This is a genomic window from Rubricella aquisinus (assembly GCF_014199445.1).
In the GTDB taxonomy this organism is placed as follows: domain Bacteria; phylum Pseudomonadota; class Alphaproteobacteria; order Rhodobacterales; family Rhodobacteraceae; genus Rubricella; species Rubricella aquisinus.
On sequence record NZ_JACIJS010000003.1, the window covers coordinates 226,330 to 280,998 of the forward strand.

Sequence of the window (54,669 nt, forward strand, 5' to 3'; positions counted from 1 at the left end):
TTAACATCCTGTTTGGTCTGACCGGGTATCTGTCCTTCGGGCACGCGGCCTTCCTTGGGGTTGGGTCGTATTCCGCAGTCTGGATGTTCAAGCTGCTAAGCATGAACATCATCCCTGCGATCATCCTGGCGGTGATTATCTCCGGCCTGTTCGCGCTTATCATCGGCTATGTCAGCCTGCGCCGCTCTGGCATCTATTTCTCTATCCTGACGCTGGCCTTTGCACAGATGTCGTTCAACCTTGCCTATTCGGTGCTGACGCCGATCACGGCGGGGGAGACCGGGCTTCAGCTTGCGCTCGACGATCCGCGCATCCTGGACGCGCCTTACGAGGCCGGTCAATTGCCGACGCCGGGTCTGTTCGGGCTTTACATGAATGACACCTGGACGGTGAATTTCATCGGCATGGAGCTGCAATTCAACGTGGGCTATTACGTCTGTGGTCTGCTGCTGATCGCGCTGTTTTATGTCGCGCTGCGGATTTTCCGCTCCCCGTTCGGGATGATGCTGCGCGCGATCAAGACGAACCAGACGCGCCTGAACTACACTGGTGTAAACACGCGGCCCTACACGCTTGCAGCTTTCGTGATCTCTGGCATGTATGCTGGGCTTGCGGGTGGTCTGATGGCGTCGATGGACCCGCTGGCCGGTGCGGAGCGGATGCAGTGGACGGCTTCGGGTGAGGTGGTTCTGATGGTGATCCTTGGCGGGGCAGGGACGCTGCTTGGTCCGGTGCTGGGCGCGGGTGTGATCAAGTATTTTGAAAACATCTTCTCCCGGATGAACGATCAGGTCGTGGAGAGCTGGTTCCTGTGGATGCCCGAAGGGCTGACGGAATTCATGGTTGCGATCGTGCATCCGTTCGTGGGCAAGGGCTGGCACCTGTCGCTCGGCCTGATCTTCATGGCGGTGGTGATCTTCCTCCCCGGCGGGCTGATCGAGGGCGCGAACCGCATCATAGGTTGGATCGGGCGGCGCTTTGGCTCCAAGAAAACGGACAAGTCGGGCGAAGCCCCGGCACCGGCAGAATAAGGAACGGGATCCATGGGAATTCTTGAAGTCCAAAACGTCAACAAACGCTTCGGTGGCCTTCAGGCGTTGGACGACGTGAACCTCAACGTGCAGGAAAACACCGTTCATGCCATTATCGGGCCGAACGGGGCGGGCAAGTCCACCTTGCTCAACTGTTTCATCGGGAAACTGATCCCCGATACCGGCACGGTGATGTTCGACGGGAAAAGCCTCTTGGGGCTCAAACCGCACCAGATCAATCAGGCGGGTGTCAGCCGCGTGTTCCAGACGCCGGAGATTTTCACCGATCTCTCCGTGATCGAGAACACGATGATCCCCGCCTTTGCCCGCCGGGACGGGGCATTCAAACTCCATCCGTTCGAGCGGATTTCCGATGAAAAGGACATCCGGGCCCGCGCGGAGGAAATGCTGGTCAATGTCGGGCTTGGCGAAAAGCTTGATACGGTCGCGTCTGCCATGTCGCGGGGCGACAAGCGGCGGCTGGAAATGGCGATGTGCCTTGTCCAGCAGCCCAAGCTGCTGCTGCTGGATGAGCCGACGGCGGGCATGGCGCGCGCCGACACCAACAACATGATCGACCTTCTCAAGCGGCTGGCGAGCGAGATGGACATCACCTTCGTCGTGATTGAGCATGACATGCATGTCGTGTTCTCCCTCGCGGATCGGATCAGCGTTCTGGCGCAGGGTCATGTGATCGTGGAGGACGAGCCGGGCAACATCAAAGGCCATCCAAAAGTGCAGGAAGCCTATCTCGGCACGACGGCGCATTAAGCGAGGACAAAGACCATGAACCAAGCAGTCAACATGAACGCGAACCACGCCTCGCACGCGCCCGCCTATTTCTCGGCATGGGATATCCATTCCTATTACGGGGAAAGCTATATCGTGCAGGGCGTCAGCATGAATGTGCATGAGGGGGAAATCCTTGCCCTTCTGGGGCGGAACGGGGCAGGCAAAACGTCAACCCTGCGCTCCATCGCCCGGATCGGGGAGCCGATGGTGACCCATGGGGAAATGTGGCTTGATCATCAGCCGCTCCATGAGATGAACAGCCATCAGGCCGCGCGCGCCGGTGTGGCGCTGGTGCCCGAGGATCGGCGGATCATTCAGGGCCTGACGGTGGAGGAGAACCTCAAGCTGGCGCAGATCGCGCCGCCCCGTGGCTGGTCCATCGAGCGCATTTACGAGCTTTTCCCCCGCCTCGGGGAGCGCGCAAAACAGGAAGGCACCACCCTGTCGGGCGGGGAGCAGCAAATGCTCGCCATCGGGCGGGCGCTGGCCCGTGACATCAAGCTGTTGTTGCTCGATGAGCCCTATGAGGGGCTTGCCCCCGTGATCGTGCACGAGATTGAAAAGACCCTGATGGAGATCAGAAGCCTCGGCATCACCACCATCATCGTGGAGCAGAACGCGGTTGCCGCACTCAAGCTCGCGGATCGTGCCGTGATCCTCGATATGGGTCAGGTCGTCTATGACGGACTGGCCAAAGACGTGCTGGACAATGAAGAGTTGCGTAAGGAATATCTGGCCATCTGACCGGGGAGTGCGCACTCAGCAACAGGGGCGGTTCGGTTTCATGACCGGGCGCCCCATGCCAATACGCGGAGAGTCTTATGACCGATAAAACCTATCCACCGTCGCCCGAAATGGCGGCGAACGCCCATATCAACGCGGCCAAATATGAGGAGATGTATGCATCCTCTGTCGCTGATCCCATCGCCTTTTGGGCTGAACAGGGCAAGCGGATCGACTGGATCAAACCCTATACCAATGTGCGCGATGTGTCCTTCGCCAAGGAGGATTTGCATATCCGCTGGTTTGATGACGGCGAGTTGAATGTCTGTGCGAATTGCGTTGATCGGCATTTGCCCGCCCGCGCTGATCAGACCGCGATCATCTGGGAGCCGGACAGCCCCGACACACCCGCGCAACACATCACCTATGCGCAACTGCATGATAAGGTGCAGCGTTTTGCCAATGTGCTCAAGGAGTTGGGCGTCGGGAAAGGGGACCGGGTGGTGATCTACCTGCCGATGATCCCCGAGGCGTCCTATGCGATGCTGGCCTGCGCGCGGATCGGTGCGATCCATTCCATCGTGTTTGCGGGCTTCTCCCCCGATGCGCTGGCGGACCGGATCAATGATAGTGAGGCGAAGGTGGTGATCACCGCCGATCATGCCCCGCGCGGCGGGCGCGTGACGCCGCTCAAATCCAATGCCGATGCGGCACTCCTGCGCTGTGAGGATCATGTCAAATGCCTTGTCGCAAAGCATACGGGGGGTCAGACCACTTGGGTTGAGGGGCGCGACTATGACCTTGGCGCGATGATGGAGGCAGCGGCGACAGACTGCCCGCCAGAGCCGATGAACGCCGAAGATCCGCTGTTCATCCTCTATACCTCCGGCTCAACAGGTAAGCCGAAGGGCGTCGTGCACAGTTCTGGCGGCTATATCGTCTATGCCTCCATGACCCATGAGATCACGTTCGACTATCATGACGGGGACGTGTTCTGGTGCACCGCCGATGTGGGCTGGGTCACCGGCCACAGCTATATCGTCTACGGCCCGCTTGCGAATGGGGCGACCACGCTGATGTTTGAGGGCGTGCCGACCTATCCCGATGCGGGCCGGTTCTGGGAAGTCTGCGCCAAGCACAAGGTGAACCAGTTCTACACTGCGCCCACCGCGATCCGCGCGTTAATGGGCAAGGGAACGGAATTTGTCGAAAAACATGACCTGTCGTCGATCCGCATCCTCGGCACCGTTGGGGAGCCGATCAATCCGGAAGCGTGGAATTGGTATAATGACGTGGTGGGCAAGGGCAAATGCCCCATCGTGGACACATGGTGGCAGACGGAAACCGGCGGTCACCTGCTGACCCCGCTGCCCGGCGCGACCGCGACCAAACCCGGCTCTGCCACGACACCGTTTTTCGGCGTGGAGCCGATCGTGCTTGATCCGCAAACGGCGGAGGAGATCACCACGACCGAAGCCGAGGGCGTGCTGTGCATGAAGCAAAGCTGGCCCGGGCAGATGCGCACCGTCTGGGGTGACCCGGAGCGGTTCTATGACGCGTATTTCAGCCAATATCCGGGCTATTATTTCACCGGCGATGGCTGCCGGCGGGATGCCGATGGCTACTATTGGATCACGGGCCGGGTGGATGACGTGATCAACGTGTCCGGTCACCGGATGGGCACGGCAGAGGTCGAAAGCGCCCTCGTCGCCCATGCGAAAGTGGCGGAGGCGGCCGTGGTCGGCTACCCGCATGAGATCAAGGGGCAGGGCATTTACTGCTATGTCACGCTCATGGACGGGGTGGAGCCAACGGATGCCTTGCGCACGGAATTGAGCAATTGGGTTCGCACCGAAATCGGCCCGATTGCGAAGCCCGATGTGATCCAATGGGCACCGGGCCTGCCAAAAACCCGCTCGGGCAAGATCATGCGCCGTATCCTGCGCAAGATCGCAGAAAATGACGTGAGCAGCCTTGGCGACACGTCAACCTTGGCAGAACCCGCCGTGGTGGATGACCTGATCGCCAATCGCGGCGGCTAAATCACGCTGCTGGATGCGGGCGTCAGATCGTGTCCAGCAGAATGCTTGTTTCACTGTTCAGGACACCGGGAATGCTGCGGATATCCCGCAGCACCCGGTCGAACGCGGGCAGGTTGTCCGTGCGCAGTTCCGCAATCAGATCCCACGCCCCATTCGTGGTGTGAAGGGCCGTCACCTCCGGCATACCGCGCAGGGTGCGGGTGGCGGCGCGGGCCGCACTCCCCTGTATCTCAATCGACATGATGGCGCGGATCGCGTTCACATCCTCCGATCCACGCGTGTCGATGGTGAAGCGGCGGATCGTGCCATCTGAAACCAACCGATCCAGCCGCGCCTGAACCGTCCCCCGCGCCACACCGAGCCGCCCCGCAAGGGTGGAGATCGCCGCCCGCCCGTCGCGCCGCAATTCGGAGATCAGTTTCAGGTCAGTCTCATCACGAATTGGCATTTTGCTGATACTCATTATACATTTTGCCCAAAGTTAGCTGCGAAATGGGCAACTTACCACTCAAATATGACTGCCGCCTTCATCATCATGGACCGCAGAAGATGATGAGGGATACTCGCGATGTCACAAAAAACCTGCATTCTGGTAGGGGCGCCGGTGCAATCTGGCGCGGGCCAGCCGGGTTGTGTGATGGGCCCTGCGGCCTACCGCACGGCGGGGCTTGGGGGGGCGCTGACCTCGCTCGGCCATCGGGTTGAGGATCGGGGGGATGTGGCGATTGCCGTCCCGGCGCCGATGCCGCACGCCAATGATGCCGTCGAGAACCTCGCGGAATTCGTAAGCTGGACGCACGCGCTGACGGTTGCTGCGGCAGATGCGTCGAAAGATGGCTTGCCGATTTTCCTCGGTGGGGATCACAGCCTCGCGGCGGGGACGGTTGCGGGGGTAGCACAGCACGCCGCCGCCCTTGGTCAGCCGCAATTTGTGCTTTGGCTGGACGCGCACCCTGATTTTCATGCGCTCGACAGCACGGAAAGCGGGCACCTGCACGGCACGCCCGTCGCCTATTTCACCGGGCAGGACGGGTTTGCCCCGGCACTCGACACACCCACGGCCCCCGTCCCGGCAGAGAATGTCTGCATGATGGGCATCCGGTCGGTGGATCGGGCCGAAAACCTGCGGCTCGCGGCCGCGGGGGTGACTGTCCACGACATGCGCGCGATTGACGAGCAGGGCATCGCGGCCCCCTTGCGCGCGTTTCTCAGCCATGTCGCGGCGGTGAATGGTCGGCTACATCTGAGCCTTGATGTGGATTTTCTGGACCCCGACATCGCGCCCGCTGTCGGCACCACCGTGCCGGGAGGGGCGACCTTTCGGGAGGCGCATCTGATCATGGAAATGCTGCATGACAGCGGGCTTGTGACCTCCCTCGATCTGGTGGAGTTAAATCCGTTTCTCGATCTGCGGGGCCGTACGGCCAAACTGATGGTGGACCTTACTGCGAGCCTGATGGGCCGCACGGTCCTTGACCGAAAGACAAGGAGCTACTGATGCAAGATCTCTCCCCCTCCCGCCTCGCCATGGTGCCCTTTGTCAGTGTGGCGGACATGATGCGCACTGTGCATGCCATTGGCGTTGAACGATTTTTGATCGAACTCGCGGGTTATATCGAAGATGACTTCCGCCGCTGGCCGCTGTTTGACAAAACACCGCGCATTCCATCCCATTCCAAGGAAGGGGTGATCGAATTGATGCCGACCTCCGACGGGGAGGTGTATGGCTTCAAATATGTGAACGGGCACCCGAAAAATACCGCCGCTGGCTATCAGACTGTGACCGCGTTTGGTGTGTTGGCGCAGGTCAGCAATGGCTATCCGGTGCTGTTCACCGAAATGACCATCCTGACCGCGCTGCGCACGGCGGCGACATCGGCCATGGCGGCAAAGCATCTGGCCCCACGGGATGCGCGCGTGATGGCGATCATCGGCAATGGGGCTCAATGCGAATTCCAAGCATTGGCGTTCAAGGCGCTGTGCGGGATCGAGGAAGTCCGGCTCTTTGATATCGACAGGCGCGCCACGCAAAAGGCCGCGCGCAACCTCGCGGGATCGGGGCTCAAGGTGACGTCCTGCACGTCTGGTCAAGAGGCGGTCGCTGGCGCACAGATCATCACGACCTGCACCGCCGATAAGCAATATGCCACGATCCTGACCGACAACATGGTCGGGGCAGGCGTGCATATCAACGCAATCGGCGGCGATTGTCCGGGCAAGACGGAACTGCACGCGGATATCCTGCACCGCTCCGATATCTTCGTCGAATATCCTGAGCAAACCCGGATTGAGGGGGAAATTCAGGCACTTGCACCCGATCATCCTGTCACAGAACTCTGGGAGGTGATCACAGGGCAGGCCACCGGGCGGCGGTCTGAGGCCGCGATCACCCTGTTTGACAGCGTTGGTTTCGCGATCGAGGATTTTTCGGCATTGCGCTATCTGCGCGATCAGTTGGCGCGGACAGGTGCGTTCGTCGAGCTTGACATGCTGGCCGATCCGGACGATCCGCGGGATCTGTTCGGCATGGTGCAGCGCGCGCGTTAATGCGGAAACACCTTGCGCGCCAACAGGATGCGGGAGGTCGCGGTGATAAAGCACAACGTGCCAAAAAACCAAGCGAGTGGCGCGAACCAGTGCGGCAGCAGGCAGAGGAGGACGAAAAATACAATCGTTTCCGTCCCCTCCAGCAACCCGCCGGTGAAATACAGTGATTTGGTGCCGCGCGCGTCCGTCACCATTTCGTGCTTTTCCGCCATGATGGCAAAGCCGAGGAATGTCGCGCCGTTGAAATAGAAACTGGTCAGCAAAAACGCCCCTGCCGCGCCGTTCAGCCCCGGATCGTAAAGTACGAATGCCGCCGGAAACGCGCCGTAGAACAGAAAATCGCAGACAATATCGAGATATCCGCCGAAATCGGTTTTCTGGGTGGCGCGTGCAACCGCTCCGTCCAGCCCATCGGCCAACCGGCCCAACAATAACAACACCAGCGCCCAGCCAAATGCGCCGATTGCCACCGCACCCGCTGACGCCAAGCCAAGCGCCAAACCGATCAGCGTGATGCCATTTGCCGAAAATCCCAGCCGCGCCAGCCCCGCCCCGATCCGGTTCACGATAGGGTCGATGACTTTGCGCATGGATTTGTCGAGCATGGGTGCGTCCTGAAATGTGATGGCTCTACCTGACGTGAACTGGCTGGCTCTTGCAATGGGTGGTGCGCTGCGTTCACATTCTTGCTATCTAACGACACGGTGAATTGCGTTTCGTTTCCAAAGCCGCAACACCCAAGGGCAACAAGACGCCACAGGAAGGACACTCCATGAATCGCATGATCTCCACCGCAGCCGCGATTGCGCTGACTGCCAGCGCGGGCTTCGCCCAGACCGTCGATCCCAGCGACTGGGACGCCGTGCTGGCGGAAGCCAAAGGCCAGACCGTTTATTGGAACGCATGGGGTGGGGATCAGCGGATCAATGATTTCATCGCCAGCGTCGGTGCGCAGATGGAGGCGGAATACGGCGTCTCCCTTGAGCATGTGAAGCTGTCTGATACCGCGAATGCCGTCACCCGCGTTTTGTCGGAAAAAGCCGCGGGGCAGGATCAGGGCGGCGCGATTGATCTTATCTGGATCAACGGCGCGAATTTTGCCGCGATGAAGGAAAATGAGCTTCTGTTTGGTCCCTTCGCAGAGCAATTGCCGAATTGGCAATATGTCGATGTGGAGGGCAAACCCGCCGTGATCAACGATTTCACCAATCCGACCGAAGGGCTGGAAAGCCCGTGGGCCATGGCGCAACTGGTGTTTGAATATGACACCGCGCGCCTGTCTGAGCCGCCGCGCAGCGTTGCGGCACTCGCCGAATGGGCGGCGAACAATCCCGGTCGCTTCACCTATCCCCAGCCGCCCGATTACCTTGGCACCACGTTCCTCAAACAGGTGCTGTATGGTGTGATCGAGGATCCGTCCGTGTTGCAAATGCCGGTTGAGGCGGTCGATTATGATGTGACCGTCGCGCCGCTTTGGGATTATCTGGATGGTCTGACGCCCAACCTGTGGCGCAGCGGTGCGGCTTATCCGCAGAATGAGCCGCGCTTGGGTCAGCTTGTGGCGGATGGGGAGATCGACATCTCCTTCGCGTTCAATCCGGGTCGTGCATCTGCCGCGATCGCGAATTTCGAACTGCCAGACACCGTGCGCACTTTCGTGTTCGATCAGGGCACAATTGGCAACGCAAGTTTTGTCGCGATCCCCTATAACGCGGCCAATCAGGCGGGGGCGCTGGTGCTCGCGAACCTGCTGATTGATCCTGAAGTGCAGGCGCGCGCGCAGGATCCGGCTGTGCTCGGGTTCCAGACGGTGCTGAACATGGACGCGCTGCCCACTGAGGACCGCGCGCGGTTCGACGCGCTGGAACTGGGCGTGGCGACGCTGTCGCCCGCCGATCTTGGCTCGGCGCTGTTGGAGCCGCATGCAAGCTGGATGACCCGTATCCAGCAGGACTGGATCACCCGCTACGGCGTTGGCCAGTAAATGAACCGGGGGCGGCCGCTGCGCTTTGCGCCGCTCCTGACGATCCTTTTGTTGATCGGTCCGGTCGGGGCGGGGGTGCTTGGCACCCTTGCGCCGGCCTTTGGCTATCTGCCAGCCTTGGGCGGGGTATCCGTCACGCTTGATCCGTGGCGTGACCTGATGGCGTGGCAGGGGCTGTGGCCCGCAGCGTGGCTGTCGATCAGCACGGGCATCGGCGCCACGGTGATTTCGCTGATTATTTCCACCCTCATTGTGGCGGCGTGGCAGGGCACGCGGGTTTTTGCCTTTGTGATGCGGGCGCTGTCACCGCTTTTGTCAGTGCCCCATGCGGCGGCGGCCTTTGGCCTTGCCTTTCTGATCGCGCCCTCGGGTTGGATTTCGCGGGCGCTATCGCCCCATATCACCGGGTGGGAGCGCCCGCCCGATATCCTGATCACTCAAGATCCGATGGGCCTGTCGATGATGGCCGCACTGGTTGTAAAGGAGGTGCCGTTCCTCTTGCTGATGACCATGGCGGCCCTTGGTCAGACGGACAGTCTGCGCATGCGCATGTCCGCGCAGGTGCTGGGCTATGGCCGCGTTTGGGGCTGGCTTCTGGCCGTGTTTCCGCGGGTATATCCGCAGATACGGCTGCCGATTTATGCCGTTTTGGCCTATTCGATGTCGGTGGTGGATGTGGCGCTGATCCTTGGGCCGACACGGCCGCCGACCCTTTCGGTGCAAGTGCTGACATGGATGAGTGACCCGGACCTGTCGTTGCGGTTTCAGGCGGCGGCGGGTGCGGTGCTGCAATTGGGGCTGGTTCTGGCGGCGCTTTTTGCGTGGCGTTCGGCGGAACGAGTGGTTGCGAGGCTTGGCTGCGGGATTGCCATGCGGGGGCATCGTGGCGCGGGTGGTGATGCAGCGTCGCGCGGTGTGGCGCTGAGCTTGGCCATGATCTGCGCGGGTGCGGTGCTGTTCGGGCTTGGCGCGCTGACAGTGTGGTCCTTTGCAGGGTTGTGGCAATTTCCTGACCTGTTGCCCCAACAGCTCTCACTCCGGGTATGGATGGCGCAATCGGGCAATCTGGCGGCGGCGACGAAAGATACGGTGATCATTGGCGTCGCGGCGACGGGCATCGCGCTGTTGCTGGTGATCGCCTGCCTTGAGGCGGAATATCGCCATGGATTGCGCACCAGCGGGCGGGCCTTGCTGCTTTTGTATATTCCGCTGATCGTCCCGCAGGTTGCGTTTTTGCCGGGCCTGTCGATTTTTGCGATCCTGACGGGCGTCGATGGCGGGATCGCGGCGGTCATCATGGCTCATGCGGTGTTTGTGCTGCCTTATGTGTTTCTGTCCCTCGCGGATCCGTGGCGCGCGTGGGACCAGAGGCTGGGACTGGCGGCGCAAACGCTGGGTGCGGGGGCTGAACGTGTGCTTTGGGGCGTGCGCCTGCCGATGTTGTTGCGCCCGGTTCTGACGGCGGCGGCGGTCGGCTTTGCCGTGTCGGTCGGGCAATATCTGCCGACGCTGCTGATCGGTGCTGGCCGGATCGAGACCCTCACGACAGAGGCTGTGGCCCTGGCCTCCGGTGGGAATCGGCGGCTGATCGGCATGTATGCATTGTTGCAGATGGTGACGCCGCTTGCGGCATTTACAGTTGCCATTCTGGTGCCAAGCCTGATTTACCGCAATCGTCGCGGGCTGTCGGTGAGCGTATGAAGGACGGATTGCATATCCTTGAATTGGAGATCGCACAGCGGGGCCGGGTTTTGGTGTCGCTCGACCTCAAAATCGCGCCGGGGGAGATCGTGACGATCATGGGGCCGTCCGGCTCCGGCAAATCGACGCTCTTGTCGGCCCTCATCGGGGCGCTTGCGCCTGAGTTTGAGATGCGTGGGCATGTCCTGCTGAACGGAATCGACATCACCGATCTGTCGACCCGTCAGCGCCGGATCGGGCTTTTATTTCAGGACGATACGCTGTTTCCGCATCTGAGCGTGGGGGCCAATCTGGCCTTCGCGCTGCCGCCCACGGTGAGGGGAAAGGGCGCGCGCATGGCGCGGGTCGAACGGGCGCTCTTGGATGCTGGGCTTGACGGATTTTCAGGGCGCGATCCGGCCACCCTATCGGGGGGGCAGCGCGCACGTGTCTCGCTCATGCGCACCCTGATCGCGGAGCCAAACGCGCTGCTGCTCGATGAGCCATTCTCCAAGCTCGACGCGGATCGGCGCACGCATATCCGCGCCTTCGTGGTGGACCGTGTGAGGCAGCGCGCCCTGCCAGCACTTCTTGTGACCCATGACGCAGAAGACGCGCGCGCGGTCGGCGGGCGCATCCTCGATCCTCTGGGCCGAGAGATCAGCCTTTAGCCGTTACCCCTCATTGCGGATGGCCGTCACATCCTCCAGGGCTATAACCGCATCGGCGGAGGTATGGAGCATGACCTCACCTGCCAAAAACCGCACCTCCTCCACCGTTTGGTAGTGTTTTGCCTGGTCGATGCGGGTTGTGCCATCCTCCAAGACGGTTTCCCGTTCAAAGACATAGCGCCCATCCGGCGCCGTCGGGCCAAGGGGCGTGGACCCGTCCCAATCGAAGCTTTTGGTACCGTCCGTCAACGCCGATTCAAAGACGACCGCCCCGGATGTGTCGCGCACGATAAACTTGGCCCCGCGAGAGGACGCCGTGTCAAAATGGGCGGTGATCGGCGTGTCCGAGAAATGCGCCGCTCCCTCTGCCAGAACGGACCGGCCGAGCCATTGTGCCGCCATCGTCTGGTCAGACCCGGACAAGGCCGCCGCCAATGTATCAAGTTTCTGATTGGTGGCGATTTGCTGTTCGACGCTGCTAAAGGAGGCAAGCTGCGCGACAAATTCGGTGGAATTGAGCGGCTCCAACGGATCCTGATGGCGCATTTGGGCGGTGAGCAACTTGATAAACGTCTCGAAATCGGCCTGCGCGGTTTGCGTGGCACTTTCCGATGAGGGTGTGGCTGCGTTCCGCTGGGCTTGGGTGGCAGTGACGTCCATGCTCATTCTCCTTCAAAGCCGCAGATCGAGGCGGCCAACAGTGCGAACCTTGAGCGCCACAGGCTCCTCACTGTCCATCAGGGGTAGGTGCAGCTCAGAAGGGGCCGGATGCGGGGATTGGTCCTGTTGGCGCTGATGGGCGAAAGATAACGTAGCGCCGGAAAAGCCTTCTTTCAGAAATTCCCGCGTCAAAACGTCAACCGTTTTGCGCATCAGATCAGCGGTTTCCGCTTTTTCTGCGGTGATGGTGATATGAAATTGCCCATCTGTTTCCTGAATATCCATGGTCACATGGCCAAGTTCCGCTGGATCAAGCCTGATTTGCGTGGTCTGCGGCGAATGGGCTGTGACGGCTGCGGTGATTTGCCGGGAAATGGCCGCGGCTGTCTGCATCTCCGGCCCCATTGTCGCGACCGCGCGCGTGACCGATTCCGTTACCATCCGCTCCGATCGGGGGATGGTCTGTTCAAATTCCGCGAGCGTATCCGCCTTGCTCACCAGAGCGTCGGGCTGAGTGGAATCGCTTGTGGCCTGCACCGGTGCTACGGCAGAAGGCGCGACAAGGTTCTGGGTCGGGCCTGTTGGTCGGTGTTCTGACGCCGTGGAAACGGGTGTATCGAGCGGGCCGGCGTCGTCGCCACGCGGCGGAGCATCCGGCGCTTGCTGCTTGGCAATGATCTGAACCTGTTTTGCGATCTGTGGAGGCGCGGCGGTCGCGGGTTGCGGTGGCGCAGCAGGCTGATCCAGTGGCAGCACCTTATCATCCCCTACTGACCGGGTGATTTCCGTGTCATGAGTGGTCGGCGGCTTCGTCGCAAGTGCTTCACCATCCGCGACAAGCGGCGCTAACGGCCGCACAGATCGCACTTCGGAATTCTGTTTCTCAAGCGGCGATGACGTGACCGCGAGTGGCGCTTCCGCGTTCGCCAAACGGGGTGACGCTGCCGCCGGCTCGGCAGGCGCGGGAGCATCTGCGCGGGAGATCGGCGTGTTTGGCAGGATGACCCTAGGTTCAGCGTCGGGTTGCGGCTGACTGGGCAAAACCGGTGCCATGGAGGGCGCGTCTGGCGCTATGGCAATTCTCGTTTCAGCTTCCGGCGCAATTTCGGCCAGTTCCGCGCGGCCTGCCTGCGGTGCAATTGCCCCGTCTTTAGGAGCGTCCGTCACTGGCTCCGACAGAAGGGCCGCGAAATCCATTGGCGTCCCCTCCACCGTCAAAGGCGGCTCGGCACGCGGCGTGGCGGAAGTGCGAATCGTCAATAGCTCAATCATGCGATCAGATAATTCCGCATTCCTTACCGTTTCTTTACCGACTCGCTGATATTTCACCCCAAACCACTCAAAAGGAGACCCGCATGGACCAGTTGGCTCCAATCACGCCCAAAACGGGCCAAACCGCGCCTGACAGTTTGCGCAAAACAGCGGAGGCGCTAGAGGCGTCCTTCCTAGCGGTCATGTTGAAGGAGGCGGGTTTGGGTGCCCCTCGTGGCCTGACGGGTGGCGGGGCAGGGGAGGAGGTCTACGCCTCGTTACTTGCGACGGAGCAGGCGCGGGCCTTTGCCGCGCAGGGGGGGATCGGCTTGGCTGAGTCGATCGTTCGCGCGTTGGAGGCGCGGGAAAATGGGGCGTGATCCGCGATTGACGACCGTCCTGAACCTAATCGCCCGCGAACATGCGCTGCTTGATGCTGGGGCGTATGATGCGCTTTTCGATGTCGTGTCAGAGCGGGTCGCGTTGATTGAGCAACTCGCGGATGCGCCGCCGGGCAAAGATGACCTCTCGGCGCTTCAGGCGGCTGTTGCCGGGATCAGCGATCGTTTGGAGGCGGCGCGCGCGGGTGTTGCGCGAGCCCGTCGGCGTGTCGCTGCCCTCGATGGAGCGCAATTCTCGACCTATACGCGGGACAGTGTGGTTGAGCATCGGCAGTCGACGCCACGCACACACCGCATGGTTTAAGACTGTTAACCAAAACGATCTAATATTGTTCGGTATCCACGTTTGTTTACTTTCAATTAACGATTGATCGCCAAAACAAGCGTGTTGCACCAGAATCTGTGCAAGCGGGGCCTGTTCGGACCCCACCCGTCAGAAGGCGAGAAAAACCGGCAAAGCCGGTGCAAAACGCAATTGCGATCCAAAGTGATCGCGCAAGAGGGGTAATATCCATGTCAAGCATTCTGACGAACAACAGCGCAATGGTTGCGCTCAAGACTCTGACCAGCATCAACAGCAACCTGCAGACCGTGCAGAACCAGATTGCCACCGGTAAGGAGGTTGGTTCTTCCAAAGACAACTCTGCCATCTGGGCCATCAGCACCGTGATGCGCAGCGATGTGGAGGGCTTTAAGGGCATCTCTGATTCGCTGTCTCTCGCGGGCTCCACCGTCTCCGTCGGCCGTCAGGCCGCTGAAACCGTGACGGATCTCCTGACGGAGATTAAGGACAAGATCGTCGACGCGCAGGACGTGAGCGATGATGACCGGGCAAAAATTCAGACCGACATCACATCGCTGCGGGATCAGATCACCTCCGTGGTGAATACGGCGCAGTTCAACGGTCAGAACCTGCTGAAGGGGACGGAAGCGATCAATGTTCTGTCCTCTCTCGACCGGGCGCAGGACGGGACGGTGACCACGCAAAACATCACCGTGAACCGCAACAACCTTGAAACCAACGCCGACATCTTCGGAACCGGTACGGCAATCACCACGACCGCAAGCGCCGCAAACATTGGCAACACGGACGGGACGGCGACGATCTCGGTGACCGGATCGGATACCGGCAACGCGCTTGCAGTGGATATTAACGGGTTCACAGTGTCGGTGACGCCAGCGGGTACGGACAATGCGGTGACCGCAGAGGCGCTCGAAACAGCGATCAACGCGGCCATCACCAATGGCGATATTTCCAATGTCACCGTGGAACGGACGGGCGCCGATCTGACCCTGACCAACACCAATGACTTCGGGGATATGACGCTGACCGCAGACGCGGATGGCGCATCGACGGCAACTGTCTCCGCAACCACTGTTGCTGGCAAGGGTGAGACTGTCACCGCAGACAACACGCGGACCGTTGCCGAAGGCGATAGCTTCCGCGTGGCAGTGGGTGGCACGGACTATGAGTATGTTGCTGCTCAGGGTGAAACCATGGCAGATGTCTTTGCCGGGCTGAAGACCGAGATTGATGCAGCGGCAATTGATGGATTGACCACGTCGATCACCACCGACGGTGACAACATCGTTCTCAACCTCGTCAATGACGGTGCCGCAGGCGTGACCCTGACCGCCGCAGGGGCCGAAGGTGGTCAACGTGCGGGCGGGCTGTCTGCCTTGTCCACACTCGATGTGTCCACTGCTGAAGGGGCGACAGCTGCGCTGACCTCCATCGAATCGCTGATCCAGACCTCCATCACCGCGGCGTCTGAATTCGGCTCGTCCGAGCGGCGGATCGAGATTCAGGAAGGCTTCGTCAACCAGCTTTCGAATGCTCTGAAGTCGGGCATTGGTGCGCTGGTCGATGCCGATATGCAGGAAGCGTCCGCGCGATTGCAGGCGCTCCAGGTGCAGCAGCAGCTTGGCATTCAGGCGCTGTCGATCGCCAATCAGGCACCGCAGAGTGTCCTGTCTCTGTTCCGTTAAGGGATCTACGGACTGGCCCAATCAGGGGCCAGTCCACCTCCCGTTCATTCTGAAATGGAACAGACCATGCCGACCTGAAACGGTATGGAGGAAAGGATTTCCGTCATGTATGCCAACCCATATTCCGATCCAACACCGCACCAGAACCCCCGCGATGTGGAGTATTCCGCGTTCGCCCGGATCACTGCGGCTCTCAAGGCGTCAAAGGACGGGCCCTTTGCGGCCATCGCCGAGGCGCTGCACGCCAATCGCCGTCTTTGGGACATTATCGCCGGGGACGTCTCGCAACCTGAGAATGGATTGCCGAAACCCTTGCGCGCACAGCTTTTCTACCTTTCCGAATTCTCCCGCGTCCATGGCGCTAAGGTTCTGAAAGGGGAGGCCACCGTTGACGCCCTCATTGATGTGAACACCGCCGTGATGCGGGGCCTGCGGGCCGCGCAACCCGCCATGGATAGGGATGTTGCGTGATGCCTGGCCTTGTTCTCAAACTCGCCCCTGGTGAACGTGTGATGGTCAATGGTGTCGTCATGGAAAACGGAGATCGTCGAAGCCGCATTACCGTGATTACTCCGGATGCGCAGATTTTGCGGCTGAAGGACGCGCTCCATCCCCATGAGGTTAACACGCCTGTGAAGCGTGTTTGCTATATCGCCCAACTGTTGCTCGCCGGGGAGGCGGACCCCGCTCAAGCGAGGCAACAATTGCTCAAGGGGATTGAACAACTCAGTCAGGTGTTTCGGGATGCTGACAGCGTCCGTCTGCTCAGTGCCGCGACCGAACATGTCGTCAAGGACCGGACCTATCCGGCCCTCAAATCCCTGCGCCAACTCTTGCCCAGAGAGGCGCGTTTGTTTGAGCATTCCGGCATGGGGCATCCCGAACAGCAGGTCCGCGAGGCCGTCTGATGTCCTTCACGCCTGCCTTGCCCCTCTCTGGTTTGCCCGGTTTACGCTTTCTGGACCGGACCTATGAGACTCAATTCGCGGCATTCGAGGCGACTGGCGTTCAAGCCAGAGATGCCGCGTATTTTCGGGATCAGATCGGCTCCATCCAATCGGCAGACGAGTTGGTTGCGGACCGGCGGCTTTTGTCGGTCGCGCTGGGCGCGTTCGGTTTGGAAGACGAAATCAATAAAACGGCCCTTCTGCAAAAAGTGTTGGAGGAGGGAACACTTAGCCCAGAGAGCATCGCCAACAGGCTTGGCGATGCGCGGTTCGCCCAATTCTCTAAGGCTTTCGGTTTCGGTGATATTCTGGGACCCCAAAATCGAAACCCGGGCTTTGCAGAGGATCTGGCCAACCGATACCTAGAACGCGGATTTGAACGCGCTGTCGGCGAAGTGAACAATGACCTGCGCCTCGCCATGAATTTCCGGCGGGAGATTGCCGCCATCGCGACCAGCGATACGGTGGATAGAACCGGTTGGTTCTCGATTATGGGAACGCCGCCGCTGCGGGCCGTGGTTGAACAGGCATTTGGGTTGCCCACATCCTTTGGACAACTCGATATCGACCAACAGCGAGAGGTGCTTGAGGATCGGTCCGAGCAAATTTTGGGTCAGCGCTCCCCCGCCGCTCTGGCCGATGGGGAGGCTGTGGAGGCGATCATAACGCGCTTCATGGCGCTGTCCGATACGCAAGGCGCAGGTGGTATTGCGACCAGCGGCGCAGCCATGGCGCTACAGCTTTTGTCCCAGCCAAACGGATTGGCGGGACAGTCTTTGGGCAACATCCTTTTGTCCAATGCCCGCCTTTAGGAAGGGGCACTCCCCGCCGGGCTGCCAGACAGAAGGGAGGACAGTTTAGCAAACGCCGAATCGGCATCGCCTGGATTGGTTCCGCCGATAAACCCATCCAATTGCGCAAACAGGGCCAAGGCCCGGTCCGCCGCCACATCCGCGCCCGGCAGATGAAGCCCTGCATCCGCCATTGGCGCGATCCGCGCGTGATCTGCAAGGCTCTTGCGCAATTCGCGGATCAGCTCAAGCTCATGCTCCGTCGCGGCCTCCGGCAGGGCGCGGGACACGGATTTCAAGAGATCAATGGCCGGAAACCGCCCACGCTCCGCAATCTCGCGCGAGAGAACCACATGCCCGTCCAAAAGGCCGCGCGCCATATCGGCAATGGGATCCTCCATATCCGAGCCGGGTACCAGCACCGTAAACACCGCCGTGATGGCACCTGGACCGATGCCGGGCCCCGCCCGCTCCGTCACGGAAGCGAGCAGATGCGCGGTCGACGGAGGCCACCCGGCAAGGGCGGTCGGCTCCCCTGCGGACAGCGCTACATCGCGATGCCCTTCTGCAAATCGGGTGATTGAATCGGCCAACATCAACACATGCTTGCCCTCGTCGCGAAACCGTTCAGCGATCGCCATGGCAGCCCAGAGCGCGCGCCGTTTTTCAAGCGCGGATCGGTCGGATGTCGCCACCACACAGACCGTTTTTTCACACATCTCCGCAGGGAGGGAACGCAAGGTCGCGCGCAATTCGCGCCCCCGCTCCCCAATCAGGGCCAGCACCACGACATCAGCCTGCAGACCACTTCCCAGCTGTGCCAAAAGCTGCGTTTTGCCCACGCCAGATCCCGCGAATACACCAATTCGCTGCCCGCGAACAAGCGGCAGCGCGGTATCAAACACATTCAATCCGGTGCGCAGCCGCGATCCCAGCGACGCGCGCAGCAGCGGATTTGGGGCCGCTTGCAACAGGGGCGCTGCGATCCCGCCGCGCGGCAGCGGCTTTCCATCGAGAGGCGCGCCGAATGCATCGACCACCCGGCCGAGCCAAGATGCGTCCGGGAAGAGCGCATCGCGTTCTGCAAGCATGACCTCCTCCCCCAATTGCCGGTCAGCGGTGGAGCGATAGGGCATGATCAAAGCATAGCGCGGGGTCAGGGCGATCACTTCACCGCCCGGCGCCTCCGCCTGCCCGAATTGCACCGGCTGACCGATCCGCGCAAACGCGCCAAGGCCCGCGACACGCAGATTGTCGGTGCCAACCTCGATGATCCGTCCCACGCGCTTGCGCCATGAAATATGGGAGATGTCGCTCGCCAATCGGCCAAGCTGTGCGGCGGTCATTCGTTCCTCCTTCGTTCTAAACCTTTTATCAACCCTCACTTCTTAAGAAGGAGTTGAAACCAAACGAGGGAGAAGCCCCGTTATGCCATTTGAACTGGATATTTTCCGCAAAGCCGGGGCGCTGATGGCGCATGCACAGGCCCGTCAGGCGGTGGTTTCTGAAAACATCGCCCATGCCGATACACCGGGTTATCGTGCACGGGATATTCAAGCGTTCTCAGATGTTTATCAGGGTTCCAAAGCCGAATTGGATCGCGCGATGACGACCCGGGATGGCCACCGCATGCGGGAGGATCAGGCGGCCGCGCACCGGTTTGCCGAATATGTGGCCCCCGGTATCGAAAGCCCGGATGGCAACACAGTCACCCTTGAGGATCAGATGATTCGCGGCGTGGAGGCGCAGCGCGCCCATAGCCGCGCCGTCGCCGTTTACGACAAATCCATGGACATCCTGCGCACCGCGCTGGGCCGTGGGCGATAGGGAGGATGCACCATGAGTGAGTTGGGAAAATCCCTCGCCGCGTCCATGAGCGGGCTTGCCGCGCAATCCACCCGGCTGCGGCTGACGGCGGAGAACATCGCCAATGCCGACACGCCCGGTTACCGCGCCAAAACGGTCAGTTTCGAGCAGGGGCGCACGCAGGCCGTGGAACTGGGCCGCACCATCCTGAACCCGTCCACGCTAACGCGCATCCATGATCCAAGCCACCCGATGGCCGGGCCGGACGGCTATTACAACGGGTCCAATGTCAGCCTGATGGGAGAGATCGCGGACGCGCGTCAGGCGCAACGCAGCTACGAGGCGAACCTGCGCATGTTTGAGCAGGCCCGCCAGATGTCATCCTCGCTGATGGATATTTTGAGACGCTAAGGAGGGATCTAGAGATGGATATCACATCAAGCCTTGCCGCGCGGGCCTATGGCGCCACCACCGCGCAAAAGCCCGAAACACCCGGCGCGGTCGAACGGACCGCAAAGGATTTCTTCGCCACGGTGAAAGAGGGCGAGGAGACGGCGATGGCCTCCCTGTCCGGGGGGGCGGACAGTCAGGCCCTGGTCGAGGCGCTGGCGCAGACCGAACTTGCCGTCGAAACCGCCGTCACCGTGCGCGACCGGGTTGTCGAAGCCTATCAGGAAATTCTGAGGATGCCGGTCTGATGAGCGAAGGCGATGTCATTGACGTGCTGCGGGAGGGTCTTTGGATTTCGCTTCTGCTGTCGCTTCCGATCCTTGGGGTGACGCTGGTTGTGGGGCTGGTGATCGGCCTCATTCAGGCGCTGACTTCCGTGCAGGAAATGACGCTGACATTCGTGCCCAAGATGGCCGCCATCGTCGTTGTGTTCTGGGCCACCATGGGCAGCTCGGCGACGCTGATCGTGGGGTTTTTTCAGGATCAGATCGTGCCGCGGATCGCGGGCGGATAGGGGGCGAGGATGGATCTTCCGGGATATGTGGCCCTGTCGCGGGTCACCGGGCTTGACCGCGAACTCAGCGTCATTGCCAACAACATCGCGAATATGTCCACCGCCGGGTTCCGGCGGGAGGATCTGGTCTCGTCCGAGGCCGCGACGCATCTGCCGCAAGAGGGCACGACAATCGCAATGAGCACCCTGCGCGCGCGCTATACGGATGAGGCGCAAGGCAGTGTGGAGCGGACGGGCCGCGCGCTTGATCTTGCGATTGACGGGGCGGGGTATTTTCAGGTCGCGCTGGACGGGGAGCAATTTCTGACCCGCGCGGGCAATTTCAGCCGCACGCTGGATGGGGGCATGGTTTTGCCCAGCGGTGCGGCGCTGCTTGATGCGGGCGGCGCGCCGGTCCTGATCCCGCCCGATGCTGGAGAGATTGCGATTGCACCCGATGGCACCCTGTCCGCCGATGGCGCGCCGCTGGCCCAGATCGGGGTTTGGCAGGTTGCTGATGGTGCCGCGCTCACCCGCCGCGATGGCGTGATTTTTACCACGGATGTCGCACCCGAGCCCGCGCTCGGCACCCGGCTTTTGCAAGGGGCGCTCGAAGGATCGAACGTGTCCCCCGTCACCGAAATGGCCCGCATGATCGAAGTGCAGCGCGCCTATGAACAGGGCCAGTCCTTCCTGAGCAGTGAGGATGAGCGCATTCGCGCGGCGATCCGCGCGCTTGGTGAAGCCCGCTAGATTTGAGGAGAACCAGATATGAGAGCACTCAACATCGCCGCCACCGGTATGGACGCGCAACAATCCCGGGTCGAGGTGATCTCCAACAACCTCGCCAATATGAGCACCACGGCCTATCAGCCGCGCCGCGCGGAATTCACCGATCTGCACTATCAGCAGGCCGCGCGCCCCGGCACCATCACCTCCGCCGATGGAACGGAATTGCCGACAGGGGTGCAGCTTGGCCTTGGCGTCAGGCTCGCCTCCGTCACGATGGATCAGGAGCAGGGATCGCTTCAGCAAACCGGCGGGACATATGACCTCGCACTAGAAGGCAACGGATTTTTCGAGGTGACACTGCCCGATGGGCGCGCGGGATTTACCCGCGATGGTGCGCTTAAACGCTCGGGCGAAGGGCAGATCGTGACCTCCGACGGGCTGCCGCTGGCTCCTGATATCGTGATCCCAGCGGATGCCGCAGACGTGTCGATCAACGCGGATGGCGAGGTTTATGCCTATTTCCGCGATCAGGTGCAGCCGCAGCTTCTGGGGCAGATCACGCTGGCGACCTTCACCAATCCGCAAGGTTTGGAGGCGCTGGGCGGTAACCTTTATGTTGAAACGCCTGCCTCTGGTGGTCCAGTAATCGGTGCCCCCGGTCTTGAGGGGCGCGGGTCGATCCGGCAGGGCTATCTGGAAAGCAGCGCCGTTGATGCGGTGCGCGAGATGACCGACCTAATCGAGGCGCAGCGCGGCTATGAGTTGAATTCCAAGGTGATCACGGCGGCCGACCAGATGCTGTCAGCCACGGTGCAGATGCGATGATCCGTGCGCTGATCCTGTCCCTTCTGATCACTGGCCCACAGGCCGCGCTGGCGGATGTGCTGTTCGCAACGCGCACGATCCGCGCGGCGGAGGTGATTGATATCGGCGATGTGCAGCGCGGGCAGGGCGACGGCCCCGCGCTGCGGCTCGAGGATGTGATCGGGATGGAGGCGCAGGTCACCCTCTATGCCGGTCAGCCTGTGCACCCATCCGATGTGGCCGTTCCCGCCGTGATTGAGCGGAACGCGCCGGTCATCCTGCGCTTTCGGCAAGGGGCGCTGACCATCATGGCCGAGGGCCGCGCGCTCGCCCGCGCCCGACCGGGAGACATCATTTCGGTGATGAACCTGCAATCGCGCGCGACGGTGCGTGGCCGTGTGCATCCCGACGGAACTGTAGAGGTGGGATCATGAGACTTGTTGCGCTGCTTGGATGTCTTGCGCTGGCGGGCTGCGCCACATCCCCGATTGGGCAGCCTCCCCCAATGACCAGCATTGGTGGCTCTGTGGCCCCGGTTATTCCTCCCGTTGATCCGGTGCGCATGGCGCTGGCGCAGGCGCGGAACGTGGAGCTTGACCCCGATTATGCGCGCGGCTCCCTTTGGCGGTCCGGGCCGCAATCGCTGTTTGGCGACCGGCGGGCGCGCAGTTTGGGGGATATCATGACCGTCGTGATCGAGATTGACGAGCAGGCCGAATTCTCCAATTCCGCTGACCGTAGCCGCACGGCGGCGGAAGCTGTCGCGATGCCTGACCTTCTTGGCCTTGAGGCGTCCGCTGATCGGATTCTGCCCCCCGGTGTCGATCTGGCGAATGCGGTTGGCATCAATTCAAGCACCGAGACGGGCGGCAGCGGCACAACCCGCCGGAATGAGCGGTTGACCCTGCGCATTGCCGCCACCGTGACAGACGTGCTCCCCAATGGTCATTTGGTCGTGCAGGGCAATCAGGAAGTGCGGGTGAATTACGAACTCCGCGATCTGCAAATCGCGGGGATCGTCCGGCCCGAAGATATCTCCCGCCGCAATGAGATCACCTATGACAAGATTGCGGGCGCCCGCATCGCCTATGGCGGGCGGGGCCAGATCACCGATGTGCTTCAACCGCGCTATGGTCAGCAGCTTTTCGAGCGCGTTTTGCCCTTTTAACCCCCGGAGCCTGTCATGAAAAAACTCATTATTCCCGCCGCTTTGGCGTTGATCGGTCTGGGCGGCGGCGTGGGCGCGGGCATCATGCTCAAACCGGCACCCGAACCGGTGGAGCCCTGCGCTCCTGAGGACGCGGATTGCGCCCCGCCGGAGGAAGAAACCGCATCACAAGAGATAATGATCGACTTTGAATATGTCCGGCTGGACGGGCAATTCATCGTGCCGATCATGGAAGGGGACCGTGTGCGCGCGATGGTCGTCCTGTCCCTCACGATCGAGGCGGAAGCAGGGCTGGAGAATGATATCACCGCGATCCAGCCCAAAATTCGCGACGCGTTCCTGCAAGTGCTGTTCAACCACGCGCAATCAGGCGGGTTCAGCGGGCCGTTTACCACGGGTCAGCCGATGCGCGATCTGCGTGGTGCGCTGAGGGCGCGGGCGCAAGACCTCTTGGGACCAAAGGCAAAAGGCGTGCTGGTGACGGATATCGTCCGTCAGGATTTATAACCCACGCCGGATCGCCTTACGCTTGGCCTCAAGCAGTTGGGTGGCGTGCTGCCGTTTCAACATCTCTTCAATCATCAAACGACGCGCGAGCGCTGCGCGATGCGCCTGTCGCGCGGCCTCCAATGCGGTGGCCAATGCGCGGGTCTCGCGATCAAGCTGGCCTGCACGTCGTCGCGCGGCCGTCTCGTATTGCGCAAGGGCCGTCATCGGTACGGCGTCATCCGCCGATGGGGGCGTGCGCAGGCGCTGGCTTTCGGCCTGTCTCGTGCGGATCAACGACTGAAGCCGTGCGGCGTCCTGCGCTGCGCGCTCCTCGGCCATTCGCGCGGCATTAAGGACGGTATCGGGGATCATGAGCGCGCAGCGCGGCTCATCGCGCGCACTTGTTCGGCATACCGCAGGGCGGCGGCCACGGCGCGATATTGCTTTTCAGGGATCTCCATCCCGATTTTGACCGTGGCATGGATCGCCCGCGCGGTGGGCGGGTCGCTATGGATCGGGATGCCATGTTCGGCGGCAATTTCGCGGATCCGGGCGGCAATCTCATCCGTGCCCTTGGCCGACACGATGGGCGCGGAGCCGGGCGCGCGGCTCCAATGCAAAGCGACAGCATAATGCGTCGGGTTAACGATGATCACATCGGCCTTTGGCACATCCGCGAGCATCCGGTTGGTCGCGATTTCCTCGGCGCGGGCGCGGCGGGCGGATTTCTGGTAAGGGTCGCCCTCGGACTCCTTCATCTCATCGCGCAATTCCTGAAAGGACATGCGCAATTTATGCCGATGCTCGATCTGCTGCCAAATGAGGTCGATCAGCGCGATCAGCCCCGTGATCGCGACTGTTGCGAGGAGAAGCGTCATGAAAATGCTGCCCATCAGCAATGCCGCCGCGTTTGGCCCCGCCCGTGCAGCCCCGACGATCTCATCCAATCGCGCGATCAGGATCACCGTCAGCGCAATCGCCAATGCCACGAGTTTCACCACCGATTTGAGAAATTCGACCAGCCCTGCCCGCCCGAATTTCTGCTTTGCAGTCGCGATCAGGCTGATCCGGCTCAACTTTGGTATCAGCTTTTCACCCGCCGGGGCAAAGGCGCGCTGTGCGACCAGTGACAGGATCACGGCGAGCAGCGGGACGAGGAACAGAGGCGACAGGGCCGCGGCCACATCATTCGCCCATGCCATGAATTGCCCGCGCGGGCTGCTTGATATCAAGAGCTGATCGACAGAGCGGAAGGGCGCGGCCAGCGCATCGCCCGTGCGCATGATGATCCCTGGCCCGTCCGCGAGAATGGCAACCAAAAGCCCGACATATCCCGCCGCCGCCGCCGCATCGAGGGAGCGGGGCACATCGCCCTCCCGCCGTGCGCGGTCCAGCCGCTGAGGCGTGGGGTCATGCGACTTTTCCTGCCCGTCCTGGCCACCCGCGTCGCTCATGTCGGGGCCATGAAGGGATTGCTGATCGTCTCAAGCACAAGACCCGCCCAGAATGACGCGATCAGCGGGCTTGCCAAAAGCAACATGATGAGTGTCCCCGCTGTGATCGCGGGGGCACCGATAAAGGCGACCATGAGTTGCGGCATCGCGCGGTTGATCGCACCAAGCGCGAGGTTATAGGCAAACGCCCCCAGCACGAAGGGTGCCGCGAGCGTGAAGGCAAGTGCTATGGCCCGCCGGCCATGGGCTATCGCCCAGTCGGCAATCTCCGCCCCGCTCGGCACCGCGCCCACGGGCAGGGCGTCATAGCTCAGCGCCATCGCCTCGGCGAAATAGACATGCAGGCCCAGTGTGAGCGCCAAAGTGATCCCGGCCAGCACCAAGACGTTGCCAAGGGCGGGCATCGGATCGGGTGTCGGTCCGGCCCCGACCAATTGGGCAAGCGACGTGCTCTGCGCCGCGACGGAGCCTGCAAATTGCAGCGCCATCACCAACAGCCGCAGCGAAAGACCAAACACCGCGCCGATTGCAAATTCACCGAGCATCGCACCCAGAAATCCGATCTGGGTCGGTGGCACGGTGATCCGATCCGCGACAAGCGGCCAGATGATGGCGGTGAAGGCAAGCGCTGCGGCAAGGCGCACCCGCGCGGGGATGGTTTGCTCCCCAAATCCGGGCATCAGTGCTACCGCCGCACCCACCCGGACAAACACCAGAACCACCGCCAATGCCGCCGGTTCCAGCGCAGGAATGGCCAGCGTCAGGTCCATCAGGCCGTGCCCAGAAGTGCTGGTTTCGCGTGGCTGCCCACTTCCTCAAAGGACAGGACGGGGTTGCGCACCCCCTTGGCCGACAAGACGGCAGAGATAAACCGCCGCCGATGCGCGCTGGTGAGGATACCGGGATTGCGCCCCCGCGCACTGGCCTGCCCGATCTGCTCGCTCACCGATTTGGCGAAGCGGTTGAATTCGGCTGGGGGCAAGGCGACATCGGGCGCGCCGGTATCGGATGGCGCCTCATGGGTGGCGAAAATGGTCTCCCAATCCGGGCTGATCTGGATCAGGGGGATCGCGCCATCCGGCTCTTTCAGGTCTGAGATAAGTTGGAAGCCAAGCCGCTGGCGGACATGCTCGGCCATGCGCTCGATACTGGCACCGCTGGCCGCGGCCTCCGCCGTGGCTTCAAGGATCAGGGGGAGGTTGCGGATCGACACGCGCTCTTCCAGCAAAAGGCGCAGCACCGATTGCAGGCGATCCACCGGCAGCTTGTCGGGGATGAACTCATCGAGAAGGCGCTGATTGGCCCGCGCGCGGGCCGGGTCCGTGGGCAGGACGAACTCGTCCAGCAGGCGGCGCATCGCGCGGCGGGTCAAGAGGCGACCCAGATTGTCCTTGATCACCTCCAGCATATGGGTTGCGACCACCTCCGCCGGGCTGACGACCGGCACGCCAAGGAGGGCCGCATCCTCCTGCGCGGTATCGTCGATCCAGCGGGCCGGGGCGCCATAAACCGGCTCAGCCACGTCGATCCCGTCGGGCAGGCCCACCGGCTCTGCAGGGAGAAGGACCATCGCGCGCCCGGGATGGACCTGATCGCGCGCAGCCTCCACTCCATGCAGGCGAATGATGTAGGTCTTGTCGGGCAGTGTCGCGTCGTCGGTCAGCCGGATTTCGGGCAGCACCAGTCCGTATTTCTGCGCCACATGGCGGCGCATATTGGCGATCCGGCGATCAAGGCCAAAGGTTGCATCCATCACCACGGGCACCAGATCGGGGGAGAATTCCACATGAATGTCATCAAGATCGAGGATATCGCCGATGGCATTGGCGCTGGGCGCGTCATCGGCCTCATCCTCCGTCACTGGGTCGGGGGTGAGCACCACGCGTTGTGACAGATAGGCCGCAATGCCCAGCACCACCGCCCCGGCGAGGAACGGGCCAAGCGGCAACCCCGGCACCAGCCCGAACAGCGCCAGCAACACCGCAACAGTGCCAAGTGCGACGGGATAGCCGCCCAACTGCCGCAGAAGCGCCTGATCCGCCGCGCCTTTCTCCCGCCCTTTGGACAGCAAAAGGGCCGTCGCGATGGAGATGATGACCGCAGGGATCTGCGTCACCAACCCATCGCCGACCGTCAGAATGGCATAGGTTTCAAAGGCTTGCCCCGCAGGCAGGTCATGCACGAACAATCCCATCGCAACCCCCATCAGAAGGTTGAGAAAGGTGATCAAAAGGCCCGCGACAGCATCGCCTTTCACGAATTTCGACGCTCCATCAAGGGAGCCGAAAAAGGTGGTTTCCTCCTGTTCGGTGTCGCGCCGGGCGCGGGCCTCCGCATGGGTGATGGCGCCTGCCGCGACGTCGCTGTCAATGGCGAGCTGCTTGCCCGGCATCGCATCAAGGGCAAACCGTGCGCCGACCTCTGCCATGCGGCCCGCGCCTTTTGTGATCACGATGAAATTGACGATCATCAACACGCCAAACACCACCAGCCCAAGGAAAACCGAGCCGCCCATCACGAACATCGCAAAGCCTTCGATCACGCCCCCGGCGGCGGCGGTGCCGGTATGCCCCTCCCCGATGATCAGTTTCGTGGAGGACACGTTGAGCGACAGGCGCAACATCAGGCTCGCCAGCAGGATCGTAGGAAAGGAGGAGAAATCGAGCGGCCGCTCGATAAACAGGGTCGTCGTGAAAATTAGGATCGCAATCGCGAAAGAGGCCGCAAGCCCGAGGTCCAGCACCCATGACGGCATGGGCAGAACCATCATCACGATCACCGCGATCAGGGCAACGGCAAGCAGGATGGTGGGCTGGTATAGGTCGCGGATGGTAAAGCTGTTCATCGCGCGACCTCCACAATCGCGCCGCGCCCGCGCGACAGGATCGGGGATGCGACGGTGAAAAGCGCGCCATTTGTGACCGCACCCGCCGAGCGAAAGGCCGGCGCGGGGGCAGGGCTATGGGGGGCCACGGGTGGCAGATTTGCGAGGATCCGTTCAAACCGCGCGGCGTAGCGATCGCGGAATTTCGGGGTGCGCGAATGGTATCGCCCCGCGGCTTCCACCCAGTCGCCGCGATAATGGCTCAGGAGGTATCGCGCGGCGTAATCGGCATTGGCCACCGGGTCGACCATATGGGCAAAGGAGCGGAACGCCTGCCCATGCCAGCGGTGATTGATCTGAAAGCAGCCCAGATCGAAGCTGTCTTGGCCCGCAGCCTGTGCCGCGCGGGCCGCGCGCAACGCCTCCTCACGGCTGTCGAACCACGCGCCATGCCCCTCCACATTGATGGTCCAGGGCCAGGGCGCGAAGCGGCCATCGGCACTGCGCCCGGTTTCCATCAGGGTCAGGGCCTGCATGATCTGCGGTGGAATGCCATGGCGGGCCGCCGCCTCCGCCCCGGCGCGCAAACACAACTCTGCCCCGGCCCACAGGGATGAGGGCCAAAACAACATGCACAGAAAAACTCTCACCCAATGCCCCACGCGGATTCTCCTGCCAAGGGTTTCTTCTTGGCAGGAGTAAGGGGCAAAAGTTTCGAAACGGTTTCCGAAACCTTAGCAGGGCATTAACCGGCGAGGTGCCGCGTCACCGTCTCCGCAATCAGGCTGGAGACGCGCACATTCGATTCCTCCGTCACCCCCGCGATATGCGGCGTCAGGAGGATATTGGTCAGGCCCGCGAAAACCGCGCCGTGATCGGCATCCAGAGGCTCGGTCGCAAACACATCCAACGCCGCGCCCCCGAGTGCGCCATTTCGCAGTGCATCCGCCAGCGCCGCCTCATCAACGATCCCGCCGCGCGCGGCATTCACCAAAATCGCGTCGGATTTCATCCGGGCCAGCGCGTCCGCGTCGATCATGTTGCGCGTGTCATCCGTGAGCGGCACATGCAGGCTGATCACGTCTGCTTGGCTCAAAATCGTATCAAGATCAGCGGCTTGCGCGCCCGTGCTGGCCCATATATCAGCATCATCCGCGATGAACGGATCATACGCGATGACCTTTGCCCCAAGAGCCTGGAACCGGGCGGCTGTCTCTCGCGCGATGGCGCCAAATCCGATCAGGCCCAGCGTGGTGCCGCCAATCTCCCGCCCGATCAGCGCCTGACGCGGCCACGCACCCTCGGCAACGGAAGCGGTGGAAAGATATGCGCCACGCAGCAGCATCATCGCGGTGGTGACGACATATTCTGCGACCGACGCGTCATTTGCCCCGGTGGCGGGGAACACGGCGACGCCGCGCGACTTGCAATCCTCCACGTCGATATTGTCGAGCCCCACGCCAAGCCGCCCGACGCATTCGAGCGTCGCGCCCGCGTCGAGCACTGCCGCGCGCACCTGCGTGCGGTTGCGCACGATCAGCGCGCGTGCCTCCCCGATCAGGCCGGGAATGGCCGCCTGATCATCGGCAAGTGCAGGGTCGTAATGGACGGAGAACCGCGCGCGCAGCGTATCGACCGCCGCCTCGTCCATGAATTCGGTGATGACGATATCGGCCATATCAGGCGGCTCCCTTCATGTGGAAATTCGGCAGGGTGATGGCCTGCCCGGTGCGAACGGACTCCTCCGCCGCGGCGCCGACCGCAACAGCGATCAACCCATCTCGCACCGTCACCTCGGGCTGGGCATTGCCAAGCACGACCTGCTGGAACCGCTGGTGTTGGTAGAAGGTGGAGCCGTGGTGATCGCCTGCGTGCAGGATGCGGCCATCCACCTCGATATCCTCCCAAACCGGGCGTTTGGTCGCGCGGTCAGAGATGACGATGCGGCTTTTGCGCTCCTGCCCATTGGGGGAGAACCGGGCCGGGCCGGGCACTTTCGCATCAATCCGCGCCTTTGGTCCGGTGACGGAGATGACCTCCTGCCATTCCGACCCTTCGGCGAACATGCACAGGTCCAGCATGGCGCGCTGCCCACCGTCGAAATCCACCACGACATAGGCGTTGTCGAGGATATCCGGGCGGCGGCCATCATAGCTTTCATCCGCGTGGTTGATATCCGCCGCGCCCGACGCATAGACGCGCACCGGCTCGGCCTGCAAAACCAGCCGCATGAGGTCGAAGAAATGGCAGCATTTCTCCACCAATGTGCCGCCTGTCTGCGCGTTAAACCGGTTCCAATCGCCCACCTTGTGGAGGAAGGGGAAGCGGTGTTCGCGGATCGCCATCATCTTGATTTCGCCCGCCGTGCCTTTGCGCACTTCCTCGATCAGGCGCTGGACAGGCGGCATGTAGCGATATTCCATAGCGATCCACATCGGCGCGGCGCGCCCCGCGCAGAGCGCCTCAATCTCCTGACATTCTGCGACGGTGATGCCCATCGGCTTTTCGCACAGGACCGGAAGGTCGGATTTCAGCACGTCGCGCAGGATCGGCAGGTGCAGGTGGTTCGGGGCCGCGATCACGAGCGCATCGCAGAGGCCGCTGTCGATCAGCTCCTGATGATGGACAAACCGCTGCCCGCCCGACAATCCTTCGGACGCGGCACTCATATTCGGGTCCGGGTCGCTGAAGGCCGTGACGCGCGCGTCCTCCAAAAGGGCGATGTTGCGGATATGCTCCTGCCCCATCATGCCCGCGCCGATAATGCCGTATCGTACCATTCTCAAATCTCCAGAACGGGAATATTGAGCGCGCCGGCCATGGCGCGCAGGGTGTCGCGGTGATCGCCATAGGCAAGGGCCATGTGATGCTCCAGCCCGCTGTCGATGACATCTTGCAAAGTGCGGCCCGCATCCCGGTCGAACCGCACCACGCCGGACGTGCCGGTAAAGGCCATGTCCCGCTTGAGCATCTCCCCGCCGGAGATCACGAGCCGCACCTGACCATGGGCCTGACTGAGGCGCAGGAAGGTCACGCGCCCCGGCTTGAGCGGAAACTCATAGAGCAGCGGCATCTTGCGGTTGGTGTGGATCGTCGCTTCTGCCGGGATATCCGGGTCGCGCATGGAGATCGGGGCCTGCCCGCAATGCCAAACGACGCCCGTGTCGTCGCCCAAATCCATATCCACCAGATCGACGAGGAACACCGGGGCTTCGGCTGCGTTTTGCAACATCATCTGACTGACCGCGCCATAGACATCCGCCTCACAGGCGCAAGGCACGCGCGCCTCCCCCAGCATGGCGACAGGGCCGCAGACCGCCCCGCCATATTCGGTGAATGTCTCGGGCCAGCAGCGGATCGCGAACGCGTCATAGCCGCCATCTGCCCGGATCGTGTCGAGCGCCACTTTGAGGCGTAGGGACTTGTCCAATTCGTCCTGATTGACGTCCTCAATCCCGTCGAGCGTTGCCGCCTGATCGCGGACCCGCGCCACTGCCGTGCCATCCGCCGCGCGCGCCGTATCGAACAATTGCTCCAGCGACAGCGCATCAACGGTGATCCCGGTCAGGGATTTCAGGTCCGGCCCGTCATAGGCGCAGGTGTCGAACCCGATCGGATGCTCCCCGATCCGGCCAATCCGGCGCCCGTCGAGCCGCGCAATGGCGGCATCCGCCGCCGCGCTGCGGGCTTCGGTCTTGACCGGGTCCAGCCGCCCGGCCATCCGCCCACCATCCAGCAGCGCGGCAAGCTCCGCGCTGTCGGGGGGACCATAGAGCCAGCCAAAGCTGCGATGATTGAGGCCAAGCGCATGGCTTGCCAAATTCAGCCCGCAAAACGCGTTGAGCCGCAAGCGCCCACCGAGGCGGGGTTCCGGCACCGCCCATATCGCAAGCGGCGTGTCGGGAAAGGCGTTCGCCGCCTCCACCGCCATCGACGCATCGGTGAAGGTGACTTGCAAAAACAACACCCGATCAGGGCTCGCGGCCTTTAGCGTGCCTATGGCCGTGAGGGTTGCATCCGCGTCGAAGAGCAGCCCGCGCGGGCCGATGATCTCATGCCCGCTTGCATCGAGATTGGCGAGCATACCTGCCAGCATCTCCTCCGCGAAAGGCACATCGAATGTGGGGCGCCCGAGGGGCAGAATCCCGATCTTGGCCATGGGTCAGATCCCTGCATAGCGTTGGCGGAAACTGTCATCGCGCGGGCTGAAACGCGCGCCGGCCCCATCGCGGCCATAGACGGGATGGGTGTTCCACGGCGTGGCCTTGGCATCGGTGAGCGCGTTGAGGTCTTTCATATAGTCCACCGCGTCGCCCTCTAGCCCCGCTCGGATCGCGTCCCAATCGGGGTAGTGGCCAAAGGCATCGAGCCAGATCGCCCGCCCTGCCAGATAGCCGGATGCGCCCGCGGCATAGGCATGTTCCATGATCTTGCGGAATTGCGGCTTGCCCGCACCAGCCGACAGCATCACCCATGGACGCCCGGCAAGCCGGCCCATCTCATCGAACAGGGCCTGCACCTCCGCTGCGCCGTCACCATCTGTTCCAGGCACGTCATTGGCGTTGACCGGGCTTTCGAGCTTGAACACATCGACGCCGTAGTCGGGCTTTGCGAATTCCTCCACCGATTTCAGCACGTCATCGGCGCGCTTTCCGGTCATCTCGACATAGTCTTTTGTCTGGTGGGCGTCAGCGGCCAGCGGATAGACCAACAGTTCAAACAGGAAGGGGATGTCGTATTTGGCGCAGGCCTCCCCGATCCGCTTGGTGAAATCCTGCTGCGCGCGGTTCACCTCGGGTGAGGCGTCGGGGCGATACCATGCCAGCACCTTGACCGCGTCACCGCCCACCCGGCGGATCTTGCCCACCGACCATTGATCAATCTCAGAAGAAAGCCGCCCGCCCGGCGTTTCCTTGAAGATCGAATCCTCCAGCGTCACGATCAGACCCTTCTGCGGCTTGAGCACGTCCATCCCCATCGGCAGCGCGAAATGCGGATCAAGCAGGAGTGCCGTGCTTTGGTCCTGCAACGTGTCGATGAGCATCGTCTTGAACTTCGCCACCGGCTCCCACGGTGCGTCCTTCACCCCGTGATGCGCGGCAATCGGCCCCTTGATCGGGGGGCGCTGATCCACCGCGGTCATCTTGAAACGTCCATGCGCGTCGGCCATGCGGCGCATGCCCCACAGTTTTCCAGGGGTCAGGTGCATCAGGTATTCTCCTTGAGGAAGGCAATGACGGTGGCGCGATCCGGGGTTCCGGCGCGCCCGCCCAGTTTCGTACATTTCAGTGCTGCGGTGGCGGAGGCGAACAGGATCGCGTCCTCCACATTCATCTCTTCGGCCAGCGCGAGGGTGAATGCGCCATGCCACACATCCCCCGCGCCCAGCGTATCGACCACCTCAACCGTGAAGGAAGGGATATGCCGGACGACGCCGTGATCGAGGAAATAGACGCCATCCGCACCATCCGTCACCGCGACCCATCCGGGCAGGCGGCGGTCGGCTTCTTTCAGGGCGGCGATCTTGTCCGTCTCACCCGTAAAATCACAGATGCCTTGGACGGAGAAGGCGACATGGCTGGCGGCTTCGGCCAGATCCTGCGAGATCGGCGCTTCCCCATCAAGCACGCCAGGAATACCAAGCGCACGGGCGAGCGTAAGCGCATGAAGCGCGCCCGCGTGCCAGCGCGTATCCGCCAGCACCGCGCGCGGGGTCGGGTGGGTCCAATCCAGAGGCTCGCCCAATCCTTCGCCGCGCAGATTGACGATCTGCCGCTCTCCCGCTGCATCAATATTGATCGCGGAATAGGACGAGCGGCCACCCGGCACGAGCGCCACGTTATCGGTGTTCACCCCATCCGCGCGCAATCCGCCCACGATCAGCCCACCGATCTGATCCGCACCCACACGCGCCGCGAGATGCGCTGTCCCCCCTAGCCGGGCAACCGCAACAGCAGCGTTAGCGGCGCATCCTCCGCCGATGATTTGCCCCTGTTTCGCACGGTATTTCTCTGCCCGGGTGGGCAAGTCGTCTAGGTCAAAGATGAAATCGAGCACCGCTTGCCCGGCCAAGAGGATATCGGTCATTCCACGGGCCTCCCCGACGGCACGCGCTCTGGCTTGCCCAAGCGGCCATTGACGCTGTCGCCACCCGTGAGTGCGTTGAGAAACGCGATGAGGTCGGACACATCGCCATCGCTCATCTGGCGCGGGGTGATGTCGAGCCTGCTGCGCAGGCGCGCGCGCTCCCGGCTGTCCTCAAGGGCCACGAAATCAATCGCGGCAACCTTTGGTGCGTTGGGCAGTTTGACCATTTCGGGCGTCCACGCATCAAATGAGCCATGCGGATCAAGATGATGCCGCACCACCGCCTCCAGCGTGGGAAACGCGCCGTTATGGCCCCATGGTCCGGTCAGCGCCACGTTGCGCAGCGCGGGCGTGCGGAAGCGGTAGGCATCCTCCAGCCGGTTGCTTTCTCCCATCCGGCCCACATCGCGGGCATAGGGATCAAAGCCGCGCGTACGCCCGGGGCCGAAATGCGGCACGGCCAGCGCGTGGAACCGCTCATCCGTCAAAAGGGGGCCGTTGTGACACTCCGCGCAGCCCGCCTCACCAAAAAACAGAACGCGCCCGCGCTCCGCCGCGTCGGGCAAGGGCGTGCCCGCAAGATAGGCGTCATAGGCGCTGTCATAGCTGTGCCATTCGGAGGACATGAACGCGCCAAGGGCATTGGCGATATGCACGATGGTCACGTCCTCTGACGTGGTCACATCGTCAAATGCCTCCACAAACATCTGTCCGTATTCCGGGATGGTGCGCACCCGTTTCGCAATGATCGGCCAGACGTAATCGACCCGGTCGTTCGACGCGCCGGCGACCTCGTTTTCACGCGGTTGACCGGCCATTTCGGTTTGGCTTGTCATCGGAAAGAGCGCTTGGGCGGATAACAGGCCGTCAAGGCCGCGGGGCAGCCATTCTTCCGCCGGGGTGTTGAACCCGTTGCCAAACAGGTCCGACACGGACACGCGGCCATCATGGAACATCGTGCTGACGGATGTATGGCCAAGGTTGAACAGGGCAGGGGCGTTGCGTGGCACCCGCTTGACGATCTCGCTCTCTCCGGTGCCGGCGGTGCGTTTTGGGCCGATGCCGACGCCGCCCTCTCCGATCCCGAGGGCAAGTCCATCCGTGCCCGCGTGATCGTGGTTGTGACAGGTGCCGCAGGCGATGTTCTGATTGCCGCTCAGGATCGGATCATAGAATAAAAGCTGCCCGATGGCGGCCTTGTCGGGATCGAAGGGATGAAAATCCGCCTCCAAGATCGGCTCGGCCATAGCCGGGGTGCAGGCAAGGCTTGCAGCCGCCAGAACAGCGCGCCACTTTGGGTGCAAGGAGGACGTCACATGAAATACCTGGCCCTTGCGCTGATGCTTTTTGCCACCCCCGCACTGGCGGAGATCGAGGAGGCGCGCGACCTTATGGAAGCGGGAAAATTCGTTGAAGCGCGGGAGGCGCTTTTGCCCGCCGCGCGCTCCGGCAACGCTGATGCGGAGGAGCTGATAGGGATCATGTACGCCATGGGACTTGGCGTGCCGCAGGATGATGTGCGGGCGTTCGAATGGTATTTGCGTTCCGCGATGAAAGGGCATCCGGGCGCGCAGTCGGGTATTGGCTGGTACTATGAGATCGGGCGTGGCGTCGCACAGGATTTGACCCGCGCCTATATGTGGTACGGGCTGAGTATGATCGGCGGTGACCCGGATGCTGCGATCAGCATCGAGGAGGTCACGCGGAAAATGACGGCGGAAGAAATCGCGCATGCTCAACAACTGATTGATGATTATCGTCCTTGGCTCTACCCGTTTCGGTAGGGCCGGAGTGGGTTGGGCACGCGCACCGCGCCCAACCCGGTGATGTTTAGTTCAGATCCGACGCCATTGCCGCGTCGATATCCGCCTCGGCTTCGGCCACGGCGGTGCGCAGGGCGGCGAGGATCGTGTCACCACCATCGACATTCGCCGCGAACCAGTCATAGACCGGGGAGGCTGCTTCGGAGAACGCGGCCTTCTGCTCTGGCGTCGGGACATAGAGGTCACCGCCACCTTCGACAAAGGCTTCATAGGCCGGGATCGACTTGCGCTTCGGGGAAGCGAAGGTCGCCTGCTGAAGGGCATAGAACCCATCGACCACGACGCGGCGCATATCCTCGGGCATCGCCATGAACGTGTCGTTCGACATCCACCACAACGCGCCCATATAGGCGTGACCATCAAGGGTCATGTACTGAAGGCCCGCATCGGGGAATTTCATGCCCATGATGTCGGTGATGCCGTTCTTGGAGCCATCAACAACGCCGGTCTGGATCGAGGTGAACAGCTCAGGCCACGGGATCGGGGTCGGGGAGCCGCCAAGGGCGCGCACCAGTTCTTGCGGCAAGTCAGCCACGACGGTCCGGATCTTGAGACCGTTCATGTCGGACGGCTCCGCGATGCGGCGCTGGGTGTTGGCAAAGTTCCGCCAGCCGCCCGTGTTGCCGATGGTCATCAGGCGGATTTTGTCGCCGGAATCCTCAAGCGCCATGTCCCGCATGGTGCGCACGAAATCGCCCTGCATCACATGCTCTGCCACGCGGTCATCACGCATCAGATACGGCAGATCGAGCACCTGCACATAGGGGAAGATGCCGGACGCACCGCCGGAGGTGGAGATATAGACGTCAATCGTGCCGTCCGCGACGCCCTGAAGGCACTCTGCCCCGGTGGAGCAAAGCTGCGTGCCGATGAACAATTCGACGGCGATGGCGCCGTTCGATGCGCTCTCCACGAAGTTCTTGAACACGACAAGACCGTCGTAATCCTCGTCATTCTCGTTGGAGTTCGCGGTTGCGCGGATGGTGTAATCCTGTGCCGACGCTGCGGTCATCGCCGCGCCAGACATCATCGCTGCCATCATCAGCGATTTGATCCCAGTCGAAAACTTCATGTTTTTCCTCCAGTTGGGTTGGGTTTGTTTTGTTGTTGTTATGGTTAAGGGTGACGGGTGTGTGACGGCTCACGCAAATCCGGTGAGCCGCGGAATGGTCATCGAAATCGCCGGGAAATAGGTGATCAGGAAGATCACGAGGATTTCAACGGCCAAAAACGGCAGGATCGCCTTGGCGATGGTCTCAACTCGCTCGCCCGACACGGATGAGGCGACGAACAGCACCAATCCCATCGGCGGCGTGGCAAGGCCAACGGTCAGGTTCACGCTCATGATGATCGCGAAATGCACGCTATCGACGCCCAGATCGGTGAAAATCGGGCCAAGGATCGGGCCAAGGATGATGATCGCTGGCCCCGCATCCAGAAACATCCCGACGATGAACAATAGGATGTTGATCAGGAACAGCAGGATCAGCGGGTTCTCCGACAGGCCAAGGATGATCCCGGCAAGCTGCTCCGGCGCGTGGCTGAGGCTCACCACCGTCTTGAACGCCATCGCAGCGCCAACCAGCAGCAACACCACGGCAGAGGTCAGCGCGGATTTGCGCAGCACTTCGGGCAGATCGCTCAGCCGCATGGAGCGCAGGATGAAGAAGGCGACGAACACCGCATAGGCAACGGCAATCGCGGAGGCTTCGGTCGGCGTGAACACACCGCCCAGAATGCCGCCCAGAATGATGATCGGGGTTTGCAGCGGCACAACGGCCCGCTTGAACACCACGCGCATCGGCTCTGACATGCGGCGGCGCGCGCGGATGAAGATCAACTCGCTCATCACAGCGAATACGGCCAGCATGAGCCAGACATTTGGCGCAAACTCGATCCCGATGATCAGCTTGACCAGCGAAAACAGGATGTAGATTAGCCCGATCATGTTGAGCCGCGCCAGACCGCGCGCGAGCACGTTCTCGAATTTGCCGACGGTCTGATCGGTGTTCACGATCCGCTCGGCCTTGGGGAAGTTATAGCGCCCGGCCATCAGATGCGTCATCAGCATCAACCCGCCGCCGATCAGGATGCCCGGCACGATCCCGGCCAGGAACAGGGCCGCGACCGACTCGCCCATCACATAGGCATAGATGATCATGATGCCCGAGGGTGGGATGATCGGCCCGATCACCGAGCTTGCCGCCGTGATCGCCGCCGCGAATTTGCGGCTATACCCCTGCTTTTCCATCGCGGGGATCAGCATGGAGCCAAGCGCGGACGTATCCGCCACGGCAGAGCCGGACAGGCCCGCAAACAGCATCGACGACAGGATGTTCACATGCGCCAGACCACCCCGCAGATGGCCCATAAGCGCTTGGGAAAACTCGACAAGCCGGTTGGTGATCCCGCCGCGGTTCATCATCTCCCCCGCGAGCATGAAGAAGGGGATCGCCATCAGCGGGAAACTGTCCATCCCCTGAAACACGTTGCGATATAGCAGCGCGATATCGCGCTCCTGCCCGTTGAACCACAGCAACAGGCCGGGGGCCGCGAGCAGCGCGAAAAAGACGGGAAGCCCGACCAGAAGGAAAATCAGAAAGACGGGAAGGAACCAGATCAACATATCATTCGGCCCCCTGAACCGCGCCCATTTCCGGGTCTTGTGGCAATTGCGTTCCGGGCGCGACGATGCCCACGATGGTGCGCAGGATCAGCTCGATATTAACCGACAGCAGCAGCACCACCCCAACAAAGAGCGACATATACATATACGACAGCTTCAACCGGGTGTTGCCCCAGCCATTCCACTCCACCACATCGGTGCAGGGCCAGATCTTGAGGTCAAACGGCACGCGCAGGGTCGAGGAATTGAAGAGGCACCCACCCTTGACATGGTTCACGCCCAATTGCACCGCCTTGAGCAGAACAATCGTGCCAAGCAGAAACAAGAGGATCGTCAGTGCCTGCGCCATGATGCGGGGCAGGCTGCGGGAAATCATGTCGATCGCGACGAACCCGCCCCAGCGATAGGCGCTTGGCGCGATCAGGCCGGTCATCCAGAGCATCATGAACCGGGCGAATTCTTCGGTCCAGTTCGGGGCCGCATTCAGGGCATAGCGCATGAAAACCTGATACAGGATCACGCAGGTCATCAAGCCGATGAGCACCCACGCGATCGTGCGTCCAACGCGCAGCACCGCCGAATTGACGGCAATCAGCGCGCGGAGTGGCAAGAGAAGTGCAGCCACCTTTTTCCTCCCCTAATGCGGATGTCGGTTTGCCCAGACTTGCCCGCGATTATGTTCGGATCGTTCAGGAAACGAAATCACCTGTCAAGGATTTCCGCCGCCGCCGCCCGTCTTTCGCATCCAGAGCTTCGATCACCTGCACCCCGGCGCCGCTGCAAATCCCTGCGATATCCTGCGGCAGGGGCTTATCGGTGACGAAACTGTGCACGTCCCGCAGATCCCCGATGCAGACAGGCGCGCTACGCGAAAACTTGGTCGCGTCAGCGGCCAGAATGACGTGCCGCGCGATATCCATAATGGCGGAGGCGACCTGTGCTTCGCGCAGATCATGGTCGAGCAATGCGCCCTCCGGCTCAATCGCGGCGGCTCCGATCAGGGCGTAATCCACGCGAAACTGGCGGATGAACTGCACCGCCGCGTCGCCCACAATCGCGCCGTCATGCGCGCGGATCGCCCCGCCTGCGATCAGGACATCCAAGCCGGAGAATTGGCGTAAGGCATTGGCAGTATTCACATTATCCGTAATAACGGTGAGGCCCGAGTGATCCTTGAGCGCGAGGGCTGCCGCCTCCGTCGTGGTGCCGATATTGATGAACACGGTCGCGTCATCCGGGATCAGGCTGGCGGCGGCTTGTGCGATGGCATCCTTGGCCCGGCGGGAGATCAGGCGGCGGGCCTCAAAATCGGTATACTCCCCGCCGGAGGAAAACACGGCCCCGCCATGAAACCGCTGCGCCCTTCCGGCCTGTTCCAGCAGGCGCAGGTCGCGGCGGATGGTTTGCGGCGTGGTGGCATATTGCAGGACAAGCTCATCCACGCGCACCCGCCCACGCCGCTGCAAGAGCTTGAGTATCTCGGATTGGCGCGCGTTGAGCGGCATGGCGATTCCCGTCCTTTTTCGGGAATGCTAGGGCGATTGTTTTCGTTTTTCAATACAAACGAAAATCTAGTCGATTCGTTTTGGCGCTGTATCTGGCCGGATCGACAGCGCGCTTTCGAGATAGCTGCGCAGATCCGGTGGTGGATCCTCGGTCAGTTTCAACATTTTGCGCCCTTCGAATGCCCCCAGTTTCGCGGTCGTGCAGTCGATCCGGTCCGACAGGCGGCCAAGCCGGATATCAATGTTCTTGAGCGCGGTTTCGGGCATCAGGATCACGTCCCCCGGTGTCAGCGCCTCCAGCTCCTGCACCGTCATGCGCTGGGTGTGGACGATGCCGGACACTTCGATCCGCGCCTCTGCCGCCGCGCGGGTCATATGCTTGCGCCAAAAGGTCAGGCTGGTCAGCATCTCGTTCGAGGCGGGCGCGCGGGCCGCCTCTGCCCGTAACACGTCCAGCACCGACAGCGGCAGCACGATCTGGAAATCGCCACTGCGCGCGGCCTCTCCGATATCGAGGTTTACCTCGATCACCAAAACATCCGCATTGCCGGGGGCGAGCCGCACCTGCGTGATGTTTTGCTCAATCCGCGCAAGCGACATCGCATCTGGCAGCGGCGCGCCCATGCCAGAGCGCATCGCCTCCATCATGCAGTCGATCACGGTGCTCGTGAAACCTTCGCAAAGCGCGCAATCAATCGCCGTGAAACTGCGCGCGGTCGGCGGTGGCGCACTGGCAGGATCGCCCCCCATCCGCAGATCGACAACGTGATAAACAAGGTCGGAATTGATGTTGATGAGCGCGTAGTTATCGACCCCCTCCACCGCCACGATCCCCAGCATCGCGGGGACCGGAATGTCCTCCAGAACGCGGGAGAGTTTGCGCACTTCACAGGCCATGATGATGGCCCCGGTTGTCGCCTTTAACAGGCGTCGCAGGCGATCCTCCAGCTTGGCCGTCAGGTGATTTGTGATGTCATCCAGATGCGGAATGGGCGAACGCCCGACACGCCGGACACTGATTTTCTTTTTCAGAACGTCGCTTTGCATCCGGTCACCTCATGTTTGCTACGCTTTCATTTCACAATCACCCTTTCCATCTGGTTAACGGGGCCAGTCGTTAGGGAAGTGTTCATACATTCGCGGCAAAACCGCATGTGGGTGAACAGAATGGGAGTGGGGACATGGCGTCTGCGGGTGGCAGCGTTATCATTAAACGTAAAAAGGTCATTAATGGTGGGGGGCATCACGGGGGTGCATGGAAGGTCGCTTATGCCGATTTCGTGACGGCGATGATGGCGTTCTTCCTGCTGATGTGGCTCCTGAATGCCACGTCGGAGGAGCAGCGGCAGGGCATTGCCGATTTCTTTGCCCCGGCGATCCCGATCCACCGGCAGGGCGGCGGAGGTGATGGCGCGTTTGGCGGGGATTCCATCTTTGTCGAGGAAACGCTGATCCGCACGGGCGCAGGCGGGCGCGAGCAATCCATCGCAGATGAAGCCGCGACAGGGGACACGGGCCATGCTCCGCAACAATCTGATGCTGCCGCGGGCCCAGATATCTCCATCATGGAGGATATTTTGCGAGCGGCGGCGGGCGATTCCGCATTAGGCGACGAGTTGCTCAAGCATGTGCGCACCCGTGTCACCGATGAGGGGCTGATCATCGACGTTTTCGAGCGGGACGGCGCGCCGATCTTCGCCAGCGGCTCTGCCGCGCCGACCGAACGGCTGGAGGCGATCCTCGGTGTTGTGGCCCGCGTGCTGGGGCTGGTGTCCAATCAGGTTACGATTGCCGGGCATACCGATGCGCAGCCCTTTGCCGCGCCGAATTACTCCAATTGGGAGCTATCGTCCGACCGGGCGCATACCGCGCGCCGCGTTCTCTTGGCCGGGGGAGTGCGGGAGGATCGTTTTGCCCGCGTGACCGGGGTGGCTGATCGCGATCCGGTGATGGAGGATCCACTTGATTCGCGAAACCGCCGCATCGTGATCACTGTTCTGAGGTCAGATATTATGCAATAAATCAGTAGGTTACGGGGGTTATCGGTTTGTTAAGGGCTGCCGTTACAGGATTGGTCAAACACTGATCCAGAATGGAAAGGGCCCGAGAATGAGTATCTCCTCCTCGATGAATGCCGGCGTGAGCGGGCTGAACGTGAATGCGTCAAAACTGGCAACGATCTCTGACAATATCGCGAATTCGGGGACATTTGGGTATAAGCGCGCGGAATCCGACTTCTCCTCCCTTGTGCGAAGCTCATCGCGGGGCGCTTTCACGGCTGGGGGCGTCACCGTTTCGACTTTCCGACAGGTGGAGGCGAAGGGGACCATCGTCAGCACGTCCAACGCGACGGACCTTGCGATCAGCGGTCGGGGTATGTTGCCGGTGACACCTGTGGAGACGCTCTCCGCACCGGGGGAGACGCCGCTCCTGTTTACGTCAACGGGCTCGTTCACACCGGATGCAAACGGTGTTTTGCGCACGGCAAGCGGATTGGCCCTGCTGGGCTGGCCCGCGGCGACGGATGGCTCGATCCCCGCGCAACCAAGGGACTCCGTCGCGGGCTTGGAGCCGGTCATCGTCAACCCCACGCAAATCGCGGCAGAACCGACGCGCACCATCAACCTTGGTGCCAATCTGCCCGCCGCCGCGACACAGGCGGGTCAGCCCGGCGACGCGCTTGATCTGTCGATTGAGTATTTCGGCAATCTTGGCACCTCAGAAACGCTGACCGCCAATTTTGTGCCGGTGATCCCGGATGAGGGCTATTCGAACACATGGACGGTGGAACTGTCGGACAGCGCATCGGCGACAAACCCGGTCGCCCATTTCACGATCAGCTTTGAAGATACGCGCGAGGGGCGCGGCGCGATCCGAAGCGTCGGCATTCCCGGTGACACCCCGCTGAATGGGGAGAGTTACGATCCTGAAACGGGTCAACTGAACCTGACCGTCGAGGGCGGCCCGCTCCAGATCAATATCGGGCGACCGCTCAGCAACGCGTTTCTGACGCAGTTGTCCTCAGAATTCGCGCCGATCTCCATCACGAAGGATGGTGCCCCGGTTGGCAACCTGTCGAGTGTGGAGGTGGATGAGCGCGGCCTGATGACCGCGATCTATGACACGGGTTTCACGCGCACGATCTATCAGATCCCGTTGGCGGACGTGCCCAATCTGAACGGATTGCGGGCTGTCAATGATCAGGCCTTCGCGCTCAGCCCGACCTCCGGATCGCTCTATCTTTGGGATGCTGGGGATGGCCCGACCGGGGGGCTGGCGGGGTTCTCTCGGGAGGAATCCAGTGCCGACATCGCGGGCGAATTGACCCAGATGATCCAGACCCAGCGCGCCTATTCCTCCAACGCCAAGGTGATCCAGACGGTGGATGAGATGTTGCAGGAAACCACCAATATCAAGCGCTGATAAGGGGCCGGGAAGATGAGCCTTTCCAATGCCCTGAGCCTCGCGAGTGCGGGGCTTGCCGCGTCATCCAAATCGGCGCAAGTCGCGTCGGAAAACGTCGCGAATGCCCTCACGGAAGGGTACGCGCGGCGCGAAGTGGTGCGCGGCCCCGATGGCACAGTCACGACCCGCCGGGCGGAGGATGTGGTGCTCACCGCCGCCCGTCGTCAGGCCACATCGGGGGCAGAGGGCGCACGGGTCACGGCTGAGGCAGCGGACCGGATCGCGGGTGCGCTTGGCCTCCCCAGCGATCCGGCCTCCCTGTCGGGCCGGATGGATGCGTTGGATCAGGCGCTGACGTCGCTGATCTCCACCCCGGAAAGCCGCAGCCTTCAACGTGGCGCGTTTGCGGCCCTCGACCTTGCTGTGACCGGGATCCGCGATGCAGCCTCCGATCTGCGGGCGGTGCGTGAGGATGCCGATACCGCGATCGGGGCCATGGTCACCCGGCTTAACGCAGCGATAGAGGACGTGCACAAACTCAATGGCGCAATCGTCGGAAAATCCGTCGCGCGCGCGGACACCGCCGCGCTGGAGGACCAGCGGGATCGGCTGATCGACGAGATTTCGGGCATGATCCCGCTTCGGGTCGTGGATCGGGAGGATGGGAATGTGGCCCTGTTCTCGATCCGGGGGGCGGTGCTGCTTGATGGGCGGCCAGAGCCGTTTGGCTTCACACCCACTGCGACGATCCTGCCCGAAATGTCGCAGGAGGGCGGGCAATTGAGTGGGCTCACGCTGTCGGGCCGGGACGCGCGCATCGGGGACGGGCGCGGCATTCTGGGCGGCGGCGCGCTGGAGGCCGCATTTGTCATCCGTGACCAGACGGTGCCGCAGGCGACGGCCTCACTCGATGCGTTTGCCTTTTCCCTCGCTGACCGCTTGACGCGGGCCGATGCGAGCCTTGCCGAGGGGCAACCGGGTGCGCTCCTTGATGACGGCGCGGCCCTTGATCCGGAGGCGATCAGCGGGCTTGCTGGTCGGTTAACCCTGAACCCCGCGCTGACCGATGACACGTCTTGGCGCTTGCGCGACGGGATCGCCGCGGAGGCACCCGGGCTCACCGGGCGGGCCGATCAGGTGATTGCCCTGCGAGATGCGCTGCGCACGCGTGAAACGCTGCCCGGCGGGGCCACGTCTCGCGATTTGGCGACACATCTTGCCACCCTGTCTGCTGAGTTGAACAGCAACGCAACCCGCGCCACCCGCGACGCGGATTTCGCGCGGGCCGAGCGGGTGGGCCTGTCGGAGCAGGAGGCCGCGGCCATCGGCGTGGACACGGATGCCGAGCTTCAGGCCCTTCTCCTGATTGAGCGGACCTATCAGGCCAATGCCCGCGTGATGCAGACCGTGGATCAGATGTTCGCCAGATTGATGGAGATTTAGCCATGATTTCCGGCATCCGATCCGATCTTACACAGATGCTTGCCCTTCAACGGCAAAGCCGCGAGTTGTCCCATGCGTTGGATATCGCCACACAGGAACTATCGACCGGGCGGAAACAGGATCTGGTCGCGGCCTCAGAAGGAAACCTCGCGCGGCTGCACGGGATGGACACGCGGCTTGCGCAGATTGCATCGGACCAGTCCGCGATTGACCTGTTTGACCGGCGCGCAGAATTGGCCGATGCGGCGCTTGCGGGTGTTCAGGAAATGCTTGATCCGATTGGAACGGAAATGCAGGCCGCCGCGATCAACGGGGATGCGGCACGCGCCCGGTCCCTCGCCACGGATGCCGCGGCTCGGATGGAGGGGGTGATCGGCATTCTCAACAGCACCACGGGGGGGCGTGCGCTGTTTGCCGGGGCCAATACTGACGGTCCCGCGATTGCCACTGCTGACACCCTAATGACGGTGCTGCGCGCAGCAATCGCCGCCGCGCCCGAGGGGGAGGACGCGGTGGCCACCTTCTTCGCCGATGGCGGCGGATATGAAACGCTGATCTATGCCGGGGCAGAACCGGGCGCGGCGGGGAGCCTTTCCACGGGTGCACCGCTCGCCAATATGCCAACTGCAAATGCACCCGAAATCCGCTTTGCGCTGGAAGGATTGGCGCGCGCGGCGCTCAGTCTCACGGCGGATGATCCGGTCGCGCGCCAGATTGAGGCTGGCGCGACCCTCGCCAATGCGGGGCGCGAAGTGATTGCCCTGCGGGAAGGGTTGGGGGCTGACCGATATCGCCTTGAGATCATGAAGGATGTGCTCAAGGCGGAGGAAACCAGCACCTCGCTCGCGCGGGCCAGCATCACCAGCGCGGACCCGCATGAAACCGCCGCGCGCCTTCAGGGGCTGGAGGCGCAGTTGCAGGCGCTTTATGTCGTGACGGCGCGGCTTTCGTCTCTGTCCATCGTCAATTTCATGAGGTAGCCATGCGCGGTTTGCTGTTTGTCCTGCTATGCCTTGCGTTGGCTCTGCCCGCTGCGGCGCAATCGACCCGGATCAAGGATCTGGTGGAGGTCGAAGGCGTGCGGGGCAATGACCTCGTCGGCTACGGCCTTGTTGTGGGTCTGAATGGCACGGGTGACAGCCTGCGCAACAGCCCCTTTACCGAAGAGGCCATGGCCAACTTGCTGGAGCGGTTGGGGATCAATGTGGCGGGCGAACAATTCCGCCCGCAGAACGTCGCGGCGGTGCTAGTCACGGGCGTGCTGCCGCCTTTTGCGCGGGCGGGCGGGCGGATCGACATTACCGTGTCGGCCATCGGGGATGCGGACAGCCTGCTTGGTGGCACGCTGATCATGACCCCTCTGAATGCCGCCGATGGGGAGATTTACGCGGTGGGGCAGGGATCGGTGATCGCTGGTGGTGCTGTGGCCGAAGGGGAGGCCGGGGCCACGACCCAGGGCGTGCCCACAACCGGCACGATCCCCGGTGGCGCGCGCGTCGAGCGGGAGCTGGACTTCGATTTCACCCGGATGGAGCGTCTGCGCCTTGCCCTGCGCGACCCGGATTTCACCACTGCGGTGCGGATTGAGGAGGCGGTGAATGGCCGCTTTGGTCGCCGGATCGCCCAGATGCTCGATTCCGGCACAGTCGAGATCACGGTGCGCAACGCCAATGCCCGCTCGCCCGCGCATCTGGTCAGCCAATTGGAAAATATCGAAGTGTCGCCCCAGCAGCGCGCGCGCGTTGTCGTCGATCAGCGTTCAGGCACGATTGTGCTGGGGGCGGATGTGCGGATCTCGCGGGTTGCGGTCAGTCAGGGCAATCTGACCCTGCGGGTGCAGGAGCAGCCGATGGTCGTTCAGCCCAACCCCTTCGCCCGGGGCGACACCATCGTCGTGCCGCGCACCAATGCCGCGATAGAGGAGGAGCCGGGCACCGGGCTTGCCCTCGTCGAAAGCTCGGTCAGTCTGCCCGAGGTCATCGAAGGGTTGAACGCGCTTGGCGTCACCCCGCGCGACATGATCGACATCCTCAAGGCGATCAAGGCGGCAGGCGCACTTCATGCGGATTTCATCGTGCAGTGACCCGGGCCGCGCACCGGGCTGCGGCGATCAGTTGCGGAGGATCAGCCGATCCTTGCGGATCACGGCTTCGGTCAGATGCTCGATATAGGACATGCCGAGCAGGCTGGAATGGAGCTGATCAGGCTGGGCCACGGCCCCTTGCACATCGCGCACGATGATGCCGCCAATCTCGATCCGGTCAAAGGTCACCGGCGCGACGAAGGCCCGCCCGCTTGCCGTGGTGACGGGCAGCGTATAGTTCAGATCGGCATCGGTCAGCCCGATGCGCCGCGCGTCATCATAGCGCAGCAAAACGCGGGACGCGCCGGTATCAATCAGCAGGCCAACCGGGGTTCCGTTCACCTCGGCTACGGCGCGAAAATGCCCGTCCCAAGCGCGCATCAGCATCACTTCGTTCTGCAATGACCCAACGGGCGGGGCGAGATCCTCAACCGGGCGTTCCAGCAGTGTCAGCGCCAGAAGCCGTCCCTGCTCCCGGAACGACCAAGACGCCATCAGCACCAGAACGGCCACAGCCCAGACGACCGGAACCATCGTGAACTTGGCCCGTTTGCGCGCCATTTGGATGAAGGACATCATCGCGCCTACGGTGACAATCACCGCCGCGACGGAAAGCTGCATCACCGGATGCATCGCGCCATAGGCCCCGGACAACACCAGCGACCCGAACACGATTCCACAGACTATGGCGATGGGCCAAATCATGCGGTGCCTTTCACTCCCGAAACTCCCTGATTCTGGGATACCGATTCCAGTGTAATATTCAAAAGAAATTCGCCAAAAATGCGGCAAGACGAACTTTAATTTCGTGTTTTCAACCGTGGCGTGCGCCGCTTGCCGCGGATTTGGCGCGCGCGGGCGGGGAGGGCGTCCATGATGTCCCGCCGCTCGTCGGCTGTGAAAGAGGACCAGCGGCCGATCTCATCAATGCTGCGCAGGCATCCCATGCACAGGCGGCTTTCGGGATGGATCACGCAGAGTTTGACGCACGGGCTTTCGATTTCCGCCCGTTTCCAGACCTCATCCACCATGCGCAGTGCTCCGTTTCAGATGGCCCAGCCGATCCAGCACCCCTTGCAGGATATAGGAGGCGGCGACATGGTCGATCAGGACGGCCCGTTTGGCGCGCGACATATCGGCGTCCAGCAGCGCGCGCTCGGCCGCGACGGTGGACAGCCGCTCATCCCACAGAGCCACAGGCAGGGACAGGACGCGGGCGATGTTGCGGGCATAGGCACGCGCGGATTGGGCGCGCGGCCCTTCCGATCCGTCCATGTTCATCGGCAGCCCCATGACGACACCCACCACCCCCCGGTTACCAAAAAGGGTGCGGAGGTCCTCGGAGTCCTTGGAAAACTTGCCCCGTCTCAGAGTCTCCACCGGAGTTGCCACGCTGCGCAATCCGTCTGACACGGCGATGCCCACGGTCTTTGTGCCAAGGTCGATACCGGCCAGCGCGCCGTGGCTGCCGATGATGGCGCTAAAGGCCATGATATCATCGTGGACGGTGGCGTTGTTGGTCATTGCGCGGCAGCCTCGATTGCGGCAACGGCGTCAGGATTTGCGGCGAATACTGTGCGTGCTTCGGCCAGCACGGCGTCACGGCGCTCAATCTCCCCCAGCACGGTCAGCGCGCGGACAAGCTGCGCCCATTCGGCGGGTGTGCCGCCCTCCGTCGCGAGGCGGTTGGACAGACCGGCGACCATCCCTTCAATCATCTCGATCTGATCTTGCGGGGAGAGGTCGCGCGCGGCGTCGATCGTCTCCTGATCCGGCCCGCGCAGGGCGGGCGCACCGCCGTTCTGGATGCGTTGCAATTCGACCGCCGCGGCAAGCCCGCCGATCTGGCTCTGGATCGACTGTACCCATGGTGCCTCTGGTGGGCCTTCTTCCAAAAGCGCGGCCCAGATCCGCAATGCCAGTTCCGGCGAATTGTTTTGCGCCAGCGTCAGGCCCGAATAATAGCGCAACACCGGATCGCCGGGATTGCGTTGCAACCCTTCGGCCAATGCGCGTTCCGCCTCTGGTGAGACATAGCCATTGGCCGCGATGATCCGAATTTCAGCAGCTTCGGCGTAATCCGTGGCGGTCGCGGTGTTGCCAAGGAGGTTCATCACCCGGTCCTGCACCATGCGCGCTTCGGTCACCCGGCCAAGCTGGAGATAGGCCTGCGCCAGCAACCGATGCCCGGTCACGTCATTTGGCCGCTCAAGCAGAACCTGCTCCAACTGCGGGACAAGCCGCCGGTATTCCGCGATCTCCGCCGTGTCGGGGATGGTGGGCGGGGGGAGGTTTTCAGCGGCGATCATCGCCTCTGCCTCTTCCTGAGAGGGGCGGTCGAGCCGAGCTTGCTGTATCTCCCCCATCCGGTTGACAAGGGGCTGATCGGACATGCCGGGCGCGCCAAGGATGACATAGCCGCCCAACGTGCCAGCAATCACAAGGGCCACGGTCCCCCCCACGGCGATCTGGGTGGCGGAGCGGGGGGCGGGGCCGCCGGTGCCTTCGCTTTCTGCCGCATCGGCCGCGGCGAGCAGTCTGCGCGACACCTCGGTGCGGCTGGCCTCCGCTTCGGTCGGGGACAGGACACCGCGCGCGAGATCGGCTTCAATCTCCTGCAACTGATCCTTGTAGATCTGCATGTCATAGGCGGCCGCACGCCCCGCATCCCCGCTTTTGCGCAGCATTGGGCGCAGCACATAGGCGGCAACGGCGAGAGTCAGGATGGCGGCAACAGCCCAGAACAGCATAGCGATCTTTCTCACAAAACGGTCGCTCCTAGGTAACGGCTGGCCCGGCCTTGGGCAATGGAGGATGACAATTTAGCACATGGCATGTCGCAGCCGCCCCGCCCTGTCGAAAACAGACCGGGAAGTGCCGCCTTTCAGGCAGGGACGGTGCAGATAAAATGAAAAAACGAAGCCGGGGTGCTTGCAGGTTTCTGTCGGGCTTGGCACCACTCACCACACGGATCATTTTCGAGGGAGCCAGCCATGGGCCGCTATTCCGCATTTGCCATCGCAAAGCAGGCCTTCAGCCATCACAAAGGCTGGGACCGGGCATGGCCGTCGCCTGAGCCGAAGCCCGAATATGACGTGGTGATCGTGGGTGCGGGCGGGCACGGATTGGCCACCGCATATTATCTGGCGAAAAACCACGGCGTGCGAAAGGTCGCGGTGATCGAAAAAGGCTGGCTTGGCGGCGGGAATACGGGCCGGAACACGACGATCATCCGCTCCAACTACCTTCAGCCGTCCTCCATGGCGATTTTCGAGAAGGCGCGCAGCCTCTACGAAGATCTAAGCCAAGAATTTAACTACAACATCATGTTCAGCCCGCGCGGCGTTCTGATGCTCGCCCAGACGGAGCATGAATTGCGCGCGTGGAAACGGACCTATCACGCCAACCGCATCGCGGGTATCGAGAGCGAAATGGTCACCCCCCGCCAAATCAAGGAGATTGTGCCGATCATCAATCTCAGCGGGCCACGCTATCCGGTGCTCGGCGGGCTGTGGCAGCCGCGCGGCGGCACGGCGCGGCACGATGCGGTCGCGTGGGGCTATGCCCGTGGCGCGGCGGAAATGGGCGTCGATATCATCCAGCAATGCGAGGTCACGGGCGTGGATCGCGACGCGGAGGGTGTCACGGGCGTGCAGACAACCAAAGGTGCGATCAGGACGAAAAAGCTCTGCATCGTGGTGGCGGGCAATTCCGGCGTGATGGCGGAGCGCGCGGGCTTCCGCCTGCCGGTCGAGAGTGTGGCGTTGCAAGCGCTTGTCTCCGAGCCGATCAAGCCCGCGATGGATTGCGTCGTCATGGCCAACACCGTGCACGGCTATATGAGCCAGTCGGACAAGGGCGAAATGGTCATCGGCGGCGGCGCGGACGGGTTCAACAACTACACCCAGCGCGGCTCTTTCCACCATATCGAGGAAACGCTGCGCGCGCTGGTGGAGACATTCCCGATGATTTCCCGCCTCAAGATGCTGCGCCAATGGGGCGGCGTGGTGGACATGACCGGCGACCGTTCCCCCATCATCGGCACAACGCCGGTGCCGGGTGTGTTCATCAATTGCGGCTGGGGCACGGGCGGGTTCAAGGCGATCCCCGGCTCCGGCTGGGCCACGGCGGAAATGGTCGCGAAGGGCACGCCGGGTGATCTGGCCGCCCCGTTCAGTTTGGACCGCTTCACCGAAGGACGGATGATCGACGAGAGCGTCGCGGCGGCGGTGGCGCACTGATGGGAATGAAATGCAACAGGTTGGGTGAGTGTGTGCCGCAACGCGGTGCAGGCGCGCGCCCTTCGGTTAGGACTCAGGCCGCGAAATACGGCATGGAACCGCTTTTCCTTGAGGCTTTATCATGACCCCCCAAACCCTCAATTACCTCATCTTTGGTATCGGCATCGGCCTCCTCATCCAGCCCGTTTGGCAGATGGCCAAGGGGGAGATGGCTGCCGCTGCCCCCTTTGCGGCCATTGGCATTGGCCTGTGGGTTTTCGCACTTATTCGCATCCGCGTCCGGTCGGGGAAGGACTGAGCGATGCCCTTAACCCATCATAAACTTTCGGAACCCTTTGCGCCCTTGAGTGTTGGAAATGGTACCAACACAGGAAAGGAGCCTGTCACATGTCTGACAAAGGAAAATCCGGAATGTCGTTCATCCTCGGCGGTCTTGTCGTCGCGGTTATCGCGCTTGGCGCGTATGTCTACACCGATGGTTTCGGCGCCAATGAGCCCGAAATCTCTGTCGATCTCGTCGAAGGCTGACGCATCGCATTATGCGCGCCTCGCTCAAGTCTGGAGGCGCGCATGCTGACCCTAACCTGCCCCTGTTGCGGGGTATCCGGCGAAGAAACCGAATTCGCCCCCGGCGGTGAAGCGCATCTCAAGCGGTTTGGCCCCGGCTCCTCGGACGAGGATTTTCGCGACTACCTGTTCCAGCGTCAAAACCCGCGCGGCGTGCATTTTGAGCGCTGGCGGCACGCGTTTGGCTGCGGCAAGTGGTTCCATGCCGCGCGCTGTACGCAAACGCTCGAGGTGTTCGGCACCTATCCCGGCCAGACCAGCACCCCCACCCCTGACATCATCGCCGCCATCAAGGCGCGCCGCCCCGAATGGGAGCCGCAAGCATGACCACCCGTCTGTCGAAAGGGGGGCGGCTCATTGACCGCACCCGCCCGGTGAAATTCCAGTTCAACGGCCAATATTATAAAGGGTTCGCGGGCGACACGCTTGCCTCTGCCCTGTTGGCGAATGGTCACACGACCGTGGGCCGCTCGTTCAAATATCACCGCCCGCGCGGGATCGTCGCCTCTGGTGCAGAGGAGCCGAACGCGCTGATGGGGCTTGGCACCGGCAACAGGTTTGAGCCGAACGCGCGCGCCACGGTGGTGGAGCTGCAAGACGGCACATATGCCGAAAGCCAGAACCACTGGCCAAGCCTCGCCTTTGACGTGGGCGTGCTGAATGACAGCCTGTCCAAATTCTTCCCGGCGGGCTTTTACTACAAAACCTTCATGTATCCGCGCGCGGCGTGGAAGCATGTGTTCGAACCGGTGATCCGGGCGGCAGCGGGGCTGGGAAAAGCGCCGACCAAGGCCGACCCCGACACATACGAGTATTACTACGCCTATACCGATGTGCTGGTGATCGGCGCGGGGCTTGCGGGCCTTACGGCGGCGCGGCAGGCAGCGGATGCGGGCCTGCGTGTGCTCATCCTTGAGCAATCCCCCCATGTCGGCGGGCGGCTCAACACCGAAGAGGCGGATGTCGAGGGCGCGCCCGGTGCCGATTGGGCGCGGGCGGAGGCCGCAGCACTCGCCGCGATGCCCAACGTCACCCTGCGCACCCGCACCATGGGCGCGGGCGTCTACGATCACGGCTATATCCTCGCCAATGAGCGGCTTGATGGCCCGGTGCGAGAGCGGCTCTGGCGGATCCGTGCAAAACAGGTCGTCACTGCGACAGGCGCGATTGAGCGGCCGCTTGCCTTTGCCGGGAATGACCGGCCGGGCGTGATGCTGGCCTCCGCCGTGCGCGACTATGTGGCGCTTTACGGTGTGTCGCCGGGGGACCGGACCGTTGTTGTGACAAATAATGACGATGCCTACCGCACCGCGATTGCGCTGAAACGCGCCGGGCTGGATGTGCCGGCGATCCTTGACGCGCGCCCCGCCGCCACCGGCCCGCTGCCGCGCATGGCGCGCGAATTGGGTATCCGGGTGGAGCTTGGCAAAGGCATCGCGAAGGTCGTCGGGGGCAAAACCCTCAAATCGGTCGAGATTTGCGCCCATGCGGGCGAAGGCGCGGTGCTGGAAGTGATCCCGTGCGAATGCGTCGCGATGTCGGGTGGCTGGTCGCCCATCGTGCATCTGTGGTCCCATTGCGGAGGCAAGCTCACATGGGATGAGGATTTGATCGCGTTCCGCCCTGACCTTGAGCGTGCACCGACAGGCGACCGGGGGCAGGGCTTCGTGCTGCCCGCAGGGGCCGCGAACGGGTATTTCAGCGCGACCCAGATCGTGGAGGACGCGGTGGCCATGGGTCAGCGCGCGGTGCGTGAGGCCGGGGGAAGCCCCGCCTCTGGCACCGCCCCCACCGTGACGGAGGACGTGACCGAAGAAGCGCCCGCCATGCCCGTCTGGATGATGCCTGAGCGGGCAAGCTATAAGCTGCGCTCCAAGGCGTTTCTCGATTTCCAGAACGATGTGAAGGTCTCCGACGTGCAGCTTGCCGCCCAAGAGGGCTATGAAAGTGTTGAGCATACCAAGCGCTACACCACGCTTGGCATGGCGACGGATCAGGGCAAGCTGAGCAATATCAACGGGCTTGCGATCCTTGCCGATAGCCTCGGTGCGGCGATCCCGGATGTGGGCACCACCACCTTCCGCCCGCCCTACACACCCGTCACCATCGGCACATTGGCCGGGGAGGCGCGCGGCGCGTTGTTCAAACCCTTGCGCAAAACCGCGATTGATGGCTGGCATGAGGCACAAGGGGCCACGTTCGAGCCGGTCGCTGATTGGCGCCGCCCCTTCGCCTATCCAAAGAACGGGGAGAGCGTGCACGCCGCTGTCAATCGCGAGGTGCTGACGGCGCGGGAGAAGGTATCGCTTCTTGATGCCTCGACCCTTGGCAAAATCCTTGTGAAGGGGCCGGATGCGGGCAAGTTCCTCAATCTGATGTACACCAATCCCATGGCGGGCCTGAAACCGGGCCGCTGCCGCTATGGCCTGATGCTGAATGAAAACGGGTTTCTGTGGGATGATGGCGTGGTCGCGCGCTTGGATGAGGACACGTTCCTTGTGCACACCACCACCGGCAATTCGGACCGGGTCCATGCGTGGTTTGAGGAATGGCTACAGACCGAATGGTGGGACATGCAGGTCTATACCGCCAACGTGACAGAGCAATATGCCCAAGTCGCGGTCGTCGGCCCCAAGGCGCGCGAATTGTTGCAGGCGATGGGCACGGATATGGACCTGTCGAATGACGCGCTGCCCTTCATGGGCTGGGCGGATGGCACCATCGGCGGGATCAAGGCGCGGGTGTACCGGATCAGCTTCTCCGGCGAGTTGAGCTATGAAGTGGCGATCCCGGCGGGGCAGGGGCTCGCCTTTTGGGAGGCCGCGATGGAGGCTGGCGCGCCGATGGGTGTGGCCCCCTATGGCACCGAGGCGCTTCATGTACTGCGGGCCGAGAAGGGCTTTATCATCGTGGGTGACGAAAGCGATGGCACCGTCACGCCTCACGACCTTGGCCTTTCCTGGGCCGTGTCGCAAAAGAAAGAGGATTTCATCGGCAAACGCGCATTGGAGCGCGCCGATCTGACCCGCGAAGGCCGCAAGCAGCTTGTCGGATTGGAAACGGTGGAGCCGTCGGTTGTGCTGCCCGATGGCGCTCATGCAGTGGAGCATGACCGGATGATCGGCCATGTGACCTCCACCTATTTCTCTCCCACGCTGGG

General features: G+C 62.3%; 59 protein-coding genes and 2 pseudogenes (2 of these 61 cut by a window edge). 36 read left to right on the forward strand and 25 right to left on the reverse strand.

What is annotated here, in order from left to right; genetic code table 11:
• From FHS89_RS06035 to acs, 4 genes are all read left to right on the forward strand, one after another.
• On the forward strand, window positions 1-1,031 hold the 3' portion of the coding sequence (locus FHS89_RS06035; protein WP_184009562.1) for a branched-chain amino acid ABC transporter permease. 151 nt of this gene lie to the left of the window's left edge; only the last 1,031 of its 1,182 coding nucleotides appear in the window; the start codon falls outside the window, past its left edge; it ends in the stop codon at window positions 1,029-1,031.
• A gap of 12 nt (window positions 1,032-1,043) precedes the next feature.
• A complete protein-coding gene (locus FHS89_RS06040) occupies window positions 1,044-1,802 on the forward strand; it encodes an ABC transporter ATP-binding protein (protein ID WP_184009563.1) in 759 nt (252 codons plus the stop codon).
• 15 nt (window positions 1,803-1,817) lie between these two features.
• A complete protein-coding gene (locus tag FHS89_RS06045) occupies window positions 1,818-2,567 on the forward strand; it encodes an ABC transporter ATP-binding protein (protein ID WP_184009564.1) in 750 nt (249 codons plus the stop codon).
• A gap of 77 nt (window positions 2,568-2,644) precedes the next feature.
• Entirely contained in the window at window positions 2,645-4,588 is a 1,944-nt protein-coding gene (gene acs, locus FHS89_RS06050; RefSeq protein WP_184009565.1) for an acetate--CoA ligase, read from the forward strand.
• Between the two features lie 22 nt (window positions 4,589-4,610).
• On the opposite strand, the gene FHS89_RS06055 is transcribed toward acs, so the two are convergent.
• Window positions 4,611-5,036: an Lrp/AsnC family transcriptional regulator gene (locus FHS89_RS06055; RefSeq protein ID WP_221229285.1), complete on the reverse strand. Its 426-nt coding sequence runs from the start codon at window positions 5,034-5,036 to the stop codon at window positions 4,611-4,613.
• Window positions 5,037-5,156: 120 nt separating this feature from the next.
• On the opposite strand from FHS89_RS06055, the gene rocF reads away from it, so the two are divergent.
• Together rocF and FHS89_RS06065 are read left to right on the forward strand one after the other, a co-directional pair.
• The gene (gene rocF, locus FHS89_RS06060; RefSeq protein WP_184009568.1) at window positions 5,157-6,086 is read left to right on the forward strand and encodes an arginase; all 930 of its coding nucleotides are present in this window, start codon (window positions 5,157-5,159) and stop codon (window positions 6,084-6,086) included.
• Window positions 6,086-7,135, forward strand: a complete 1,050-nt coding sequence (locus FHS89_RS06065; RefSeq protein ID WP_184009570.1) for an ornithine cyclodeaminase — start codon at window positions 6,086-6,088, stop codon at window positions 7,133-7,135. Before rocF ends, FHS89_RS06065 begins: the two co-directional genes overlap by 1 nt.
• Here the strand turns inward: FHS89_RS06065 and FHS89_RS06070 are convergent.
• Window positions 7,132-7,740 (reverse strand): CDP-alcohol phosphatidyltransferase family protein, encoded by a 609-nt coding sequence (locus FHS89_RS06070; RefSeq protein ID WP_184009572.1) that lies wholly within the window; start codon window positions 7,738-7,740, stop codon window positions 7,132-7,134. The genes FHS89_RS06065 and FHS89_RS06070 overlap by 4 nt on opposite strands.
• A 167-nt stretch (window positions 7,741-7,907) precedes the next feature.
• On the opposite strand from FHS89_RS06070, the gene FHS89_RS06075 reads away from it, so the two are divergent.
• Genes FHS89_RS06075 through FHS89_RS06085 form a run of 3 tightly spaced genes read left to right on the forward strand, consistent with a single transcriptional unit; the run spans window position 7,908 to window position 11,470 of the window.
• Window positions 7,908-9,119 carry an ABC transporter substrate-binding protein gene (locus FHS89_RS06075; RefSeq protein ID WP_184009574.1) on the forward strand — a complete coding sequence of 404 codons (1,212 nt, stop codon included), beginning with the start codon at window positions 7,908-7,910 and terminating at the stop codon, window positions 9,117-9,119.
• On the forward strand, window positions 9,120-10,820 hold the full coding sequence (locus FHS89_RS06080; RefSeq protein ID WP_184009577.1) for an ABC transporter permease: 1,701 nt from the start codon (window positions 9,120-9,122) through the stop codon (window positions 10,818-10,820).
• Window positions 10,817-11,470: an ATP-binding cassette domain-containing protein gene (locus FHS89_RS06085; RefSeq protein ID WP_184009579.1), complete on the forward strand. Its 654-nt coding sequence runs from the start codon at window positions 10,817-10,819 to the stop codon at window positions 11,468-11,470. Before FHS89_RS06080 ends, FHS89_RS06085 begins: the two co-directional genes overlap by 4 nt.
• A gap of 3 nt (window positions 11,471-11,473) precedes the next feature.
• Here the strand turns inward: FHS89_RS06085 and FHS89_RS06090 are convergent, their stop codons facing one another.
• Both FHS89_RS06090 and FHS89_RS06095 read right to left on the reverse strand, forming a co-directional pair.
• Window positions 11,474-12,130, reverse strand: coding sequence for a flagellar hook assembly protein FlgD (locus FHS89_RS06090; protein WP_246413623.1), 657 nt, complete (start codon window positions 12,128-12,130; stop codon window positions 11,474-11,476).
• Window positions 12,131-12,142: 12 nt separating this feature from the next.
• Complete coding sequence (locus FHS89_RS06095; protein WP_184009583.1) at window positions 12,143-13,402, reverse strand: flagellar hook-length control protein FliK; 1,260 nt, start codon at window positions 13,400-13,402, stop codon at window positions 12,143-12,145.
• Between the two features lie 83 nt (window positions 13,403-13,485).
• On the opposite strand from FHS89_RS06095, the gene FHS89_RS06100 reads away from it, so the two are divergent.
• The 7 genes and pseudogenes from FHS89_RS06100 (at window position 13,486) to FHS89_RS06125 (ending at window position 17,530) form a co-directional block, all read left to right on the forward strand.
• On the forward strand, window positions 13,486-13,761 hold the full coding sequence (locus FHS89_RS06100; protein ID WP_184009585.1) for a rod-binding protein: 276 nt from the start codon (window positions 13,486-13,488) through the stop codon (window positions 13,759-13,761).
• The gene (locus FHS89_RS06105; RefSeq protein ID WP_184009587.1) at window positions 13,751-14,086 is read left to right on the forward strand and encodes a hypothetical protein; all 336 of its coding nucleotides are present in this window, start codon (window positions 13,751-13,753) and stop codon (window positions 14,084-14,086) included. The genes FHS89_RS06100 and FHS89_RS06105 overlap by 11 nt, the downstream gene beginning before the upstream one ends.
• Window positions 14,087-14,295: 209 nt before the next feature.
• Window positions 14,296-15,753 (forward strand): annotated as a pseudogene (locus FHS89_RS06110) (flagellin); the annotation flags it as partial.
• Window positions 15,702-15,824: pseudogene (locus tag FHS89_RS16470) on the forward strand (hypothetical protein); the annotation flags it as partial. The pseudogenes FHS89_RS06110 and FHS89_RS16470, both read left to right, overlap by 52 nt.
• A 52-nt stretch (window positions 15,825-15,876) precedes the next feature.
• The gene (flaF, locus tag FHS89_RS06115) at window positions 15,877-16,242 is read left to right on the forward strand and encodes a flagellar biosynthesis regulator FlaF (RefSeq protein WP_184009591.1); all 366 of its coding nucleotides are present in this window, start codon (window positions 15,877-15,879) and stop codon (window positions 16,240-16,242) included.
• Window positions 16,242-16,679, forward strand: a complete 438-nt coding sequence (gene flbT, locus FHS89_RS06120) for a flagellar biosynthesis repressor FlbT (RefSeq protein ID WP_184009593.1) — start codon at window positions 16,242-16,244, stop codon at window positions 16,677-16,679. The genes flaF and flbT overlap by 1 nt, the downstream gene beginning before the upstream one ends.
• On the forward strand, window positions 16,679-17,530 hold the full coding sequence (locus FHS89_RS06125; protein ID WP_184009595.1) for a DUF1217 domain-containing protein: 852 nt from the start codon (window positions 16,679-16,681) through the stop codon (window positions 17,528-17,530). The genes flbT and FHS89_RS06125 overlap by 1 nt, the downstream gene beginning before the upstream one ends.
• Here FHS89_RS06125 and fliI read toward each other — a convergent pair.
• Window positions 17,527-18,855 (reverse strand): flagellum-specific ATP synthase FliI, encoded by a 1,329-nt coding sequence (fliI, locus tag FHS89_RS06130; protein ID WP_184009597.1) that lies wholly within the window; start codon window positions 18,853-18,855, stop codon window positions 17,527-17,529. The genes FHS89_RS06125 and fliI overlap by 4 nt on opposite strands.
• 82 nt (window positions 18,856-18,937) lie before the next feature.
• On the opposite strand from fliI, the gene FHS89_RS06135 reads away from it, so the two are divergent.
• The 9 genes from FHS89_RS06135 to FHS89_RS06175 are packed head-to-tail and all read left to right on the forward strand — an operon-like array spanning window position 18,938 to window position 23,469.
• A complete protein-coding gene (locus FHS89_RS06135; protein ID WP_184009599.1) occupies window positions 18,938-19,336 on the forward strand; it encodes a FlgB family protein in 399 nt (132 codons plus the stop codon).
• A 12-nt stretch (window positions 19,337-19,348) separates the two neighbouring features.
• Window positions 19,349-19,726, forward strand: a complete 378-nt coding sequence (flgC, locus tag FHS89_RS06140; RefSeq protein WP_184009601.1) for a flagellar basal body rod protein FlgC — start codon at window positions 19,349-19,351, stop codon at window positions 19,724-19,726.
• Window positions 19,727-19,740: 14 nt separating this feature from the next.
• Window positions 19,741-20,013, forward strand: coding sequence for a flagellar hook-basal body complex protein FliE (gene fliE, locus FHS89_RS06145; protein WP_184009604.1), 273 nt, complete (start codon window positions 19,741-19,743; stop codon window positions 20,011-20,013).
• On the forward strand, window positions 20,013-20,279 hold the full coding sequence (locus FHS89_RS06150) for a flagellar biosynthetic protein FliQ (RefSeq protein WP_184009606.1): 267 nt from the start codon (window positions 20,013-20,015) through the stop codon (window positions 20,277-20,279). The genes fliE and FHS89_RS06150 overlap by 1 nt, the downstream gene beginning before the upstream one ends.
• A gap of 9 nt (window positions 20,280-20,288) precedes the next feature.
• On the forward strand, window positions 20,289-21,011 hold the full coding sequence (gene flgF / locus FHS89_RS06155; protein ID WP_184009608.1) for a flagellar basal-body rod protein FlgF: 723 nt from the start codon (window positions 20,289-20,291) through the stop codon (window positions 21,009-21,011).
• 18 nt (window positions 21,012-21,029) lie between these two features.
• Window positions 21,030-21,815 carry a flagellar basal-body rod protein FlgG gene (gene flgG / locus FHS89_RS06160; protein ID WP_184009610.1) on the forward strand — a complete coding sequence of 262 codons (786 nt, stop codon included), beginning with the start codon at window positions 21,030-21,032 and terminating at the stop codon, window positions 21,813-21,815.
• Window positions 21,812-22,228 (forward strand): flagellar basal body P-ring formation chaperone FlgA, encoded by a 417-nt coding sequence (gene flgA, locus FHS89_RS06165; protein WP_221229286.1) that lies wholly within the window; start codon window positions 21,812-21,814, stop codon window positions 22,226-22,228. The genes flgG and flgA overlap by 4 nt, the downstream gene beginning before the upstream one ends.
• Window positions 22,225-22,962 carry a flagellar basal body L-ring protein FlgH gene (gene flgH / locus FHS89_RS06170; protein WP_184009612.1) on the forward strand — a complete coding sequence of 246 codons (738 nt, stop codon included), beginning with the start codon at window positions 22,225-22,227 and terminating at the stop codon, window positions 22,960-22,962. The genes flgA and flgH overlap by 4 nt, the downstream gene beginning before the upstream one ends.
• 15 nt (window positions 22,963-22,977) lie before the next feature.
• Entirely contained in the window at window positions 22,978-23,469 is a 492-nt protein-coding gene (locus tag FHS89_RS06175; protein WP_184009614.1) for a flagellar basal body-associated FliL family protein, read from the forward strand.
• Here the strand turns inward: FHS89_RS06175 and FHS89_RS06180 are convergent.
• The 11 genes from FHS89_RS06180 to FHS89_RS06230 all read right to left on the reverse strand — a co-directional run bounded on the left by FHS89_RS06180 (window position 23,464) and on the right by FHS89_RS06230 (window position 35,063).
• Window positions 23,464-23,790, reverse strand: coding sequence for a hypothetical protein (locus tag FHS89_RS06180; protein WP_184009616.1), 327 nt, complete (start codon window positions 23,788-23,790; stop codon window positions 23,464-23,466). The genes FHS89_RS06175 and FHS89_RS06180 overlap by 6 nt on opposite strands.
• A gap of 29 nt (window positions 23,791-23,819) precedes the next feature.
• Window positions 23,820-24,905, reverse strand: a complete 1,086-nt coding sequence (locus FHS89_RS06185; RefSeq protein ID WP_184009618.1) for an EscU/YscU/HrcU family type III secretion system export apparatus switch protein — start codon at window positions 24,903-24,905, stop codon at window positions 23,820-23,822.
• Window positions 24,902-25,675, reverse strand: coding sequence for a flagellar biosynthetic protein FliR (locus FHS89_RS06190; RefSeq protein ID WP_184009620.1), 774 nt, complete (start codon window positions 25,673-25,675; stop codon window positions 24,902-24,904). The genes FHS89_RS06185 and FHS89_RS06190 overlap by 4 nt, the downstream gene beginning before the upstream one ends.
• Window positions 25,675-27,750 carry a flagellar biosynthesis protein FlhA gene (gene flhA / locus FHS89_RS06195; RefSeq protein WP_184009622.1) on the reverse strand — a complete coding sequence of 692 codons (2,076 nt, stop codon included), beginning with the start codon at window positions 27,748-27,750 and terminating at the stop codon, window positions 25,675-25,677. Before flhA ends, FHS89_RS06190 begins: the two co-directional genes overlap by 1 nt.
• A complete protein-coding gene (locus FHS89_RS06200) occupies window positions 27,747-28,361 on the reverse strand; it encodes a lysozyme family protein (RefSeq protein WP_184009623.1) in 615 nt (204 codons plus the stop codon). The genes flhA and FHS89_RS06200 overlap by 4 nt, the downstream gene beginning before the upstream one ends.
• Window positions 28,362-28,474: 113 nt before the next feature.
• Complete coding sequence (locus tag FHS89_RS06205) at window positions 28,475-29,407, reverse strand: hydroxyacid dehydrogenase (RefSeq protein ID WP_184009625.1); 933 nt, start codon at window positions 29,405-29,407, stop codon at window positions 28,475-28,477.
• Between the two features lies 1 nt (window position 29,408).
• Window positions 29,409-30,509, reverse strand: coding sequence for a Gfo/Idh/MocA family protein (locus tag FHS89_RS06210; RefSeq protein ID WP_184009627.1), 1,101 nt, complete (start codon window positions 30,507-30,509; stop codon window positions 29,409-29,411).
• Window positions 30,510-30,511: 2 nt separating this feature from the next.
• Window positions 30,512-31,888 (reverse strand): L-fucose/L-arabinose isomerase family protein, encoded by a 1,377-nt coding sequence (locus FHS89_RS06215; RefSeq protein WP_184009629.1) that lies wholly within the window; start codon window positions 31,886-31,888, stop codon window positions 30,512-30,514.
• Window positions 31,889-31,891: 3 nt separating this feature from the next.
• Complete coding sequence (locus FHS89_RS06220; RefSeq protein ID WP_184009631.1) at window positions 31,892-32,938, reverse strand: tagatose 1,6-diphosphate aldolase; 1,047 nt, start codon at window positions 32,936-32,938, stop codon at window positions 31,892-31,894.
• Window positions 32,938-33,816: a PfkB family carbohydrate kinase gene (locus FHS89_RS06225; protein ID WP_184009633.1), complete on the reverse strand. Its 879-nt coding sequence runs from the start codon at window positions 33,814-33,816 to the stop codon at window positions 32,938-32,940. Before FHS89_RS06225 ends, FHS89_RS06220 begins: the two co-directional genes overlap by 1 nt.
• Window positions 33,813-35,063: a cytochrome-c peroxidase gene (locus FHS89_RS06230; protein ID WP_184009635.1), complete on the reverse strand. Its 1,251-nt coding sequence runs from the start codon at window positions 35,061-35,063 to the stop codon at window positions 33,813-33,815. Before FHS89_RS06230 ends, FHS89_RS06225 begins: the two co-directional genes overlap by 4 nt.
• A gap of 69 nt (window positions 35,064-35,132) precedes the next feature.
• Here FHS89_RS06230 and FHS89_RS06235 point away from each other — a divergent pair, with 69 nt between their 5' ends.
• Window positions 35,133-35,600, forward strand: a complete 468-nt coding sequence (locus FHS89_RS06235; RefSeq protein ID WP_184009637.1) for a tetratricopeptide repeat protein — start codon at window positions 35,133-35,135, stop codon at window positions 35,598-35,600.
• A gap of 46 nt (window positions 35,601-35,646) precedes the next feature.
• Here the strand turns inward: FHS89_RS06235 and FHS89_RS06240 are convergent, their stop codons facing one another.
• The 5 genes from FHS89_RS06240 to FHS89_RS06260 all read right to left on the reverse strand — a co-directional run bounded on the left by FHS89_RS06240 (window position 35,647) and on the right by FHS89_RS06260 (window position 40,817).
• Window positions 35,647-36,681 (reverse strand): TRAP transporter substrate-binding protein, encoded by a 1,035-nt coding sequence (locus tag FHS89_RS06240; protein WP_425502779.1) that lies wholly within the window; start codon window positions 36,679-36,681, stop codon window positions 35,647-35,649.
• Between the two features lie 99 nt (window positions 36,682-36,780).
• Window positions 36,781-38,265, reverse strand: coding sequence for a TRAP transporter large permease (locus FHS89_RS06245; protein WP_184009641.1), 1,485 nt, complete (start codon window positions 38,263-38,265; stop codon window positions 36,781-36,783).
• 1 nt (window position 38,266) lies between these two features.
• A complete protein-coding gene (locus tag FHS89_RS06250) occupies window positions 38,267-38,890 on the reverse strand; it encodes a TRAP transporter small permease (RefSeq protein WP_343051349.1) in 624 nt (207 codons plus the stop codon).
• Window positions 38,891-38,954: 64 nt separating this feature from the next.
• Window positions 38,955-39,770: a DeoR/GlpR family DNA-binding transcription regulator gene (locus tag FHS89_RS06255; RefSeq protein WP_184009643.1), complete on the reverse strand. Its 816-nt coding sequence runs from the start codon at window positions 39,768-39,770 to the stop codon at window positions 38,955-38,957.
• 66 nt (window positions 39,771-39,836) lie between these two features.
• Window positions 39,837-40,817, reverse strand: coding sequence for a FliM/FliN family flagellar motor switch protein (locus FHS89_RS06260; protein ID WP_184009645.1), 981 nt, complete (start codon window positions 40,815-40,817; stop codon window positions 39,837-39,839).
• 134 nt (window positions 40,818-40,951) lie between these two features.
• Between FHS89_RS06260 and FHS89_RS06265 the strand changes: the two genes are divergently transcribed.
• The 5 genes from FHS89_RS06265 (at window position 40,952) to FHS89_RS06285 (ending at window position 46,701) form a co-directional block, all read left to right on the forward strand.
• Complete coding sequence (locus FHS89_RS06265; RefSeq protein WP_184009648.1) at window positions 40,952-41,791, forward strand: flagellar motor protein MotB; 840 nt, start codon at window positions 40,952-40,954, stop codon at window positions 41,789-41,791.
• An 88-nt stretch (window positions 41,792-41,879) separates the two neighbouring features.
• Window positions 41,880-43,193, forward strand: coding sequence for a flagellar hook protein FlgE (locus FHS89_RS06270; RefSeq protein WP_184009650.1), 1,314 nt, complete (start codon window positions 41,880-41,882; stop codon window positions 43,191-43,193).
• A gap of 15 nt (window positions 43,194-43,208) precedes the next feature.
• Complete coding sequence (gene flgK / locus FHS89_RS06275; RefSeq protein WP_184009652.1) at window positions 43,209-44,618, forward strand: flagellar hook-associated protein FlgK; 1,410 nt, start codon at window positions 43,209-43,211, stop codon at window positions 44,616-44,618.
• 2 nt (window positions 44,619-44,620) lie between these two features.
• Window positions 44,621-45,598: a flagellin gene (locus FHS89_RS06280; protein WP_184009654.1), complete on the forward strand. Its 978-nt coding sequence runs from the start codon at window positions 44,621-44,623 to the stop codon at window positions 45,596-45,598.
• A 2-nt stretch (window positions 45,599-45,600) separates the two neighbouring features.
• A complete protein-coding gene (locus FHS89_RS06285; protein WP_184009656.1) occupies window positions 45,601-46,701 on the forward strand; it encodes a flagellar basal body P-ring protein FlgI in 1,101 nt (366 codons plus the stop codon).
• A 27-nt stretch (window positions 46,702-46,728) separates the two neighbouring features.
• Here FHS89_RS06285 and FHS89_RS06290 read toward each other — a convergent pair whose 3' ends face one another.
• From FHS89_RS06290 to ccmI, 4 genes are all read right to left on the reverse strand, one after another.
• Complete coding sequence (locus tag FHS89_RS06290) at window positions 46,729-47,406, reverse strand: retropepsin-like aspartic protease family protein (protein WP_184009658.1); 678 nt, start codon at window positions 47,404-47,406, stop codon at window positions 46,729-46,731.
• Window positions 47,407-47,501: 95 nt separating this feature from the next.
• The gene (locus FHS89_RS06295) at window positions 47,502-47,732 is read right to left on the reverse strand and encodes a DUF1289 domain-containing protein (RefSeq protein WP_184009660.1); all 231 of its coding nucleotides are present in this window, start codon (window positions 47,730-47,732) and stop codon (window positions 47,502-47,504) included.
• Entirely contained in the window at window positions 47,722-48,225 is a 504-nt protein-coding gene (gene ruvX / locus FHS89_RS06300) for a Holliday junction resolvase RuvX (RefSeq protein WP_425502777.1), read from the reverse strand. Before ruvX ends, FHS89_RS06295 begins: the two co-directional genes overlap by 11 nt.
• Entirely contained in the window at window positions 48,222-49,466 is a 1,245-nt protein-coding gene (ccmI, locus tag FHS89_RS06305) for a c-type cytochrome biogenesis protein CcmI (protein WP_184009662.1), read from the reverse strand. Before ccmI ends, ruvX begins: the two co-directional genes overlap by 4 nt.
• A 228-nt stretch (window positions 49,467-49,694) precedes the next feature.
• Here ccmI and FHS89_RS06310 point away from each other — a divergent pair, with 228 nt between their 5' ends.
• The 5 genes from FHS89_RS06310 to FHS89_RS06330 form a co-directional block, all read left to right on the forward strand.
• Window positions 49,695-50,942, forward strand: coding sequence for a sarcosine oxidase subunit beta family protein (locus FHS89_RS06310; protein WP_184009664.1), 1,248 nt, complete (start codon window positions 49,695-49,697; stop codon window positions 50,940-50,942).
• A 121-nt stretch (window positions 50,943-51,063) separates the two neighbouring features.
• Window positions 51,064-51,240: a hypothetical protein gene (locus FHS89_RS06315; RefSeq protein WP_184009666.1), complete on the forward strand. Its 177-nt coding sequence runs from the start codon at window positions 51,064-51,066 to the stop codon at window positions 51,238-51,240.
• 89 nt (window positions 51,241-51,329) lie between these two features.
• Window positions 51,330-51,470, forward strand: a complete 141-nt coding sequence (locus tag FHS89_RS06320) for a hypothetical protein (protein WP_184009668.1) — start codon at window positions 51,330-51,332, stop codon at window positions 51,468-51,470.
• Between the two features lie 42 nt (window positions 51,471-51,512).
• Complete coding sequence (locus FHS89_RS06325) at window positions 51,513-51,836, forward strand: sarcosine oxidase subunit delta (protein WP_184009670.1); 324 nt, start codon at window positions 51,513-51,515, stop codon at window positions 51,834-51,836.
• On the forward strand, window positions 51,833-54,669 hold the 5' portion of the coding sequence (locus tag FHS89_RS06330; protein ID WP_184009672.1) for a sarcosine oxidase subunit alpha family protein. It continues 148 nt past the right edge of the window; the window shows 2,837 of its 2,985 coding nt (coding positions 1-2,837); the start codon lies at window positions 51,833-51,835; the stop codon falls past the right edge of the window. Before FHS89_RS06325 ends, FHS89_RS06330 begins: the two co-directional genes overlap by 4 nt.

What these genes read in the sequence shown, in the direction of transcription:
- FHS89_RS06045 (WP_184009564.1), top strand. Translation starts at nt 1,818, where the DNA reads ATGAACCAAGCAGTCAACATGAACGCGAACCACGCCTCGCACGCGCCC.
- FHS89_RS06265 (WP_184009648.1), top strand. Translation starts at nt 40,952, where the DNA reads ATGGCGTCTGCGGGTGGCAGCGTTATCATTAAACGTAAAAAGGTCATT.
- FHS89_RS06260 (WP_184009645.1), bottom strand. Translation starts at nt 40,817, where the DNA reads ATGCAAAGCGACGTTCTGAAAAAGAAAATCAGTGTCCGGCGTGTCGGG.
- FHS89_RS06080 (WP_184009577.1), top strand. Translation starts at nt 9,120, where the DNA reads ATGAACCGGGGGCGGCCGCTGCGCTTTGCGCCGCTCCTGACGATCCTT.
- FHS89_RS06135 (WP_184009599.1), top strand. Translation starts at nt 18,938, where the DNA reads ATGCCATTTGAACTGGATATTTTCCGCAAAGCCGGGGCGCTGATGGCG.
- FHS89_RS06220 (WP_184009631.1), bottom strand. Translation starts at nt 32,938, where the DNA reads ATGCACCTGACCCCTGGAAAACTGTGGGGCATGCGCCGCATGGCCGAC.
- FHS89_RS06270 (WP_184009650.1), top strand. Translation starts at nt 41,880, where the DNA reads ATGAGTATCTCCTCCTCGATGAATGCCGGCGTGAGCGGGCTGAACGTG.
- FHS89_RS06290 (WP_184009658.1), bottom strand. Translation starts at nt 47,406, where the DNA reads ATGATTTGGCCCATCGCCATAGTCTGTGGAATCGTGTTCGGGTCGCTG.
- FHS89_RS06205 (WP_184009625.1), bottom strand. Translation starts at nt 29,407, where the DNA reads ATGGCCGATATCGTCATCACCGAATTCATGGACGAGGCGGCGGTCGAT.
- FHS89_RS06315 (WP_184009666.1), top strand. Translation starts at nt 51,064, where the DNA reads ATGACCCCCCAAACCCTCAATTACCTCATCTTTGGTATCGGCATCGGC.
- flgH (WP_184009612.1), top strand. Translation starts at nt 22,225, where the DNA reads ATGAGACTTGTTGCGCTGCTTGGATGTCTTGCGCTGGCGGGCTGCGCC.
- flaF (WP_184009591.1), top strand. Translation starts at nt 15,877, where the DNA reads ATGTATGCCAACCCATATTCCGATCCAACACCGCACCAGAACCCCCGC.
- fliE (WP_184009604.1), top strand. Translation starts at nt 19,741, where the DNA reads ATGGATATCACATCAAGCCTTGCCGCGCGGGCCTATGGCGCCACCACC.
- FHS89_RS06090 (WP_246413623.1), bottom strand. Translation starts at nt 12,130, where the DNA reads ATGGACGTCACTGCCACCCAAGCCCAGCGGAACGCAGCCACACCCTCA.
- FHS89_RS06210 (WP_184009627.1), bottom strand. Translation starts at nt 30,509, where the DNA reads ATGGTACGATACGGCATTATCGGCGCGGGCATGATGGGGCAGGAGCAT.
- FHS89_RS06280 (WP_184009654.1), top strand. Translation starts at nt 44,621, where the DNA reads ATGATTTCCGGCATCCGATCCGATCTTACACAGATGCTTGCCCTTCAA.
- FHS89_RS06230 (WP_184009635.1), bottom strand. Translation starts at nt 35,063, where the DNA reads ATGGCCGAGCCGATCTTGGAGGCGGATTTTCATCCCTTCGATCCCGAC.
- FHS89_RS06125 (WP_184009595.1), top strand. Translation starts at nt 16,679, where the DNA reads ATGTCCTTCACGCCTGCCTTGCCCCTCTCTGGTTTGCCCGGTTTACGC.
- fliI (WP_184009597.1), bottom strand. Translation starts at nt 18,855, where the DNA reads ATGACCGCCGCACAGCTTGGCCGATTGGCGAGCGACATCTCCCATATT.
- FHS89_RS06105 (WP_184009587.1), top strand. Translation starts at nt 13,751, where the DNA reads ATGGGGCGTGATCCGCGATTGACGACCGTCCTGAACCTAATCGCCCGC.
- flgF (WP_184009608.1), top strand. Translation starts at nt 20,289, where the DNA reads ATGGATCTTCCGGGATATGTGGCCCTGTCGCGGGTCACCGGGCTTGAC.
- flgC (WP_184009601.1), top strand. Translation starts at nt 19,349, where the DNA reads ATGAGTGAGTTGGGAAAATCCCTCGCCGCGTCCATGAGCGGGCTTGCC.
- FHS89_RS06325 (WP_184009670.1), top strand. Translation starts at nt 51,513, where the DNA reads ATGCTGACCCTAACCTGCCCCTGTTGCGGGGTATCCGGCGAAGAAACC.
- FHS89_RS06215 (WP_184009629.1), bottom strand. Translation starts at nt 31,888, where the DNA reads ATGGCCAAGATCGGGATTCTGCCCCTCGGGCGCCCCACATTCGATGTG.
- rocF (WP_184009568.1), top strand. Translation starts at nt 5,157, where the DNA reads ATGTCACAAAAAACCTGCATTCTGGTAGGGGCGCCGGTGCAATCTGGC.
- FHS89_RS06065 (WP_184009570.1), top strand. Translation starts at nt 6,086, where the DNA reads ATGCAAGATCTCTCCCCCTCCCGCCTCGCCATGGTGCCCTTTGTCAGT.
- FHS89_RS06040 (WP_184009563.1), top strand. Translation starts at nt 1,044, where the DNA reads ATGGGAATTCTTGAAGTCCAAAACGTCAACAAACGCTTCGGTGGCCTT.
- FHS89_RS06235 (WP_184009637.1), top strand. Translation starts at nt 35,133, where the DNA reads ATGAAATACCTGGCCCTTGCGCTGATGCTTTTTGCCACCCCCGCACTG.
- flgA (WP_221229286.1), top strand. Translation starts at nt 21,812, where the DNA reads ATGATCCGTGCGCTGATCCTGTCCCTTCTGATCACTGGCCCACAGGCC.
- FHS89_RS06070 (WP_184009572.1), bottom strand. Translation starts at nt 7,740, where the DNA reads ATGCTCGACAAATCCATGCGCAAAGTCATCGACCCTATCGTGAACCGG.
- acs (WP_184009565.1), top strand. Translation starts at nt 2,645, where the DNA reads ATGACCGATAAAACCTATCCACCGTCGCCCGAAATGGCGGCGAACGCC.
- ruvX (WP_425502777.1), bottom strand. Translation starts at nt 48,225, where the DNA reads ATGACCAACAACGCCACCGTCCACGATGATATCATGGCCTTTAGCGCC.
- FHS89_RS06255 (WP_184009643.1), bottom strand. Translation starts at nt 39,770, where the DNA reads ATGCCGCTCAACGCGCGCCAATCCGAGATACTCAAGCTCTTGCAGCGG.
- flgG (WP_184009610.1), top strand. Translation starts at nt 21,030, where the DNA reads ATGAGAGCACTCAACATCGCCGCCACCGGTATGGACGCGCAACAATCC.
- FHS89_RS06175 (WP_184009614.1), top strand. Translation starts at nt 22,978, where the DNA reads ATGAAAAAACTCATTATTCCCGCCGCTTTGGCGTTGATCGGTCTGGGC.
- FHS89_RS06185 (WP_184009618.1), bottom strand. Translation starts at nt 24,905, where the DNA reads ATGAGCGACGCGGGTGGCCAGGACGGGCAGGAAAAGTCGCATGACCCC.
- FHS89_RS06100 (WP_184009585.1), top strand. Translation starts at nt 13,486, where the DNA reads ATGGACCAGTTGGCTCCAATCACGCCCAAAACGGGCCAAACCGCGCCT.
- FHS89_RS06075 (WP_184009574.1), top strand. Translation starts at nt 7,908, where the DNA reads ATGAATCGCATGATCTCCACCGCAGCCGCGATTGCGCTGACTGCCAGC.
- FHS89_RS06055 (WP_221229285.1), bottom strand. Translation starts at nt 5,036, where the DNA reads ATGCCAATTCGTGATGAGACTGACCTGAAACTGATCTCCGAATTGCGG.
- FHS89_RS06320 (WP_184009668.1), top strand. Translation starts at nt 51,330, where the DNA reads ATGTCTGACAAAGGAAAATCCGGAATGTCGTTCATCCTCGGCGGTCTT.
- FHS89_RS06225 (WP_184009633.1), bottom strand. Translation starts at nt 33,816, where the DNA reads ATGACCGATATCCTCTTGGCCGGGCAAGCGGTGCTCGATTTCATCTTT.
- FHS89_RS06150 (WP_184009606.1), top strand. Translation starts at nt 20,013, where the DNA reads ATGAGCGAAGGCGATGTCATTGACGTGCTGCGGGAGGGTCTTTGGATT.
- FHS89_RS06310 (WP_184009664.1), top strand. Translation starts at nt 49,695, where the DNA reads ATGGGCCGCTATTCCGCATTTGCCATCGCAAAGCAGGCCTTCAGCCAT.
- FHS89_RS06190 (WP_184009620.1), bottom strand. Translation starts at nt 25,675, where the DNA reads ATGGACCTGACGCTGGCCATTCCTGCGCTGGAACCGGCGGCATTGGCG.
- flbT (WP_184009593.1), top strand. Translation starts at nt 16,242, where the DNA reads ATGCCTGGCCTTGTTCTCAAACTCGCCCCTGGTGAACGTGTGATGGTC.
- FHS89_RS06285 (WP_184009656.1), top strand. Translation starts at nt 45,601, where the DNA reads ATGCGCGGTTTGCTGTTTGTCCTGCTATGCCTTGCGTTGGCTCTGCCC.
- FHS89_RS06295 (WP_184009660.1), bottom strand. Translation starts at nt 47,732, where the DNA reads ATGGTGGATGAGGTCTGGAAACGGGCGGAAATCGAAAGCCCGTGCGTC.
- FHS89_RS06240 (WP_425502779.1), bottom strand. Translation starts at nt 36,681, where the DNA reads ATGATGGCAGCGATGATGTCTGGCGCGGCGATGACCGCAGCGTCGGCA.
- FHS89_RS06200 (WP_184009623.1), bottom strand. Translation starts at nt 28,361, where the DNA reads ATGTTGTTTTGGCCCTCATCCCTGTGGGCCGGGGCAGAGTTGTGTTTG.
- flgK (WP_184009652.1), top strand. Translation starts at nt 43,209, where the DNA reads ATGAGCCTTTCCAATGCCCTGAGCCTCGCGAGTGCGGGGCTTGCCGCG.
- FHS89_RS06085 (WP_184009579.1), top strand. Translation starts at nt 10,817, where the DNA reads ATGAAGGACGGATTGCATATCCTTGAATTGGAGATCGCACAGCGGGGC.
- FHS89_RS06095 (WP_184009583.1), bottom strand. Translation starts at nt 13,402, where the DNA reads ATGATTGAGCTATTGACGATTCGCACTTCCGCCACGCCGCGTGCCGAG.
- FHS89_RS06180 (WP_184009616.1), bottom strand. Translation starts at nt 23,790, where the DNA reads ATGGCCGAGGAGCGCGCAGCGCAGGACGCCGCACGGCTTCAGTCGTTG.
- flhA (WP_184009622.1), bottom strand. Translation starts at nt 27,750, where the DNA reads ATGAACAGCTTTACCATCCGCGACCTATACCAGCCCACCATCCTGCTT.
- FHS89_RS06245 (WP_184009641.1), bottom strand. Translation starts at nt 38,265, where the DNA reads ATGTTGATCTGGTTCCTTCCCGTCTTTCTGATTTTCCTTCTGGTCGGG.